The organism is Kocuria kalidii, from assembly GCF_044462225.1.
In the GTDB taxonomy this organism is placed as follows: domain Bacteria; phylum Actinomycetota; class Actinomycetes; order Actinomycetales; family Micrococcaceae; genus Kocuria; species Kocuria kalidii.
Window position 1 is genome coordinate 1 of record NZ_JBISWJ010000032.1, and the last position, 47,033, is coordinate 47,033.

The 47,033-nt window shown below is 66.9% G+C and carries 36 protein-coding genes and 5 pseudogenes; 19 read left to right on the forward strand and 22 right to left on the reverse strand.

All coding sequences use genetic code 11. From position 1 onward, the window contains the following. Positions 1-99: 99 nt before the first annotated feature. The 4 pseudogenes from ACH9D3_RS05075 to ACH9D3_RS05090 all read right to left on the reverse strand — a co-directional run. Positions 100-276, reverse strand: a pseudogene (locus ACH9D3_RS05075) (IS3 family transposase); the annotation flags it as partial. A 201-nt stretch (positions 277-477) separates the two neighbouring features. Further along, positions 478-1,918 (reverse strand): annotated as a pseudogene (locus ACH9D3_RS05080) (IS30 family transposase). Between the two features lie 65 nt (positions 1,919-1,983). Then, positions 1,984-2,271: pseudogene (locus ACH9D3_RS05085) on the reverse strand (DDE-type integrase/transposase/recombinase); the annotation flags it as partial. Between the two features lie 457 nt (positions 2,272-2,728). Continuing rightward, positions 2,729-2,863 (reverse strand): annotated as a pseudogene (locus ACH9D3_RS05090) (transposase); the annotation flags it as partial. Between the two features lie 662 nt (positions 2,864-3,525). Between ACH9D3_RS05090 and ACH9D3_RS05095 the strand changes: the two are divergent. Further along, on the forward strand, positions 3,526-4,320 hold the full coding sequence (locus ACH9D3_RS05095; RefSeq protein ID WP_396410094.1) for an MBL fold metallo-hydrolase: 795 nt from the start codon (positions 3,526-3,528) through the stop codon (positions 4,318-4,320). A 320-nt stretch (positions 4,321-4,640) separates the two neighbouring features. On the opposite strand, the gene ACH9D3_RS05100 is transcribed toward ACH9D3_RS05095, so the two are convergent. The 7 genes from ACH9D3_RS05100 to ACH9D3_RS05130 all read right to left on the reverse strand — a co-directional run bounded on the left by ACH9D3_RS05100 (position 4,641) and on the right by ACH9D3_RS05130 (position 11,359). Continuing rightward, positions 4,641-6,281, reverse strand: a complete 1,641-nt coding sequence (locus tag ACH9D3_RS05100) for an ABC transporter permease subunit (protein WP_396410095.1) — start codon at positions 6,279-6,281, stop codon at positions 4,641-4,643. After that, positions 6,278-7,072: an ATP-binding cassette domain-containing protein gene (locus ACH9D3_RS05105; RefSeq protein ID WP_396410096.1), complete on the reverse strand. Its 795-nt coding sequence runs from the start codon at positions 7,070-7,072 to the stop codon at positions 6,278-6,280. The genes ACH9D3_RS05100 and ACH9D3_RS05105 overlap by 4 nt, the downstream gene beginning before the upstream one ends. A 14-nt stretch (positions 7,073-7,086) precedes the next feature. After that, positions 7,087-8,010, reverse strand: coding sequence for a putative selenate ABC transporter substrate-binding protein (locus ACH9D3_RS05110; protein WP_396410097.1), 924 nt, complete (start codon positions 8,008-8,010; stop codon positions 7,087-7,089). A gap of 153 nt (positions 8,011-8,163) precedes the next feature. Then, complete coding sequence (locus ACH9D3_RS05115; protein ID WP_396410098.1) at positions 8,164-8,403, reverse strand: hypothetical protein; 240 nt, start codon at positions 8,401-8,403, stop codon at positions 8,164-8,166. Between the two features lie 27 nt (positions 8,404-8,430). Then, positions 8,431-8,979 carry a DUF805 domain-containing protein gene (locus ACH9D3_RS05120; RefSeq protein WP_396410099.1) on the reverse strand — a complete coding sequence of 183 codons (549 nt, stop codon included), beginning with the start codon at positions 8,977-8,979 and terminating at the stop codon, positions 8,431-8,433. Between the two features lie 980 nt (positions 8,980-9,959). Beyond that, positions 9,960-10,307, reverse strand: a complete 348-nt coding sequence (locus ACH9D3_RS05125) for a hypothetical protein (protein WP_396410100.1) — start codon at positions 10,305-10,307, stop codon at positions 9,960-9,962. 653 nt (positions 10,308-10,960) lie between these two features. After that, the gene (locus ACH9D3_RS05130; protein WP_396410101.1) at positions 10,961-11,359 is read right to left on the reverse strand and encodes a hypothetical protein; all 399 of its coding nucleotides are present in this window, start codon (positions 11,357-11,359) and stop codon (positions 10,961-10,963) included. A 612-nt stretch (positions 11,360-11,971) separates the two neighbouring features. Here ACH9D3_RS05130 and ACH9D3_RS05135 point away from each other — a divergent pair. Then, positions 11,972-12,184, forward strand: a complete 213-nt coding sequence (locus ACH9D3_RS05135) for a hypothetical protein (RefSeq protein WP_396410102.1) — start codon at positions 11,972-11,974, stop codon at positions 12,182-12,184. A gap of 658 nt (positions 12,185-12,842) precedes the next feature. Here ACH9D3_RS05135 and ACH9D3_RS05140 read toward each other — a convergent pair. From ACH9D3_RS05140 to ACH9D3_RS05180, 9 genes are all read right to left on the reverse strand, one after another. Further along, positions 12,843-13,328, reverse strand: coding sequence for an FBP domain-containing protein (locus ACH9D3_RS05140; RefSeq protein WP_396410103.1), 486 nt, complete (start codon positions 13,326-13,328; stop codon positions 12,843-12,845). Positions 13,329-13,499: 171 nt separating this feature from the next. Next, positions 13,500-14,156, reverse strand: a complete 657-nt coding sequence (locus ACH9D3_RS05145) for an aminotransferase class I/II-fold pyridoxal phosphate-dependent enzyme (protein ID WP_396410104.1) — start codon at positions 14,154-14,156, stop codon at positions 13,500-13,502. Positions 14,157-14,300: 144 nt separating this feature from the next. Beyond that, a complete protein-coding gene (locus tag ACH9D3_RS05150) occupies positions 14,301-14,747 on the reverse strand; it encodes a universal stress protein (RefSeq protein WP_396410105.1) in 447 nt (148 codons plus the stop codon). A gap of 403 nt (positions 14,748-15,150) precedes the next feature. Then, positions 15,151-16,632, reverse strand: coding sequence for an FAD-linked oxidase C-terminal domain-containing protein (locus tag ACH9D3_RS05155; RefSeq protein WP_396410106.1), 1,482 nt, complete (start codon positions 16,630-16,632; stop codon positions 15,151-15,153). A gap of 85 nt (positions 16,633-16,717) precedes the next feature. Then, a complete protein-coding gene (locus tag ACH9D3_RS05160; protein WP_396410107.1) occupies positions 16,718-18,373 on the reverse strand; it encodes a thiamine pyrophosphate-binding protein in 1,656 nt (551 codons plus the stop codon). Between the two features lie 265 nt (positions 18,374-18,638). Beyond that, complete coding sequence (locus tag ACH9D3_RS05165) at positions 18,639-20,975, reverse strand: sulfatase-like hydrolase/transferase (RefSeq protein ID WP_396410108.1); 2,337 nt, start codon at positions 20,973-20,975, stop codon at positions 18,639-18,641. 144 nt (positions 20,976-21,119) lie between these two features. Then, positions 21,120-22,223 carry an extracellular solute-binding protein gene (locus tag ACH9D3_RS05170; RefSeq protein ID WP_396410109.1) on the reverse strand — a complete coding sequence of 368 codons (1,104 nt, stop codon included), beginning with the start codon at positions 22,221-22,223 and terminating at the stop codon, positions 21,120-21,122. A 14-nt stretch (positions 22,224-22,237) separates the two neighbouring features. Then, the gene (locus ACH9D3_RS05175; protein WP_396410110.1) at positions 22,238-23,305 is read right to left on the reverse strand and encodes an ATP-binding cassette domain-containing protein; all 1,068 of its coding nucleotides are present in this window, start codon (positions 23,303-23,305) and stop codon (positions 22,238-22,240) included. A 4-nt stretch (positions 23,306-23,309) separates the two neighbouring features. Next, on the reverse strand, positions 23,310-25,133 hold the full coding sequence (locus ACH9D3_RS05180) for an ABC transporter permease subunit (RefSeq protein ID WP_396410111.1): 1,824 nt from the start codon (positions 25,131-25,133) through the stop codon (positions 23,310-23,312). A gap of 186 nt (positions 25,134-25,319) precedes the next feature. On the opposite strand from ACH9D3_RS05180, the gene ACH9D3_RS05185 reads away from it, so the two are divergent. Together ACH9D3_RS05185 and ACH9D3_RS05190 are read left to right on the forward strand one after the other, a co-directional pair. Beyond that, a complete protein-coding gene (locus ACH9D3_RS05185) occupies positions 25,320-26,192 on the forward strand; it encodes a LysR substrate-binding domain-containing protein (protein WP_396410112.1) in 873 nt (290 codons plus the stop codon). Positions 26,193-26,520: 328 nt separating this feature from the next. Beyond that, the gene (locus tag ACH9D3_RS05190) at positions 26,521-27,480 is read left to right on the forward strand and encodes a formylglycine-generating enzyme family protein (RefSeq protein ID WP_449555777.1); all 960 of its coding nucleotides are present in this window, start codon (positions 26,521-26,523) and stop codon (positions 27,478-27,480) included. A 115-nt stretch (positions 27,481-27,595) separates the two neighbouring features. Here ACH9D3_RS05190 and ACH9D3_RS05195 read toward each other — a convergent pair whose 3' ends face one another. Then, positions 27,596-28,105 carry a DUF3237 domain-containing protein gene (locus ACH9D3_RS05195; protein ID WP_396410114.1) on the reverse strand — a complete coding sequence of 170 codons (510 nt, stop codon included), beginning with the start codon at positions 28,103-28,105 and terminating at the stop codon, positions 27,596-27,598. An 834-nt stretch (positions 28,106-28,939) separates the two neighbouring features. On the opposite strand from ACH9D3_RS05195, the gene ACH9D3_RS05200 reads away from it, so the two are divergent. The 10 genes and pseudogenes from ACH9D3_RS05200 (at position 28,940) to ACH9D3_RS05245 (ending at position 39,618) form a co-directional block, all read left to right on the forward strand. Continuing rightward, positions 28,940-29,161: a hypothetical protein gene (locus ACH9D3_RS05200; RefSeq protein ID WP_396410115.1), complete on the forward strand. Its 222-nt coding sequence runs from the start codon at positions 28,940-28,942 to the stop codon at positions 29,159-29,161. 247 nt (positions 29,162-29,408) lie between these two features. Beyond that, the gene (locus ACH9D3_RS05205) at positions 29,409-29,747 is read left to right on the forward strand and encodes a DUF202 domain-containing protein (protein WP_396410116.1); all 339 of its coding nucleotides are present in this window, start codon (positions 29,409-29,411) and stop codon (positions 29,745-29,747) included. Between the two features lie 5 nt (positions 29,748-29,752). Then, positions 29,753-30,103 (forward strand): DUF202 domain-containing protein, encoded by a 351-nt coding sequence (locus ACH9D3_RS05210; RefSeq protein WP_396410117.1) that lies wholly within the window; start codon positions 29,753-29,755, stop codon positions 30,101-30,103. Positions 30,104-30,715: 612 nt separating this feature from the next. After that, positions 30,716-31,837, forward strand: coding sequence for an isocitrate/isopropylmalate family dehydrogenase (locus ACH9D3_RS05215; RefSeq protein WP_396410118.1), 1,122 nt, complete (start codon positions 30,716-30,718; stop codon positions 31,835-31,837). An 84-nt stretch (positions 31,838-31,921) separates the two neighbouring features. Next, positions 31,922-32,911 carry an NAD(P)-dependent oxidoreductase gene (locus ACH9D3_RS05220; protein ID WP_396410119.1) on the forward strand — a complete coding sequence of 330 codons (990 nt, stop codon included), beginning with the start codon at positions 31,922-31,924 and terminating at the stop codon, positions 32,909-32,911. Between the two features lie 353 nt (positions 32,912-33,264). After that, positions 33,265-33,921: an IclR family transcriptional regulator domain-containing protein gene (locus tag ACH9D3_RS05225; RefSeq protein ID WP_396410120.1), complete on the forward strand. Its 657-nt coding sequence runs from the start codon at positions 33,265-33,267 to the stop codon at positions 33,919-33,921. Positions 33,922-34,080: 159 nt separating this feature from the next. After that, positions 34,081-35,317, forward strand: a pseudogene (locus ACH9D3_RS05230) (CaiB/BaiF CoA transferase family protein). Positions 35,318-35,324: 7 nt separating this feature from the next. Next, positions 35,325-36,200 carry a hydroxymethylglutaryl-CoA lyase gene (locus ACH9D3_RS05235; protein WP_396410121.1) on the forward strand — a complete coding sequence of 292 codons (876 nt, stop codon included), beginning with the start codon at positions 35,325-35,327 and terminating at the stop codon, positions 36,198-36,200. Positions 36,201-36,271: 71 nt separating this feature from the next. After that, the gene (locus ACH9D3_RS05240; RefSeq protein ID WP_396410122.1) at positions 36,272-37,705 is read left to right on the forward strand and encodes a 2-hydroxycarboxylate transporter family protein; all 1,434 of its coding nucleotides are present in this window, start codon (positions 36,272-36,274) and stop codon (positions 37,703-37,705) included. Between the two features lie 128 nt (positions 37,706-37,833). Next, positions 37,834-39,618 carry a thiamine pyrophosphate-binding protein gene (locus ACH9D3_RS05245; protein WP_396410123.1) on the forward strand — a complete coding sequence of 595 codons (1,785 nt, stop codon included), beginning with the start codon at positions 37,834-37,836 and terminating at the stop codon, positions 39,616-39,618. A gap of 712 nt (positions 39,619-40,330) precedes the next feature. Here ACH9D3_RS05245 and ACH9D3_RS05250 read toward each other — a convergent pair. Beyond that, positions 40,331-40,912: a TetR family transcriptional regulator gene (locus tag ACH9D3_RS05250; RefSeq protein ID WP_396410124.1), complete on the reverse strand. Its 582-nt coding sequence runs from the start codon at positions 40,910-40,912 to the stop codon at positions 40,331-40,333. A 296-nt stretch (positions 40,913-41,208) separates the two neighbouring features. Here ACH9D3_RS05250 and ACH9D3_RS05255 point away from each other — a divergent pair, with 296 nt between their 5' ends. The 5 genes from ACH9D3_RS05255 (at position 41,209) to ACH9D3_RS05275 (ending at position 47,001) form a co-directional block, all read left to right on the forward strand. Beyond that, entirely contained in the window at positions 41,209-42,750 is a 1,542-nt protein-coding gene (locus tag ACH9D3_RS05255; RefSeq protein ID WP_396410125.1) for an amino acid permease, read from the forward strand. 67 nt (positions 42,751-42,817) lie between these two features. Further along, on the forward strand, positions 42,818-43,162 hold the full coding sequence (locus ACH9D3_RS05260; protein WP_396410126.1) for a cupin domain-containing protein: 345 nt from the start codon (positions 42,818-42,820) through the stop codon (positions 43,160-43,162). A 73-nt stretch (positions 43,163-43,235) separates the two neighbouring features. Beyond that, positions 43,236-44,048, forward strand: coding sequence for a MoaF C-terminal domain-containing protein (locus ACH9D3_RS05265; protein ID WP_396410127.1), 813 nt, complete (start codon positions 43,236-43,238; stop codon positions 44,046-44,048). Between the two features lie 59 nt (positions 44,049-44,107). Beyond that, positions 44,108-45,436, forward strand: coding sequence for an FAD-dependent oxidoreductase (locus ACH9D3_RS05270; protein ID WP_396410128.1), 1,329 nt, complete (start codon positions 44,108-44,110; stop codon positions 45,434-45,436). Between the two features lie 128 nt (positions 45,437-45,564). Beyond that, positions 45,565-47,001, forward strand: a complete 1,437-nt coding sequence (locus ACH9D3_RS05275) for an aldehyde dehydrogenase family protein (RefSeq protein WP_396410129.1) — start codon at positions 45,565-45,567, stop codon at positions 46,999-47,001. The last annotated feature ends 32 nt before the right edge of the window (positions 47,002-47,033 follow it).

The window sequence follows — 47,033 nt, forward strand, 5'->3', positions numbered from 1 at the left end:
CGGCCACCTCACGGTGGCCGCCCGCGTTCATGCCCGTGAGATGGAGATTTTTCGCAGAATGACCTGTTCCCGCTTTCCCGGACAGGTGTTGTTGCATGATCATGCCGCGGGCGCGGCGGTGGTGAACAGGGTTTCGTAGTCGACGGGCGAGAGATAGCCGATCCCGGAGTGACGGCGACGCGGGTTGTAACAGGCCTCGATCCACTCGAAGATCGCCATCGCGAGCTCGGCGCGAGTCGCCCAGCTGCGGCGGTCGAGCAGCTCGACCTGCATAGACCCGAAAAACGCACTGTCTCAAGCGCTACTACGCCCGCCACCTGTTCCGGGTCCTTGAGGCGTCTCCGATGCCCTCTTGACACCCATAGGAGCATCTCCATGAGGGAGTTGTCGTAAGCGCAGGCGACTGTTCCCATCGAGCCCATCAGGCCGGCCTCGCGCAGTCGGGTGCCGAAGAGCCAAGACGTGTATTGCCTGGGTTCAACCGGTCGTTGCAACACCGGGTTGGTGAACAGAGCGTAGCTGCTCCTCGAAGACCTCCGCGGGAGTCTTCCAGTCGAGGCTCTTTCGGGGTCTGTTGTTGAGAGCAAAGGCGACTGCTTCGAGGTCTTCGGCGGACCAGCGTGAGAGGTCCGTGCCTTTGGGGAAGTACTGGCGCAGCAGCCCGTTGGTGTTCTCGTTCGTTGGGCGCTGCCAGGGCGAGTGCGGGTCTGCGAAGAACACCTTCGTGCCCGTTTCGAGCGCGAACTGGGCGTGGCCGGAGAGCTCCTTGCCGCGGTCCCAGGTGAGCGTCTTGCGAAGTTGCTCGGGGAGCTTGGTCATCGACGCGATGAGCGCGGCATTCATCGCAGCGGCGCCGTATCCACCCAGCGCGGGACCGTTTTTGACCGGCGGGGCCTCGCCCCAGCCCTCCGAGCGGGGAAGGTGCACCAGCAGGGTCGAGCGGCTCTTGCGTTCCACGAGCGTGCCGATCGCTGACCGACCGGTGCCGATGATCAGATCCCCCTCCCAGTGGCCGGGAACAGCGCGGTCCGCAGCTTCAGCGGGACGCTGCGAGAACACGACATCCGCGGTGACATGCCCTGCGGGTCGATTCTGCGCTCGAGCTCGTGGCTGTCGAAGTGCGCGGCCTGTTCGCAGGCAGGTGACGAGCTCGCGTTCGAGCGCGCCACGGCCCTGGATGAACAGCGCCTGGTAGATCGCCTCGTGGCTGACGCGCATGGATTCATCATCCGGGAAGTCGAGCTTCAACCGATGCGAGATCTGCTCCGGACTCCACGCGATCGCCCACCGCCGGTCCTGCCGGTGCGGCTTGTTCAGCCCCTTCCATACCGGCGGCTGCGGCCCGACGACGACCGCGCCGTCGGGCCTGCGGACGGTGCCGGCCAAACGCTCCTGCACGTACTCCCGCAACCTGTCATCGGTCGCCAGCTTCGCGCTCTTCGGGCGCTTCGCCGCCTGCTGAGCCTTCCACTGCGCCACCAGCGCCCGGTACTTCGCCTTCCCGCCCCGCGTAGCCGCGTTGCGGCGCAGCTCGCGAGAGATCGTCGAGGGGTCACGCCCGATCCTGCGCGCGATCTCACGCACGCCAACCTGTCTGGCGCGCAGCAGCGCGATCTCCTCGCGTTCCTCGAAGGACAAGTAGCGCCCGGTGGGTTCAGCCAATGAGATCGGCGGCATGCCGCCAGCGTGGCGAAACCAGCGAGTTCCGACCGGCCACGACACACCGACCGCCAACGACGCCTCGACGGTCGTGACGCCCGTGGCGATCAATCTCCAGAACTGGCGCTGCACCGCCCCGTGAGGGATCGGGTCGCCCGGGTGAGCGCATCTGCGGCCGCAGCGCCCGATCTGCGCGCCACTGCCGACGCGCGCCCTCGGGCACATCGCCGGTCTTCTTGCTCCAATCCGCCGTCGCCATCGTCGAACACCTCCGATTCCAGGAAGGTGTTGCGACGACCGGTTGAATCCGCCTTGAGCCCCGCGGTCACTGTGGACCACGGTTCCGGCGGGTTTGCGCTGCCACCGGGCCATGTCCGGGGCGTCCACGACGAGCTCGGTGCGCAGGTGGTCGGCGATCGCCCAGCCCACGCACCGCCGGGAGTGCACATCGATGACCGCCGCGCAGTAGACCCATCCATCGCTGGCTCGATGTTGGGTGATGTCGGTGACCCACAACCGGTCCGGCCGGTCCGCCGCGAACCTCCGCTGCACGTGGTCATCAAAGACCGCCGGATCCCGACGGCTGCCGTGGCGCCACCGACGCCGGTGCACGCCCTACAACCCGTCCAGACGCATCAGGCTCGCAACCCGCTTGTGCGACATCGCCACGCCCAACCCCAGCCGCAGCTCGGCACGGCACGGCAACGCCGCACCCCATAGGTCTGGAGTGAGGTGACGTGAATAGCCCGAAGTCTCTCCAGCAGGCAGGCGTCCTCGACATCACGTGCTGAAGGGTTTTGTGGCCTGCCCACTCGTAGTAACTCGTAGTAACCGGAGCGGGAGACGCACAGGATCGAAGCTGGTCACCGCCACAGGGCACCCCTCGGCGGCGAGCTCGTGGACCAGCCGGAACCCGATTTTGGGAGCACGTTCTCCCGCGCGAAGTACGCCGAGGCCCGATTGAGGATCTCGATCTCCATGGCTTGGACCCGATTCCGCCGGCGCAGCCGCACCAGTTCCTCCCCCCCCCGTCCGTCGTGAGACCCTCTTCGTGGCCGTCATCCACGTCGGCCTGAGACACCCACCGGCGCAGGCAGGACTCACTGATCCCCAGGTCCTTGGCGATCTCAGCGATCGGCTTCTCCCGCAGACGGGTCAGTTGCACAGCTCTCTGGCGAAACTCCGGCGGCTTCGGTGCTGGCATCCCAGACTCCTTGCCGTGAAGACATCATTGCCTCACGATCGGTGTCCGGAAAAGCGGGAACAGGTCAAATGTGCACCAGCGCTTCCGTCATCGCGGCCCTCACTGTCGTACCTGCTACCACGGCCGCTCCTCCGGTTCTGTCGCCAACCCCAAGCCCGCACCAGGAAGCTGTACACCCGAGGCACCGGCGTAAGCGCGTCAGCGGTTTCCTGGCACCAACACCACCCGCCCCACATCTGGAGAGACAGCGTTCCCAGCCGGCGATGTCAGCGTCTAGTTTCTTCGCGCGGACCCTGGAGTCGCGGACCCTGGAGTCTTGAGATCTGTGAACCTCGAGGCTAGAAGTCCGGGTGCATTCCCTGCCTCCCCCATCAGCATGCTCTTCCGGACAGAGTCCCCCGAGGCCAACCGCTAATCGGCCCCACATAAAGTCATGGAGTCCAGGCCTGTCGTGCACCTACTGTCAACGGGCCGACCAGCGACTGCACAGCCGCACCCTCGGACCTCGGCTGTGCCCGCCCCGCGGGCAAGCCAGAACAGATGTCACATGATTCGTGCGACAGTCCCTTCGGTGGTGTGGTCGCCTGGTGTTTGTACGCTGTGGCCAATGCCGCACCGTAGGAGGAGAAGCTGTGCCTGTGTGGATTTGCCGATCGTGTGGTGTGGAGCATGCTCTGACGGCCCAACCGCCCCAGGGCTGCGAAATCTGCGCGGACGACCGAGAGGACAAGGTGCTCCACGGCCCGCGGTGGACGACTCTGGAAGAGCTGCGCAGCGCGGGCCATGAAACCCGGATCGAGCGGCTCGAGCCGGACCTGTACGGCATCCGTGTCGTTCCCCGTTTCGGGATCGGCCAGCGTGCCCTGTTGTTGCGCACTCCGGCCGGGAACCTGCTGTGGGATCCGACCGGCTTCCTCGACCCGGCCGGGATCGAGCGGGTGCAAGAGTTGGGCGGGGCCGCCTTCATCATCGCCAGCCACCCGCACATGTACGGGGTGCAGGTTGAATGGTCCCGCGCCCTGGGCGGGGTTCCGGTATTGGTGGCCGAGGCCGACCGCCAATGGGTGCAACGTCAGGATCCGGCGATCAACTCTTGGTCCGGGCAGCGGCAGTTGCTGCCCGGGGTGAGGTTGCACACCGTGGGTGGGCACTTTCCCGGCAGCGCTATGGTGCAGTGGGAGGCCGGGGCCCAGGGCCGCGGCGCGCTGCTGGCCGGCGACACACTTTTCGTCAACCCGGACGGGCGGACGGTGGCGTTCATGCGCAGCTACGTCAATCTGTACCCGCTCTCGGCGGCCGTGGTGCAGCGGATCGCGGCGGCCGCCACGGCCCTGGAGTTCGACCGGCTCTACAGCAACACCGGGGGCACCATCGACGCCGGGGCTCGGGACGCAGTGGCACGCTCCGCCGCCCGGCACGTGGCGTGGGTCCGCGGGGACCACGACCACCGGACCTGAACCCAAACCGGCAGGTTCACGACCCAGAATGCCCAGGCCTGCTGCATAAACCTCATGAACGGCGACCAGCGCGACCATGCGGCGAACGCCGCCTCCCGGGACTCCCTGCAAGGGACGGCCGCTAACCCGCCATACGTAAAGCGGGAGGAGAGCATCAGTCCCGAACGACGGCAGCAAGGCTGCATGAGGCATCAGGTATACCTTCTGGCGACTCCCTGCCCGTTCAGCGGTCTGATCGTGGCCCGCGCCGGGGCAGTGTTGGCGATGTCGTACCGTGTGGTGCCCCCACGGCCAGGTGGTCCAGGTCCTGGGCTGCTGGGTCAGCGCAGGGTGCGGCGGATTGCGGTGCTGATCATGTCGACGAGGGCTGAGAGCACGATGAGCGCCAGGACGGTGCCGGCCATGGCGTCGAGGTCGAAGGCGACCCGCTGGTCTTCCAGCAGCCGCCCGAGTCCACCGGCTCCGACGATCCCGACGACGACCGTCTCGCGCATGGCGACTTCCCAGCGGTAGAGCCCGTAGGCGAAGAAGCGCCCGCCGGCCTGGGGGATGATGGCGTACCCAAACGAGCTCACCGGTGGCGCCCCGGTGGCCACGAGGTGGTCGTGGGCACGGCGGTCGAGGTTCTCCACGACCTCGGCGCAGAGCCGGCCCAGGATGCCGAAGTTGTACACGCCCAGGGCCAGTGCCCCCGGCAGCGGGCCGGGCAAGAACAGGAACAACGCTAATAGCGCCCAGACCGGGGGTGGCAGCGACCGGGTCACCAGCAGCAGCCAGCGCGCCACCGTCCCGGCGGCTCGGCGTCCCGGGGTGGTTCCGCCGCGGGCGGCCACGAACGCCACGGCCACCGCGGCCACCGCGGCCACCGTGCCGGCCACCAGGGACATCTGCAGCGTGAGCAGCGATGCCTCCAGCAGGCGGGACCATCCGCCCTCGGGTATTCTCGGCGGCACCATCTCTGCCATCAGACCGGTGAGCAGGCCAGCGGTCCGGAGCGAGAGCACCCGGGACAGGTCGCCGCCCAGGTGCACCACGGCGGCGACCACCAGCCCCAGGGCCACCACCGCAGAGACTCCGGAACGCCGGGCGCTGGTGGCGCGCCGGAGCCCGGCGCCCCACCGGTCGACCACGGCTCCGATCAGCACGATGGTGTAGATCAGCGTCCACACCTCGGCGTGCCGGGACCCGGAGAAGCTCAGGACCAGCTCGAAGCCCAGGCCCCCGGCACCGACCATGCCGAGGATAACCGCGGAGCGGACCGCGCACTCGAACCGGTAGAAGGCGTAGGACACCAGCTCCGGCCATGCGATCGGCAGCACCGCGTACAGCAACGCGACTCCGCGCCGGGACCCGCTCGCGCGCAGCGCATCGTAGGGTCCGCGGGCCGACTCGTCGATGATCTCCGCGTAGACCTTGGCCGTGATGGCCCCGAAAGGGATCGCGATCGCCAGCACCCCCACCAGCGGGTCCCGTCCCAGCACGCTGAGCAGCAGCAGCGCCCAGATGGCCTCGTGGATGCCCCGCGGCACCGCCAGCCCGAGCCGGGTGAGCAACCAGCCGGCCCGGCGAACCGCCGGGCGGGTCCGAGTCCCCGGGCCGGTGCCCCACCAGGTCTCCGAGATCAGCACCCCGACCATGAGCCCCACGACGACCGCGAGCACGGTGCCCAGCACCGCGTAGGAGAGCGTGCTCAGCGCCGCTCCCCCGGTCCGGACCAGGAACTGAGCCGACAGCTCCGGGGACAGCGCGGCGGAGACGAACCCGGCGAACCGCGGCCACCCCCAGACGTTGAGGACCGGGCCCTCGGCAGTCAGCCAGCCGCCCACCGACCACACCACCGCCAGCACCCACAGGCCGGCCCACCCCCGCCCACCGCCGGGCAACCGCCACCGGCCGCTCCGGTCCCCGGTACCACCGGGGACCTCCAGCCGGGTCAGACCGGCGACGTCGCTGGGCCTCATGGGTCCGGGGTCAGGTCGTAGATCCGTTCGCGGGCGCCCTCGCCCACCTGATCAACAGCAACGTCGAGAATCACCCGGCCCTGGCGCAGGCCCACCACCCGATCGCAGTGGCGCACGGCCAGGTCGAAGTCGTGCAGGCTCACCACCAGGGTGCGCCGTTCACCGGCCTGCTCATCCAGCAGCCCGCAGAGCAGGCTCATCACCTCCTCGGCCCGGGCTGGGTCCAGGCTGGCGACCGGTTCATCGGCCAGCACCAGCTCCGGGTCCTGAACCAGGACCCGGGCCAGGGCGACGCGCTGCTGCTCACCCCCGGAGAGCCGGTCGGTGCGCGCGTGCAGGTGCGAGGCGATCCCCACCCGCTCCAGCGCGGCTCTCGCCTCGTCGACCTGGAGCGGACGGACCAGAGAACGCAGCGCCCGTAGCCGGCTCCAGGTCCCGAGCCGCCCGGCGTTGACGTTGTGCACCACCCGCAAGGGCCCAACCAGGTTCAGCTGCTGGTGCACCGAACCGATCCTGCCCCGTAGCGCCCGCAGTGCACCGGACGAGACCGCCGCCGGGTCGACACCGAGAACCTCGACACGGCCCCCGGTGGGCGTCACCGTGCCATTGGCGAGTCCCAGCAAGGTGGACTTGCCCGCCCCGCTGGGACCGACCAGGGCCACCCGCTCACCCCGACGCACAGACAGGTCGACGCCATCCAGGGCCAGACGGTCCCCATGAGCCACACTCACCGCCTGCAACCGCAAGGCGACCCCAGCATCGTCCCGGCCGAGCTCCCCCGGTGGTATCACGGATCAATCACTGCTCATCGGATCAGGTTGAGGGTGCGGGCGATCTCTTCGATCCGGTCGTAATCGGCCGGCTCGGCCGGGATGATCGTCTCCGCCCCGTACTTCTCCAGCAACCCCGCCTCCCCGGCATCCGATCCGTCCAGGTCCAGCAACGCCTGCCGCAGCCGATCGGTGAACCCGGCCCCGAAGCGCTCGTCCACGCCGGGGGCACCGACCCAGTGATAGTCGGCGTATTCCGGGGTCGTGAAGATCTCCTGCACCGTGTCGGTGTCCACCGTTCCGGCCTCGGTGCGCGCATGCCAGACCTGCTCGTTCACCGCCCCTACCTCATAACTGCCCGCCTGCACCAAGTCGATCGTCAGATCGTGCGAGCCCGAGAAGCCCGGCGCCCCGGCGAAATCGGCCTCCGGGTCGATACCGGCCTGATCGAGGAAATACGCCGGCATCAACCGCCCCGAGGTGGAGGACTCGCTGCCGAAGGTGAAGCGGGAGCCCTCCAGGACCGACAGGCCGGCGACGTCCTCGATCGGCTCCAGACTGGCATCGCGGTGGGCGATGAAGACGCTGCGGAAGCGTTCGTCGATGTCTCGCTGGGCCAGCACACTCGCCCCCTCGGTGCGCAACCTGGCCTGCACCCCGGTCAGCCCCCCGTAGAAGACCAGATCCAGATCCCCGGTGCCGAACAGGCTCACCGACGCCGCGTAGTCACTGACCGGCACGTACTCCACCTCCACGTCGAGCTCCTCGGCCAGGTACGCCTCCATCGCCTCCTCCCGCTCCGCCAGATCGGAAGGATCCACGTCCGGGATCGCACTGATCCGCAACGGACCGGACCCCTCTTCGACACCGGCGGGACCACCACAGCCGGCCGCGATCAGGACCACGGCCACACCGATCACCCCGGCTGACAGAGAACGAGAACGCCTCACCATCGACATGACCGCATCCTAACGGCCCTCCCCAGCCCGCCCCGTGGCGATTGGGGTGGGCTGGGGAGCATACGTCCCCGCGGGCGCACCCGGGGGGTCTCCGCGGCCACCGGACGGTTCTCAGGAGCAACAGCAACACCCCACGGCCGAGGTGCGTCCGCCCTACACACCCTTGCGTTTGTTCTCCTTCACGAGGGCTCCCAGATACATGTAGGACGGAAGGAAGCCCACAAAGTAGAAAGCCATCATGGTCAGCGCCAACCATTCCGGTGCGCCTGAGAACGCTGAGGTGAAGCCGAGACCGATGGCTCCGATGATCGCGGCCACCGTCGCCACGCGCATCAGGGTCGAGTAATTGGGTGGATCTCCGATGACCCTCTTCTCGCTATCACCACTGCTCATGCTTTGGGTCCCATCTGACAAGTGCGTTCACCGGTCGAAACGTGCGCCTTCTCGTTTCGGGGACAGGGCGAAGAGCATGAGCAGGACGATCACACCCAAGAACGGGATCAGGGCGATCAGCTGGAACCACCCGGAGCGATTGGTGTCATGCAGGCGACGCGCACCGAGGGCGAGGTTGGGGATGATGTGGGCCGCGGCGAAGATCAATTCCAGCACGGAGAGCGCGTCTCCGATCCCATTGGGCTGCCCGCTCGCGTGGGTCCCGACCGTCACACCGAGGATGCTGATGACCGTGGAGATGATGGCCAGGTAGATGAACACCCACCAGTATTCGGAGCGGCTGGCGCGGCCGGAGAACTGGGCGTACTTGGAGTAGAAGCGCTTGATCGCCTCGCCGAAGCCGACAGGCGCCCCGGGCTGAGCACCGGGGTGGTGCAGGTTCTGCTGGTGGTAACCGCCGGAACCTGCCTGGGCTCGGCCATCAGCCTCTTGGTTGCCGGTGTATGCCGGCATCTGACCATAGCCTTGCTGAGGTTGTGTCTCGGGACGCGGGTAGTTCGGATCCGGGGTGTTCATCGTGGCTCTCCTGACGGAACTCGACGTCTCACCGCATCGTATGTGCAAATGCACACCGACTGTGGTCCCCACTACGGTGCTACCCGGACGCGGTCCGGTGGCGGTCTGGCCGGCCACTGCGCAGATGCCGTTCCTCAGTAGCCCCGTCCTCAGCCTCGGCACGAGCAGGTGTTCCGGACGTCCGGGCAGCACATCACTCGAGTGGCCCTAGTCGTAGGAGGGGACCAGTTCGACGATGCGCTCCAGCACGGCGGGTTCACTCCACACCGACGGCCCACCGAAAGGCAACCCTTGGTGCAACGTCTGTCTGACCCCGGCGATCCCGCTCAGCCGTCCTTCGCCCATGTAAACCATCCCATGCGGCACAAGCACTTGTCCCGGGAGCAGCACGGGGAGGCAGTCGCCCAGCCACCGGGACCACTCGACTCGGATGCATGATCGCAACCGCAAATATGTCTCTGGCAGCTCCCTCTGTCGGCTGATAGACACAAGCTCAGACGACAGAACACTGCGAACGAACGAGGACTCCAGATGCCGCGACCAATGACCCTGACGGCCTTGATGATGTTGGTGATTGCGCTCATCGCAGTGGTGTGGATCTACTCCGACCCAGCGGGTGTGACCGAGTCAAGAATCATCTTCTTGCTATGGGGCATCGGGGCTGTCCTCGCTGGTACAGCGCTGGTTCGGATAACTTGTGGCACCGCCAGATGGCCAACTACTCGCAGTCCTTCGGGCCCAGGGGTGCCGACGATCGCGCGGTAACCAAGGACCTACAGTCCACCCGAGTTGTCGTGTTCATCGTCGCCGCTTTTTGTTCAGTCGCTGGGATCATCGGATTCTTCATCGCATGACGCCCCATACCATGAACAAGTAGTGCGCCGCGGCAACCTCCACTGCACCGACTGGTACTCGACACCCTGTGTATTGTTCCCCCGTACGGACCCGTGTCCGCTTGGACAGACCGGGTAGTACCAGCGTCAGCGAATCTCTCTTCCGCTGTCCTCGGACTCTTGTTCCTGGGGTCGGTGGGTGTACCAGCTGATGGCTCCGATGATCGCGGCAGCGATCGCCGTGACGGGGAGGACGGACCAGGACACGCCCTCTCCCTTGATGACTTCGGGGAGGAGCACGGCAAGGATCGCTCCCATCACGAAGACTGCTGTGTAAATAATCCGTTGAGTCTTCGGCGATCTCGGTCCCCAGGTGAGGTTTAGCCCCGGCAGGGCGAAGAGCAGAGTCAGGATGATGAAGGCAATGGGGACGAGCGACCAAGCGAATTCTGGAAAGTCGATGACCGTGAACACGATGAGCAGAACACCGACCACACCGAATATCCAGCGGACTAGCCCATTCGATGACATCTGCGTTTGTTCCGTTCTGCTAGTCGGCTACCGCTCTTGGCGTGGGTAGTCGTATCCTCCCACGCTGGCTCAACTCTGCTCGATCCCTTATCGTGGGCCGGAGAAACCGCAAATTCTTTCCAGCGGCTCCGGGAGTAGCGCCCACACCCTAGCGCGCTCTACGCCACGCTCTCGGGCAGGGCTTTCAACATATTTAGTCGCGGTTTTGTCGTTTCTGCTCATTCTTCACTTGCCACCAACCGATCAAGCCAACGACCAGGCTGCAGGAAGCACTAAGAGTTGCCCACCACGCGCGCGTCGAGCCTGTAATGAGGGCGTTCGTCAAAGTGATTACCACAATGACGGCAATTGCGGCCTTGGCGATCTGGATAAAACGGAGCTTTGGACTGGGCACAGTTTTCCCTGTCGTCCGGTCATTGTGGGCGGAGCATCGAAAAATCAGCACGTCGACATCTGAACTCATTGTATGTGCATCTGCACACAACTAGTGGTCCCCACTTCGGCGCCGACCGGCCACGACTCGATAAGGCACCGCACATAGGCAACCCTCAGTGCATCAGACCCGCCGGATCCGGCGTGAGGTCGCTGCGCGGAGGCCGGACCATGGACGAGTCAGTTCAGGCGGTGTCTCCGTCGATGGGTTCGACCGTAGGGGCCGCTGCAGGGGTAAAAGGGGCATGCGAGGGCAGTGCTGCGCTCAGGTGCGGGGCGATGCGTGCCAGCTGGGCGAGATAACCATGGGCGTCCAGCTCGGTCAACGCGACAGGAACCCGGGCCTTGGCAGTGCTGGCGCGGGCGGCGAGCTCGGCCAGGGCCAGCGCGTGCTCGGGACGGGTGCGGGCCACCGCGCGCAGCACTCGACGGGCCTCCGGGCTCAGCCGGAAGTCGGCGCCAGCTTGGTGGATCAGGGCATCCAGGGCCGGGCGCAGCGCCGCGAAGGCCGCCGCCCGGGACAACGGATCCATGACCGGAGTGGCCCAACTGGAGTGCGCCCCGGCAAGGTGGACATCGTTCATGCGAGCCTCCTCCACCGGGACAGCTACCTGCGAGTGGTCCTCGTGCTGCCACAGACCAGAGGGAGTCTCATGGGTGCCGTATGGAGCCGCCGCTCTGGCGCCAGAAGCGTCGCCCCCCTGACGACGGAGCCCAAGGCCCCAGCTCTTCTGCCGCCAAGACGGCGGCCATTCGACCGGTCTGGAACGGCTCAGCCCCCCGACTGAGCACCTTGCGTGATACCCCAACCGTACCGACCAGTAAGAAGAAGATCGACTTTCATCATGTCCCCATTTCCGCTGGCGGGACGCCCTGTCGTGCTCGCGAGGCGTTGCCGGTCCGCGTTGTCCACCCAGATGCAGCTTCCGCCGGCTCGTACGGCAGGCGGGTATTGCTCTGAACCTGGCCCTGCGGACATCAACCCCAGCTGCAACGCGGTAGGTCAAGGAGTCAAGCGAACCGGGAGCAGTTCCCAATCCCGATCGACACGCACTGAGGTACTTGGCTCTGAGGGCGTTGTTGCCTCCCAGCAGTGCGGAAAGTTCTAGACCTCGCCCTCCACCCCTGTTTCCTTCTGCAACTTCACATGCTCTGCTGATCCGACCACTTGCCTGGCCACGGAGGGGATACCGTCGATGGATGATCCTGAGCACCCGCTGATGAATGACCCCGAGCACCCCTTCCTGCTCCTCAACTCCATCGGAGCCTTCATTATCGGTCTAACGGTGCTCGTCCTGATGTTGGCCCGCGATGCGGTAACAGGCATCGGTCTCACTATTGCCGTGCCAGGTCTCGCGGTAGGGATTGTGGGCTTCATCGGCGTGTACCGAAGAAGCCGCCGAAAATGAGGGGGTGGCTTTAAACCACCCGACGCGTGACGGGCGGCAGAGCGTTGATTCGGGCTCTGAGCCCTGCTCACCTGTTCCCCGCGGCCAACTACCCCGGTGATCTACCCAATTGACTCGTCGATACGCAGGGTAGGCCTGAAGCTACGCTTCAGGCGCCGCGGTCGCAGAGCAACCCCAACTGCAATGGGTCCCTCACTGAGCTCTGTCTCGCATCGACTGTCTCGCTCGAGTGAACCACAAGAATCTCCGACCTGTGACTGCGCCGGGGATTTCCTGCGGTCCTGGTAGAAGACAACCGTGGCCATGCCCGTGCCTATGGTCCAAGCCCCCAAGGCGAAGCTGTCAAATCGTCCGAGCAATCCCAAGAGCCAAGCAAGCCCAGTGGTGAGCCCCCAGGGACTGCCGCCCCGATAGGTCAGGTCAGGGTGTCACCTGATCGTACGGCAGTCCCCTCGGACCTCGGCTCTGCCTGACTTGTAGGCAAGCCAGAGGTCAGGTCAATCGGGTTGCCTTGCTCGTAGGCCGGCCCGGAGGGACGTAGCGAGAGCCCATAGACCAACACTGGCCCGTGGTCGGAAGTGGACACTCAGTAGGTCTCATCCTCCCAGGGTCGGCGCAAAAGCAGGCGGAGCAACTGGGGCGGGGGTCCGGCCCGTGCTCAGCTGTTCACCGACACCAGGAAACCCTGCGCCCGGCGTTGCAGCTCGGCAATGCGTTCGGCGACGGCATCGGCGATTTCGGTGCCCTCCGGTGGGCAGAGGGGCGGCTGACGGACGTTGGCTGAACACTGGAAGTTCTCACAGATCCGCGTTCCCACGGTGGAGCCCCAGTGCCCGGCTTGGCCGACACGCTGAGCCACGTATATCACCGCGGGGTGGGACAACTGGCCGTCTCGGCACCACGCGCACTTCGCCGACCGCGTAGGAGGCTTGGCGGCGTACAGGACGACGCCCACCGGTCCGTGTGGGGTCGGGATGACGACAAAGCCCCGTCGGCGGGGGGATCGGGGATCGCGCCAGCCCAGGTAGTCCTTCCGGTCCCAGTCCGTCTGGTCCAAGTCAGCAGGCAGGGGCAGGTCAGCAGCCTCCAGTCGGGAGCAGTTGATGAAGCAGGTACGGATCTGTTGGTCGGTCAGCGAGTGCATCAGTAGCCTTTCGGGAAAGCAGTCGGTGCGCCGGGACGGGATGTCACCGGCCAGCCGCGGTGGGTCGGCGGCCAGCCAACGTTGAAAACGCCCCCGGAACCGGAGTCGCGGCGACCGTCTCGGCACGCATGGTCATGAGCAGGACCACGAGCAGGTCGGCGAGGAGGCAGGTTACCTGCACGGCCGGTCCCGTGATGGCGACAGCGGCGCCGGACCCACGCACAGGCATGCGCCGATCGTTCGGCCCGGCACCATCACCGTCCGCTGAACGGTGGTGAGGACGGATATCAGCCCGGTCGAGGACCTCTGTCGCCTGGTCATGCAACGACCTCCTGAGGACGGGCCTTCTGGACGGCCTCGACGACGGCCTGGTTGGCCTCGACCGTGCCGATAGAAGATCCGCATGCCCTCTTGCGGAAAGGCGCGGACGGTGATGCCCGGCGCTTTCAAGGCTGAAGCGATCCGGGAGGTGTCCTCTCCGGTGGCTGCCCAGATGAAGTTGGTCACCGGGAACGGGACGGCGACCTTGCGCAGGTTCACCACCGCGTCCGCCCGCGCGATGGCATAGCCCAGGCGCAGCCCTGCCAGCCCATAGGCCTTCGAAAGGGTGTGCAGCACGGCGACGTTAGGGAAGCGACGGAAGAAGTCGCTACCGACGGCGGTCGTCGCCGAGGTGTTGAAGTGCAGGTAGGTCTCGTCGATGACGATCAGCACGCGGGCGAGAGCCTTCTGCATGAAGGCCTCCATCTGCTGGCTGCTGACGATGGCCCCGGTGGGGTGGTTGGGGTTGCAGGCAAGGATCAATCGCGTCTTCTCCTTGGTGGCCACGGCCATGGCCACCCGGTCGTGGCGGGCCTCGGCGTCGAGGCAATTCCACCGGCACCGCCCCGGGGAGTCGACGGCCGTAGGCCGGGGAAGACGAATGCTGCCCGGCTTCATCTGTCGATGCCCGTGAGAACACGCCGATTCACATTACTGCGGCTCGACTGCCGTCTCGTTCGTCTTGACGATGTACACGTCGCACGGAGCCGAGTGGGCAACGCTACTGGCGATGCTGCCCAGCACCCGACCGATTCCCTGCACACCCTTGTTGCCCACCACTATGAGACTTGCACCGTGCATTTCGGCGTGTGTGATTAGGGCTTTGGCTGGAGTTCCGCGAACGGAGAAATACTTCACCTCCTGATGTTCATCTCCGAGCTTTTCCGACACGCGGCGGGCGACTGATTCGGCGTCGGCCGCTTCGGAGACAATTAGCTGGTCGCTCCCGCTGCCGTATACGTCGATCCGATCCTGTTGGTATGCCGTAACGATGTGCAGCACATGTCCCAGCGCACGGGCGACCTGGGCCGCGACTTCGGCGGCGCGTTGGGCTCTTCCAGTGTTGTCGACACCGACAACAACGATTCCTTCAGCCACAACTACTTCTCCTCGCTAATAGATCTCAGGGTTGTGAATTTCTTTTCACAGATCCGGCCTCCGGCTCCCGCTGACAGATGGCAGGCGTCGGCACATGCACAGGGGATCCATGAGCAGGAACCCACTGCGGCACGTCGAGCATCGAGTGGATCGAGAACCCAGCGCGTTGCCACAAGGTCTCGCGGGTGCCCCACCGCCGGTCCCGCCGTGCTCACCAGCTGGGAGGCCGGTGGTGTCGTCGTGGGTGGCGATCGATGTACCGGGGCATGAGCCCGGGCGATCGGCATCCGAGTCCCTGCGCACAAGATCCGACGATGTTCACCTCGCTTCCGAACGGCTCCAATGATGGCGGCCACCTACCGTGCATCCCGGGGTGAAGTGGCACCAAGGGGGTCGGTTCTGGTCAGATGGCGCGGCCGGGGCTGAGGATGCCGGCGGGATCGAAAAAGGCTTTCAGCTCGTGCTGCAGGGCCAGGGTGTCGGGGTCGAACTGCTGCGCGAGCATCCCGGTTTTCAGCGAGCCGATGCCGTGCTCCCCGGAGATGACACCCCCCATTTCCAGGGCCGCCTCGGTGATCAGGGTGAGCACGTGCTCGGCCGCGTCGATCTCCTCGACGGAGTCATCGCCGGCAAGGACGGCCGGATGCATGTTGCCGTCCCCGGCGTGGGCGCAGGTGTTCACCGGATACCCGGTCCGGGTGGAGATCGTCTCGATGCGCTCGAACATTTGGGCCAACCGACTGGGTGGGACGGCCACGTCGCAGGACAGGGCCAGGCCCGCCGCGTTGAGGGCGGGGTTGACCATACGCCGGGTGGCCAGCAGCTCCGCCCCGTCGCCGGCCTCAGCGAGCAGGGCACCGGCGGCGCGGCAGGTAGAGACGATCGTCTCGGCCTGCGGGTGGGCGTCGGGGCCGATGGTCTGGCCCACCAACAGGGCGGCCCCACCGGGTGCGACGGCGGAGGGGAAGTGTCGCTGGACGATGTCGATGCAGTTGCGGTCCATGAGCTCCAGCAGCTCGGGAGTGGTCGGCAAGGCCATGATCGCCGCCACCGCCGTTCCGGCCGAGGCCATCGTCGGGAACTGTGCCTGGAAGGTGACCGGGTCCCCGGTCGGCCGGGGCTTGAGCCGGGCGATGACCTTGGTGACCACCCCGAGGGTGCCTTCGGAGCCGATGAACAGGCCGGTGAGGTCGTAGCCGGTGCTGTTCTTGCGGGTCCGTGAGCCGGTGCGGATGATCCTCCCGTCGGCCAGGACCACCTCGAGTCCGGCGATGGCGTCGCGGGTGACCCCGTGGGCCAGGCAGCGCAGCCCCCCGGCGTTGGTAGCCACGGTGCCGCCGATGGTGGCGATCTGGTAGCTGACCGGGTCCGGTGCGTACATCAGTCCGTGCTCTGCGGCTGCCTGGTCGAGTTGCTCGATGATGATGCCGGGGTCGACCTCGGCGATCCGGTTGGCGGCGTCGATCTCGAGCAGGCGATTCATGGCGTGCATCGAGATCACCAGGCCCCCGGGGTAGGCCAGGGCGCCGCCGCTGACGCCGGTGCCGGCTCCGCGCACCGACACGGGCACCCGGTGGGTGGTGGCCCAGCGCAGCGCGGCCTGTACGTCCGCGGTAGAGCGTGCCTGGACGACCGCGGCTGGCAGTCCCGCCGGCTCGGCTCGGGAGGTGTCCCGGCTGTGCTCGGTCAACACAGCGGGGTCGAGGCTGACCACGTCGCCGAGCTCGAACACGAGCTCGGCGACAACTTCCGGCGAAGCCGCCTGGAGGTGGCCGGGACGCCCGTCGACAGGCCGGTTCTGGTCGGACGAGCCGGTCACCGCCTGGCCATGGTTGGAGAGCCCGTCGACCGGCTGGTCGTGGTCGTGCTCTGTCGTGCTCATCATTGATCTCTCCTGGCGTCGGGCCAAGGCCTGGTGGCTGTCCTTGCCCTGCGTATTGGGGTGGTGGGGGAAGACGTGCTCATGTCGGTCAGCGGGTGGTTGAGGGAGTGGCGCGGGAACGCTTCGCCACGTCGAGGATCTCTGTCATGTAGGGGGCGATGACGTCCTTGGAGATCTTGCAGTCCAGGACGAGCACACCCTGGGCACCGGTGCCGACCCAAGCATTCAGGGCGTGCAGATCCTCGAGGGTGCGCACTGTGACGGCGTGGGCGCCCAGGGCAGCAGCCATGCCGGCGAAGTCAACGTCGGGGATGAGCATGGGTGCGGGGGCGAGCCCGATGGAGCCGTACTGGTGGACCTCGGCCCCGTAAGCGGCGTCGTTGAAAACGACGATGATGCCGCTGGCCACGCTGCGCACGACCGTCTCGAGGTCGGCCAGCGACATCAGCATCCCGCCGTCGCCAGTCGTCAGCACGACCGTGGACTCAGGAGCAGCCCGGCCGGCACCGACGGCTGCCGGCAGCCCCAGGCCGATGGTCTGGTAGGCGGTGCCCACCAGGTTCAGAGCATGGGGACCGGGGATGTCCCAGTACATCGGCGCCCAGCCGCTGAAGTGCCCGCCGTCCTGGACGACCACCCGGTTCGCCGGGATGGCCCGGTTGAGGGCGACGGACAGAGAGCGGGGGTCCAGACGCCCGTCCGGGGCCAGCGGATCTCCGGGCTCCGTGTCTGCCCACCGACGGACACGGCCGGCGGCCGCGTCGCGCCAGCGGTCGTCCCTCCGAGCGGGCACCCGCTCGGACAACCGCTCGGCCACCAATCTCGCGTCCGCGCGCAGGTGGTGGTCGACCCGGGGGTGAGTGGCCTTGTCGGCGAGGTCGATCTGGATGACGGTGGACTCCTGGCCGAAGAGGTGCCCGAAGCGGGTGGTGAACTGGTTCAGCCCGGCCCCGAACACGACCACGACGTCGGCCTCGGCCATCAACTTGGCCCCCGCGTCGGTTCCGAAACCCCCGGCGATGCCGAGGTGACCGGCATCGTTCAGCAGGTTCCGTGCGGCGACCGTGGTGGCCGACAGGGCGCCGAGCTGATCCGAGAGTCGTTCGATGGCGGGGTCCGCCCCGGCCACCCGAGCTCCACGCCCGGCCAGCAGCAGGGGGCGCCGGGCAGTGTTCAGTGCCGCGGCGACACGTTCCAGGTCGGACCTCGACGGCTGCAACGTGGGTGCCTGCAGGACCGGCTCGGGCCAGGACTCCTCGTCGGCGTCCGCCGCTGCGAGGTCGTAGGGGATAGCCAGCACCACCGGCTGGCGGTGCTGGACGGCGCGCTCCAAGGCTTTGATACTGATCAGTCCTGGTTGCCGGGCATCGACCACGAAGGTGTCCACTCCGACGTCGGCCCCGATACCGGGTTGGTCGACGTCCCAGGGACGTGCCCCGGTGGTGGGAGCCTCGCCGGTGACCATGACCAGGGGAATGCGCGCCTGGCGCGCCTCTGTCAGAGGTGTGATCGCATTCGTGAACCCGGCACCGTAGGTCGTCGTGGCCACCGCCACGCGCCCGGACACCCGGCTGTAAGCGTCGGCTGCTGCGACCGCGCCGGCTTCGTGGCGCACGGCGGTGAACGACAGGTCCGAGGCCTCGACGGCGTCGAGGAAGTGGGCGTTGCCGTTGCCCATGACGCCGAACACCTCGGCGACGTACGGGGCCAAGGCCTCAACAATGCGGGTCGAAACAGTGGTCATCGGTGCTCCTACGATTAAAAGGTGCTGTCTGGTGTGGGCGTGTGGTGCGACCAGGGCGGGATCTGCCGGAAAATGCACAGGAGTGAGGCATCCCCGGACCACAGCAGTTCGACCGGGTGAATGTGCTGTCCTGTGGTGACCAGTGCGTCCTCCCAGCCCCCCGACCTTGGTTTCCCGGGCGTCGTCGATCCAGGGCCGGACCGCTACGGAACCGGATTGGACACGCGAATCCGACGGGACACTTCATGGGATGCGGCACGGCTCCTCACTCGTAGATCCGGGCGATCTCGCGTTCGATCTCGATGATTCGTTCCCGGTTGTAGGGAGCCTTGGGGCCGGGCACGTAGCGCACCGAGTGCAGGATGCCGGTGTAGGGGAAGCACCCATGGCGCTGGTAGACCTCCCAGTCCACGGGTCCGCCGCGGTCCAGACCGACGCTGATGCCGGTGAAGGGGCTCATGCCCGTCAGCTGGAGCACTGGCCCCAGGTTCGCCCGGGCACCGTCGGGCAGTTCCACGGCGATGTCCCATTTCAGGTCGGGCAGGGCCTCGAAGCGCAACCGGATCATCTGCTCCCCGGCTGCTAGGGGGACCCGGGTGTGGAGCATCCGGCCGTACTGGTTGTACGCCAAGGTCAGGACCCCGTCCTCGACGTAGGCGGAGTAGCCTCCGCCCTGGTCGCCGTGGGCCACGAGTACGCCTTCCTCGCCAGGGTGGTGGAGGAGGTTGATGTCGACGGTGAAGGAGCGCAGCTTGGTGAGCTTGCTGGAGCGGAAGCGTTCCAGAGTGGGGGTTCCCGGGTACAGGGTGACGGGCTCTTCCAGGGGCAGTTCGGTAGACGGGCGGGTGCGGTTGAAGGAGCCGTCGTCGTTGAGCGGGAAGACCTGGTTGTGCCAGGCGGCGGCCTTCCACCTTTCGGCCAGCTCGCGCACCCGGTCCGGATGCTGCTGGGCGAGGTCACGGGTCTCGGCCGGGTCGGCCAGCACATCGTAGAGCTCCCAGGCGTCCTCCTCCCAGCCAGGCCCGTTGGCCTGTGGGGCGATCGCCTTCCACCGGCCGTCGAGGAAGGCGCGGCGCCCGTTCAGTTCCACGTACTGTTCGGTGTGCTCCGAGGTCTGCCGGCGGTCGTGCAGCCAGGTCTCGAAGGGTATGCCGTCTACCTCGGGGGCTGGGACGCCGTGGCGTTCGGCCAGGGGTGTGACGCCGGCGAGCCGCATCAAGGTCGGTCCCAGGTCGGTGGCGTAGGCGGACTGGTGGCGCACGCCCTCGTCGTCGCCGCGGCGGGGCAGTCCGGCTGGCCAGGAGAGCACCATAGGGACTCGCACTCCGCCGGCGTAGGTGTGGGTCTTGTAGAGGCGGAAAGGGGTGTTGGATGCGTAGGCCCACCCTTGCGGGTAGTGCACGTAGGCCTGTGGGCCCCCGATCAGCTCGGGGTCCCGGGGGACGTCTGCGTCCCACTCCGGGGGCAGTTGCACCTTTTGCGCGCCGAAACGGCTGAAGTAGCTGCGGGTGCCGGTGTGACCGGCCTCGCCGGTGCCGCCGTTGTCGGAAGTGAAGACGATGATGGTGTTGTCGTACTCCCCCGTCATCTTCAGATGGTCCGTGAGGCGCTTGAGGTTCTGGTCCACGTTGTCCACCGCCGCCGCGTAGGCCTCCATGTACCGGGCGAAGACGTATTTCTGCTCCTCGGACAGCGACTCCCACGGCACGACCTCCATGCCGGGCTCGCGGTTGCGCGGGGCGCACCGGGTGCCGTCCGGGAACAGCCCGTCGGCGATCTGCCGGGCGAAGCGTTCGGAGCGGACGTGGTCCCAGCCGGCTTCGTAGCGGCCGCGGTACTTCTCCATGTCCTCGGCCTTGGCCTGGAGCGGCCCGTGGACTGCCTGGTGGGCGAAGTAGAGGAAGAAGGGTTTGGCGGGGTCGGCTGCGCGCAGAGACGTGATCATCTCCAGGGCACGGTCGGTCAGTTCGTCCGTGAGATAGAAGTCCTCTGGGTACTGATCGATCACCACCTGGCTGTTGTCCTGCACGAGTCGGTGCGGGTGGAAGAGGGAGGTGAAACCGTCCAGGCAGCCGAAGTACCGGTCGAACCCGCGCTGGAGCGGCCAACTGCTCTTCTCGGCGCCGTCGTGCATCTTCGACTCGACCGTCATGTGCCACTTCCCCACCATGAACGTGGCGTAACCCCCAGCACGGAAGTTCTCGGCCAGGCTCGGAGCGTATCCGGGCAGTTCCATGGTGGAGTTGGGGAATCCCGGGTCCATGTGCGGTACGAAGGAGAATCCCGCGCGGTGAGGATTAATGCCGGTCATGATGGCGGCTCTGGCCGGGGCGCACATCGGCGGTGTCTGGTAGTTGTTCAGCCGGTATCCCTCGGCGGCTATCTCCTGGAGCGTCGGAGTGTCGATCTCGGAGCCGAACGGGGAGATGTCACTGAATCCCATGTCGTCCATCAGCATCAGGATCACGTTCGGAGCACCGGGCCGTGCCTGCGCCTGACGAGGCCAGGACGGCACAGACTGAGAGGCGAGCTCGTCGAGCACGCCGTCGAAGCCTGCGTAATCGCGGATGGGGTAAGAGCCGTTGTGGATGTCCCCGGGCATGGTTCACCTCAATGATGTGGTCGTACGGGGTGCGGAGAATTCGGTGACTGAGCGCCAACGGTCAGCGGGGGCCGCATCGGTGTGCCGTGGGCCTATTCCGGAGGGTCTCCGGCAACCGCAAGGCTGCGGCTGCCGGAGGCCTCACTAGTCGAAAATGGTCCTGTTCTGGGTGATGACCTCTTGGACGGCGGAGGCCGCTTCCGGCACCGGTACGTTGCCGAGCATCTCGTCGCCGAACTCTTCGAGGGGCGGCAGGCCTTCCGGCGGGGTGCTGCCCGGGCGCACGCCGTAGACCCCGGCCTCCGCGAGGGCATTCTGGCCTTCCTCGCTGTAGAGCCAGTTGTAGAGCAGCTCGGTGGCGGCCGGAGTGGGGTTGTCCTTGAGCAGGCAGCTGTAGTGGTACTCGGCCCGTACCGCGTCCTCGGTGGGGAACACGAAGTCGATCGGCAGCCCGTCCTCGATGAGCGGCTGGTACTGGTTGTACTGGCCCATGACGTCGATGCCGCGTTCTCCGCGGGCGATGGACTGGGCGGACAGCGCGGAGGTGCTGGCGATCATCGGGTCGTTCTGGGCGATGCCCTCGACCCAGGCCATGTCGAACTCGCCGGAGTCGATCATGGCGGCCAGGGAGTTGGTGAAGCCGTTGACCCGGTGCGGGTCGGTCACGAGCAGCTGTCCCTTCCACTTCGGGTCGGTGAGTTCGGTGAAGCTCTGGGGGGCTTCCGCCTCGGTGACCTTGTCCGTGTTGTAGGCGATGCCGAAAGGGAAGATCGAGAGCGCACGGTACTCGTTGTCCTCGGAGACCTGGTCCGCCCCGATGTCCTCATCGGAAATAGTGAAAGGTTCGTACGCTTGGCACCGGTCGCCGCCGTAGGTGAGCTGGGTCAGTGCCGGACCTCCGTTCTGGATGCTGCCGACACGATTCCCGCTGGCGAACTCTTGGTCCAAGCGAGCCGCGAGCTCGGCGCCGAAAATGTATTCGCTTTGGACCTGGATCTCCGGGTAACGCTCCATGAACACCTCGTACGCCGGGACGTAGCTCTCCTCGGTGGGGCCGTAGGTGACCACAGAGGTTTCGTTGCTCTCCTGGGCCTGCTGGTACAGCTGGTCCATTTGTTCCTGTACCTCGGGACTGCCAAGGGCTTCCGGATCTGGGCCGTTGGAGCCGACGTCGCCAGCCATGTCCGCGCAGCCGGTGAGCAGCAGGACTGCCACGCCCGCCAGACCGGTGATGGAGTGCTTCTTCATGGGGATCTCCTTGATCAGTTTTCGGTGGCGAGCATGACGACGGATTCTGCCGGGAATTCCACCCGCACCTGGTTCTCGCCGGAGGTGTGGGCGGGGCCGCCGGTGCCGGTGCGCACCCGAAGGCTGTGGGGGCCGGCGTTGACGAGGTGTTCGATCTGGTCACCGAGGTAGACGGCGCTTTCGCGGGATGCGAGGAAAGAGTTCTCGAATCCTGGATCGACGGCGGCCTCGTAGAGTTTCGCGGAGGTGGCGCGAATGGCGATCTGGGCCGGTGTTCCGATGCCCGCTGATCGGGATTTGCCGCAGGCCACGGGGCCGATCCCTTCGATGTCGACGACGGTGCGACCCTTGTCGTCGCCGGCGACCTTTCCACTGAGGATGTTCTCGTAGCCCAGGAAGTCCGCCACGAAGGCGTTGACGGGATAGGCGTAGATCTCCTCGGGCGTTCCGAACTGCTGGATGTGGCCGCCGTGCATCACGGCGATCCGGTCCGACATCGTCAATGCCTCCACCTGGTCGTGGGTGACATACACCGAGGTGGTGCCGATGCGCTTGTGCAGTTCCTTCAGCTCCGTCCGCATGGTCCCGCGGAGCTTGGCATCCAGATTGGACAGCGGCTCGTCGAAGAGCAGCAGCGCCGGGTGAGCCACGAAGGCCCGGGCCAGCGCGACGCGTTGCTGCTGGCCCCCGGAGAGGGCGCCCACGGAGCGGGTGGCCAGATGTCCCAGCCCGACCACCTCGAGTGCTTCGGCAACTCGGGACTTGATGTCCGCGGGCTTCGCCTTGCGCATCTTCAAGGGGTAGGCGACGTTGCCGTACACCGTCATGTGCGGCCATAGGGCGTAGCTCTGGAACACCATGCCGGCGTCGCGCCGGTTCGGGGGAACCCGCCGGGATCCCTCGACGACTGTCTTGTCCCCGATGCTGATCCGCCCGCCGTCCGGATCCTCCAGCCCGGCGATGCAGCGCAACGTGGTCGTCTTGCCGCAACCACTGGGACCCAGCAGTGTCACGAAGCCGCCGTCGGAGATCTCCAGATCGATCGCGTCGACCACGACGTTGTCGTTGTACTTCTTCGTCAACTGCTCAATTGCTACTCGTGCCATTACCACTCCCGGTCAGGACGCCGTGGGCGTCATTGGTGGAAAAGTTCTTGTTCGCGGTCTCCGCCACCGTGGCGCGGCCTGCCTGCTCCGACTGCGACACCAAGAGCGCCTGCGCTTCCCGCGCCTGGCGTCTCCGGATGAGCCGCCCGATGATCCAACGCACGGCGTAGACGGCCCCAGCCAAGACCCCGCCGATGACGAAGACCAGGACGAAGAGCGCGGCGGCCATGGAGCTCTCGCCGTTGCCGTAAAGCCGGTACACCTCGACGGCCATGGTCTTGTTGGTCGGCAAGGACAGCAGGATGGGCACTTCCAGGTTTCCGACAATGTTGATGCCGGTGATGAACCAGGCGGCCATGAACGAGGGCAGGATCAGTCGGAGCACGATGCCCACGGCCACCCGCAGGGCCGTCGCCCCCGAGACCCGGGCGGACTCCTCGAGTTCCTTCCCGATCTGCGCCAACGCGCCGTCGACCGCCCGCGCCGCCAGAGGGGTGGCGGATATGACCAGGCCGATCAGCACGATCCACACCGTGCCGAAGAGCGGGGTGAGGAACGGGATGGTCAGGAAGCCCCACACGAGCCCGAGACCGAGCAGGATGCCGTTGGCGGCCCACGGCAACCAGGTGGTGAGCTCAAGGCCTCGACGCAGGGACGCCGTACCGTGCCGGCCGATGAGCCCGAGGGTGAGCGCGATGCTGCTGGCGATCAGGCCTCCGAAGACGGCGAGGAAGAAAGTGTTTCGCAGCGCCGGTGCGATAGCGGGGTCGCTGAGCAGCAGTGCATAGTTCCGCAGTGAGAGAGCACCCGAGGCGCCGAAGACCCTCTGCAAGGAGCCGAGGATCACCTGAACCGCCGGCAGGATAACCATCGACACGGCATAGAGGACGATCCAGGCGGTTGCCGCGAAACCCCATTTGCCCATGTCCCAGTGGAACTTGGAACTGCTCTTGCCACCAACGGTGGAGAACTGGCGGCGGTCCAGGAATCGCCACTTGACCGCCACCAGCAGGACGACGGTCACCATGAGCACTAGGGCCAGTGAACTCGCGGCGCTGTAGTTCGGCGGTACCTGCTCGTTAAGCATCGAGAAAATCTGGGTCGACACGACCGGGAACTGCCCGGAACCGGCGATCAGCAGCGGAACGTCGAAGGCTGTCATGCCGATGATGAACGCCAGGATCAGCGCGCCGGAGATCGCCGGCGCCATCATGGGCAGCGTGATGGTCAAAAATGTCTTCAGGGGCGTTGCCCCGAAAATGAGACCCGCTTCCTCCATCCGGTGGTCCATGGAACCGAAGGCACCGATCAGGACGAAATAGGTCAGTGTCGAGACCTTCAGGCTGAGAACGAAAGCGACCCCCCACGCCCCACCGATGGAGAACCCATCCACGCCGACTGCCGCCAGGGCCCTGCTGGCGAGCCCTATTTCCGGGGTTCCCAGCAGGTTCCAGGCCAGCGCAAAGAACAGCGGGGGCGTGGCGAGGCCGATGACCGCCAGTGGTGTCATCATCTTCGCGAGGAAGACATTCGTGTTCGTGGCGATCCAGGCCGAGACGATGCTGATCACGGTGCTCATCACCGCAACAACACCCCCGAGCCAGAGGGCGTTCTTCACGGCGGTGTAGGTGGCCGCATCCTGGAACGCCGCAGTGAGGCCCTCCGGACCCAGCGCTCCCGGTTGCCCAGGAGGCGCGTCGCGGAAGGCTCCGTAGATGATCATGATGATGGGCAACAGGTAGAGGGCGACGACGCCCAGCACCACAATCGCCATACCGCGCTTGGCCAGGATGTCGGTCAGCATGGAAGCAGACTCCGGTCGGGGCGTATGCGCCATTTTCGGTCACCTTCGACGATGGATGGGGTGTCGGTATGAAATCGATCAGATGTGGGCTGCGTCACTGAGAACTATTAGAACGCGGCGCGCCCAGTAGTACCATTTAGTCTTTTCACACATATCGATAACTTTTTCTTATGAGAGGGGGCGACCATGGAACGGCGCCAGCTCGAGTACTTCGTCGCCATCAGCCGGACCGGCAGCCTGGCTGCCGCAGCGGAGCTGCTTCACGTCACCCAACCCGCGCTCTCCCAATCGCTAAGACAGCTCGAGAAGGAACTCGGATGTGAACTCTTCCATCGCCTTCCGCGCGGCATGCGGCTCACACCGGCCGGTGAGGCTCTGCTGGACCCGGCGAAGCAGATCTTCCGAGACTTCGCCACGGCCCGCGCATCTGTCGACGCAGTGCTCGGGCTGGAGGGGGGAACGTTCGAGATCGCCTCGCTACCCGGCATCATGCTCGATCCGCTCGCCGAATGGATCAGCGCATTCCGACGACTGGCACCAAAGGTGCAGATCCGGGTCCGCCTCACCGAGGTGCCTGAGGACATTCCTAAGGCGGTTCGGACCGGGGATGTGGAACTGGGACTCATGCTGGACATAGGCCCTCAGCAAGACCTGATCGTCAAGCAGGTGGGGCAACAGGAGATTGTCGCCGTCTTCCCGCCCGGTTCGACGCTGGACCCCGACGAGAAGGTCACCGGAAAGGAGCTCCTCGAGCACGGGATGATCCTGGGCGGCCCCGGCGTGGGACGGGAGCTGATCCGGCGAGAGAGTGAACGCACCGGGAAGCAGCACCAGTCGATCATCGAGGTGAACCGACGGGACTCGGTTCTGTCACTGGTGCTGGCGGGGGCGGGAGCCGGCGTCCTGCCTCGTGCACTGGCAACGCTGGCCGAGGCGAGCGGGGCCGTCGTCCGATCGTTGGATCCACCAGCCAAGCGAGGCATCTACGTCCTGCATCGGAACGGCCCCCCGCCCCCCGCCCTCCGTCTGTTCGAACAAATTCTGACGACGGCGGAGTGACAGCGAAACCGCTTGGTACGATTTTCGCCGCATCCCTTCCCGGTTGTGTGCGCGCCAGCCACCGGTCGGTCGCAGGCGGGTCTCCGCGGCTTTCCAGAACGTGCGCTAACCTCTATATCGGGCATCCGACGGAGGGAGACCTGCGGGGACAGCACGGAGACCGCCCCCCGCGGCTCGGGTCGCCTGCCCCAACCGGCGTGCCCTCCAGACGAACCCGGATGTCGAGGCTGGCACAACGTGCAGCAGGCAAGTCGTAACCATGATGGGCTACGACTCATTTCCTTCCCGAAGGACATATCGGGTCCCATGACAATCTGAGGGAGGATCCATGCACTGCTGTGCGCCCCGCAGCGACGCACCCGTCCACGGACCGCCGACCAAGAAGGTCCTTGTCGAAGGGCGGCACGAGCTAGTCACCGAACCCGCCCTCCATGTGGACGTCCCTCTGGGCCCCGGCACCTTCGTCATGGGAGATCCGTTTGGGGAGGGACACCCCGCAGACGGAGAGGCGCCCCAGCACACGGTCACATTGGATACTTTCCATATCGATGTGACGACGGTGACCAATGAGCAGTATGCCCGATTCGTCGCGGCCACGGGACATCGCACTGGAGCCGAAGTGGACGGCTTGTCCTCCGTCTTTCACATGGCCGTCCCTACGGACTCACCGGATGTTGCAGGGCGGGTGCCCGGCCTGCCGTGGTGGCTGGCGGTCAGGGGGGCCGATTGGTCGCACCCAGCCGGCCCAGGAACCACGTGGGAGGACATCCCGGATCATCCCGTGGTGCACGTCAACTGGCACGACGCCCAGGCCTACTGCGCATGGGCCGAGCGGCGCCTACCCACTGAAGCCGAATGGGAGTTCGCCGCCCGAGGAGGATTGAGCCAGGCCCGCTACCCTTGGGGCGACGACCTTGTCCCCCAGCATCAAGACCAAGACGTCCACCACTGCAACATTTGGCAAGGCTCTTTCCCAGATGCCAACAGCCGGGACGATGGCTACCTCACAACTGCACCCGTGAAGCATTACCCGCCGAACGGGTACGGCTTGTTCCAGTGCTCCGGCAACGTGTGGGAGTGGTGCAATGACTGGTTTCTCCCGCAGTACTACTCGAACTCGCCGCTGCGTAATCCACCCGGCCCCAAGATTGGACAGGGACGGGTGATGCGAGGTGGTTCGTATCTGTGCCACCACTCGTACTGCAACCGCTACAGAGTGGCTGCACGGAGCTGGAACACGCCCGATTCGGCAGCGGCCAACGTCGGCTTCCGCACCGTGGCTCACTAGCCCTGGTCGGACCCATGAGGGCTGAGGGGCGCCCGGGTCCTGCGACAGGTGAGGCTCCTCCTGAGGGCGTCAGCGGCCAAAAACCCCTGGACCCCGTGGTCCCGGACGGCGTGCCTCAGCCGATGCGGAAGACCTCGACCCTCACCCCATCCGGTTGGCGCTCTCCCGTGCCGATGAACAGAGTCCGATTCAGCCACGCGTACGGTCCGGTCTCCTCAGCGGTCAGTCGCGGCACGCAGCGGAAGTAAATCCGGGCAGGATCCACCGACTCGCCAGCCATCACCTTCCGTAGATCTTCGGCATCGCCAGTGCGCAATGCACGGTTCTCCACGAGGACGTGATGTCCGTCGTCGAGCTTCAGGACGTAGTCTGCGGCCAGATAGGCGACGTCCTCGACCGAGTACTGCTGGAAGTCCGCCCCGGCGTCGAGGACTCGGCCGTTGATGGCCGGTCCGTGCACGCGCCCGCCGCGGATCGGAACCACCCGCCGCATACCGTCCACCGTGGTCCCGACCGTGATGGGAGGGTCGACGTCAACATCAATTGTGGCCACGTACTCCAGCAGCGGCGGTATCGGGATATGCGAGGCAAATTGGGACGACTTCCGAGGATGATGGTTCGTCATGGCATTCCTTTCGTGGATTCGACTCCGGTGCTCCCCGCGCCGCGCAGGCGACCATCACGCAACTGGTCAAACAATAACCGGCTGGTGTCAGGGGAGTGAGGGAACTGGATGCGCCGTCGGCCTCGGGCCGATACTCCACCTGACGCTGATCGACGACGGCTTCCGGGGCAGTGAAAAAGTCGGGACGGAGGAATTGCCGAGGCCCCCTGTTGTGCCGCTGACATCCGTTTCTCCCGCTCGGCTATGGTTGCGAGCTCGCGTGCCGGGCAGAGGTGCCGCGTGGTTGCCACAGCAGCGAGAGGGCCCCGGTCACCGTCGTCGTGAAGTCCAACGACCGCCGCCTGCTGGTCTTCGACATTAGATTCCCTAATGTCAACTATAGATCTAAATAACTATACGTTTTGGGTTGTTCCGCTCAGACTAGTGGAGCGATCGGCACACCCTACTGATTCGCGAAAGGAGCTTGTGAGCACGTCAATAGTTCCCTGGGGACCCTCCGACGCCACTTCAGGGGCTGCCGGGGTGGTCCTGGTGGATGGCGGACCAAGCACGCAACTCACCGCACCGGCAACGGGCGGCCGTCCTCGGCGACGTCAGCCGGAGATAGGAATCTGGTTCCGTCGCCCTGGCTGCGGGTTTGTTCGCCGTCCTGCTGATCTCGATGGTTTCACCCGTTGCCGTCGAAGGCGGGTCATCCCTGAAGGGGTGGCGGGGCCGGCATGACGCCCGGTGGCGGGCCGTCGCGCTGTGGCGTCGACAAATTTTCAGTGCTCTTCACGTAGAGCGACATCGTCGAAACGACGCCCCCACGTACCTCAAAGCGGAAGGTTTCTCATGAATCTGGGCATGGGTTCCTTGCCAGCCCGGCGCCCGAAGGTGCGTCCGGACGACATCGCCGTCGTTTTCAAGGAACACGAATGGGCCTACCGGCAACTCGACAAGCGGGTCACCCGTGTACCCAACGCACTCACCGACGCCGGAGTGCCCAAAGGTCATCGGGCCGTGCAAGTGGGGTTTAACCATCCGGCACTCAAACGATCGCGCATGACGCAATGACGGGCCTGCGCCGGAAGGAAAACACGGAGATCAGCGGAAGCGCCATGGATTCGGCCCAGCGCTTCCACGGCGGGGCCGTCTTCGAGCCACCACGAGCCGAAGGTGAACCCTGCCGGCCCGACACCCCACCGACCCATACTCCGTCGGCGGAGGCCACGGCCACCGGCTCTCACCTGCCTGCACGATCAAGGAACATGCCGTGAATGACCCCCGTATTGGACCTGGACCCCACAGACACACCCGCCGCGTGCTGGGCGGCGGGATCGAGCCTGACCCTCGGTTCACCCTTGCCAACGAACGCACCTTCCTCGCCTGGATCCGCACCGCCCTGGCCCTGCTGGCCGGAGGCATCGCCGTGGAGGCCTTCACCGCCGACGTCTTCCCCGACCAGATCCGCACGCTACTGGCCGTGATCCTGCTGCTGCTGGGCGTGCTGCTCAGCTCGGGGGCGGCCGTGCGCTGGTACAAGGTCGAACGCAGCCTGCGCCACCAGACTCCCCTGCCGCTGCCACTGATCACGCCGCTGCTCGGGGGCGGAGGAGCCATCGTCTCCGGGGTCTTGATCGCCTTCGTCATCCAGAACTGACCCCCGTGGCCCGCCGCGATCAGAACCAGAACACCACCGCCGCCCACGAGGATTCCGGCCTCCAGCCCGAACGCACCATCCTGGCCTGGGGACGCACGGTACTGGCCCTCATCACAGCTGCGGCGATCTGCCTGCGCTGGATCACCCACCACGGCGTGTTCGTCCTGACCCTGTTCGCCGTGGCCGTGGCCACCGGGGCGGCGATCTACCTGAGCCAACGCGCCCGCTACGCCCGCAGCAGCCGCGGAATCACCGATGAGAAAATAGCCGCCGACGCCAGAAGCGTCCTGGGCCTGGCCACGGCCACAGCCGTCCTCGGCCTATTGGGCCTCTATGTGGTGCTCAGCCTGACCTGACCAGCGCAAAGCCCTCCAAGCCCTCCAAGCCCTCCAAGCACTAAACGTGTTCTACCCCAAGAGCTCCGACAGCAGATCGGGCATGACGAGCAATTGACCAACGGCGGATTCTGGCAGTCATTGCAATATCGCCTCGCAGAATATGGCCGGTAACTGGCCATATTTAAAGCGGAGAGTGTTCGGCCACCACTCCCCAGACGGCGGTCTCAGCAAGCCGATCCTCCGAGCGGGTCCCCACCTGGGGGATGTCACAGGGGTGCTCAGCCTGCGTTGATCCCGACGCCTGCTCCCTCACCGTCCTGATGTGTCGCCTCTTCCTGACGCCCCGCCTTTTCCCACCTCCGCACCAGGGCCTGCACCCCACCTCCATACCCCCGAACGGCTCGAGGGCGCCGCCATGCATCCCCATGGCCCTACTGGCGGGCGCGTCGCGGACACCTCTCCTCCAGGTCTCTTGTGAGCCGAGTCACCTCCTGCTATGGTCTTCCCGCTTCGCAGAAAGTGTTTCCCATAGAGTGGGAATTACTGCGCGGGGCGTCGCATGGGCAATGCCCCCGGCACCGGGGCGATCACCCTGCGAGGAAGCGCTCGTGAACGCAAGCCAGGAGAACCATGACTCACTACGAAATTGCCGTGATTCCCGGGGACGGTATCGGCCCCGAAGTCGTGGACGCCGCTCTGTCCGTCCTGAAGGAATGCGAAACGCGCTACGGACTGAAGTTCCATTACACGTTCTATGACTTCAGCGCAGACCTGTACCGCCGCACCGGTCGAAAGATCACTGCCGCCGACATGGATGAGATCGGCAAGGCGGACGCCGTGTTGTTCGGCGCCATGGGGTTGCCAGATGTGCGTGGACCGGAAGGCCTTGAGCTGGGCGCCCAGGTCGAGATGCGGGCCCACTACGGGCTTTTTGCCAGCCTTCGGCCGGTGCGGCTTTTCCCGGGAGTCGAGAGCCCGGTCAAGGCGAAGGACATCGACATGCTCGTCATCCGGGAAACCTCCGAAGGGATGTTCGCGGGACTGGCCGATGAGCAAGAGCCCAGTGATGAGCGGGCGAGTGATCGCATGACGATCACCCGGGCCACGTGCGAGAAGCTCTTCGACGTGGCCTTCGCCCAGGCGCGAGCACGCCGCAAGCGAGGCACCCCGGGGCACGTGACCCTGCTGCACAAGTCCAACGCGCTGCGCAGCAACGTTTTGATGGAGAAGGTGTTCGACGAGGTCGCTGCGCGCAACGACGATGTCGGAAGCGCGAAGTTCTACATCGACGCGGGATCGATGTACATGGTCACCGATCCGGAACGCTACGACGTGGTCGTCTCGGAGAACATTTTCGGCGACATCGTCTCCGAGATCGCAGCCGGCCTCGTCGGCGGTCTCGGCGTCGCGCCCTCCGCCGACGTCAGCCTGACCCATGGCGTGTTCCAGCCCTCACACGGCAGCGCCCCCGACATCGCGGGCAAAGGCATCGCGAATCCGACGGCAATGATCCTCTCGGCCGCCATGATGCTGGAATGGCTGGGCGAACGCCACGATGACGACCTGTGCACCCAGGCAGCACAGAGCATGCACGGCGCCGTCGAAGCAACACTGGCAACAGGTCCTCGGGCGCGCGACCTGGGCGGAACGGCCGGCACCCAGGAAGTGGTGGAGGCGGTCCTCAGCGCCCTGCCGGCGGAGCTGGGAGCTGGGCGGCTGGAGCACCACGTCGCGGCCGTGACCGACGGATAACCCTGCACCGCCAGGCTCTCACTCTGCTCCCTCAACTTCTCCTACCGCAGCCGGCAGGCATTGACCCACGAAAGATGTGCACCCATGACGTACAAGGTTTTGTTCCTCAACCCGCTGAAGGACTATGTCGGCCGCCTGGTGGATTCCGCACCGGAGGGCTTTGAGGTGACAGTGATGCCGCCCGGGGCGGAGGTGTCGGCGATGTGCCGTGAGGCGGCGGATGCCGATTTCCTCATCTCGGGCGTCGACGTGCCCGAGGAGGTGTTCCGGGCCGCCAAGAACGCCAAGTTCATCCAATACATGAGCTCTGGTTACGGGCAGCTGCCGATCAGTGTCCTGAATGAACTGGGGGTTCCGGTGGCCCAGATGAAGACCCATTCGATCTCCGTCGGAGAGCATGCGGTCACGTTGATGCTGACGGTGCTGCGGCGCATCCCGGCCTCCATGCAGCTGATGCGCGAGGGGAAGTGGCGTCAAGACCTGGACGAGATGTCCTACTCGGAGCTGTACGGCAAAACGGTCGGGATCGTCGGCCTGGGGAACATCGGTCGCTGGGTCGGCAAGGTCGTCCACCACGGATTCGGCGCCAATGTGGTCTTCTACGACAACGCGGAGATCCCGCTGACCGTCTCCGAGCTCATCCCGGCCCGCCCGGTCTCGTTGGAGGAGCTCATGGCGATCTCCGACATCGTCTGCGTGAATGTTCCGTTGAATGCGGACTCCGACAAGATGATCGGGCGCGAGGAACTGGCCCTGATGAAGCGCACCGGAGTTCTCGTCAATGTCGGCCGCGGTGAGGTTGTGGATGAGCGCGCCCTCATCGAATGCTTGCGCGAGGGGCGCATCGCTGGAGCCGGACTCGATGTCTACGACAGAGAGCCGCTGGACACCGCCAGCGAGTTGCTGGATCTGGAGCAGGTGGTGTGCACGCCCCATATGGCCGGTGTGGGCTGGGAGAACGTCCAGCGCAGGATCGCGACGGTCTGGCAGAACTTCGATGCGGTCCTGCGTGGTGACACCCCCAGCGGGGTCGTCACAGAGACGAAGCGAGCGGCCCACCTGTCGGTCTCGTAGCGTGCCGCCCACCCGCGATGCCGGATGAACCGTATGGATTCGGTCGAAGGGATGGCGCGGGGGCGGTCACCGTGTGATCAGCGGCTGCCGGGGCCTGTGGTTCAGAGCCCGGGTCGCTGTCAGGTGTGGTGTCGATGCTGCCGCGCGAGGCGGCCGGCAATCCGCCATGGGCACCACGGGAGACGTCGAGCAGTGCTCGTGCCCTCCTGCTCCTGAGCGCCCAAGTGGCCGGCACGAGTGTGACGTCAGCTCCATCCAGGGCACCCGTGGGCACCGTCGGCCGCACAGTCCGGGTGCCCGACGACTGGGATCTGTTGCGCGGTAGAACGGACACCTGGCCATAAGGTGGCTCCATGTCGTCCCCTGAGTCACCGAGCAGCAACCGCACCCTGGAGCGTGTGGCCGCGATCCTCGATGCTGTGGATTCCTCCTCGGCCTCGGCCAGCGAGCTGGCCCGCCGAACGGGCCTGTCGGTCTCGACCGCCCACCGCCTGGCCCTGTCGATGGTCGAGTACGGGTTCCTGCGCCGGACCGAGGCCGGGAACTTTCGGCTGGGACAGCGCTTCGTGCAGTCCGCTCTGGAGAAGGTCGCGCTGCCGGCACTGACCGCGCTACGGGACGCGACCGGTGAGAGCGCCCAGTTGTGGATCCGTCGCGGGGAGGACCGCATCTGCCTGCTCAACTTCGACAGCCCCCAGGAGCTGAGGGCGACCCTGCCTCCGGGATCGCGTCTGGCCCTGCCGGCAGGCTCCAGCGGACGCCTCCTGGCCAACGAACCGGAAGCCCTGGAGGAACTGGAGGCCCACGGGTGGGTGGAATCGGTCGGCCGTCGTACCCCGGGGCTGGGCTCGGTCAGCGCCCCGGTGGTGCTGCGCGGGCAGACCATTGCCGCTGTGTGCCTAGCCATGCCGCTGGCCCGCGTGCAGGACTCCCCCGGCGCCGACTTCGGTGACGCCGTCGTCGCCACCGCCCGACGCATCAGTGGCGACCTCGAGCAGGCTGCCCCGTAGTTCCCCACCACATTTGCTCCACAACCCCCTCGGCTTTTTCGCCGAGGGGGTTGTGTGTGTCCTGGGTCACGCGCTAGTGTCCTCCCGCTAAACGACAGTGATATCCCACACAGTGAGAAATTTGGGACGTCGCGAGGCCAAACCAAGGAAGCAGGCACCATGACCGACAATCTCCGTCTCGAGGGCAACACCCTCCCGCTGGAGGGCATCCGTGTGCTGGAGCTGGGCAGCTTCATCGCCGCCCCCTTCGCCGCCCGGCTCTTCGGCGACTTCGGCGCCGAGGTCATCAAGATCGAGAAGCCCACCGGCGGCGACGAGCTGCGCGACTGGCGCAAGACCCGCGGGGCCACCTCGATGCTGTTCCGCACCGTGGCCCGGAACAAGAAGTCGGTAGCCCCTGGACCTGCGCTCGGAGACCGGCCGGGAGGCGGTGAAGAAGATCGCCGCGAAGTGCGACGTGGTGATCGAGAACTTCCGCCCCGGCACCTTGGAGAAGTGGGGCCTGGGACCCGAGGTCCTGACCGAGCTCAACCCGGAGGTGGTGATGGTGCGGATCTCCGGCTACGGACAGACCGGCCCGTACCGCAACCGCGCCGGTTTCGGCAGCTCGGCGGAGTCCTTCGCCGGCCTGCGCTACATCACCGGTGAGCCCGACCGCCCGGCCGGCCGGGCCGCGGCGTCCCTGGGCGACACCGTAGCCGGGCTCTACGGGGTCATCGGGGCGCTGATGCTCATGCTGCAGAAGGCCCGCGGCGCCCGCTGCGAGGGCCCGCAGGTCGTCGATGTCGCCCTCTACGAGGGCGTGTTCAGCCTGCTGGAGTCCCTGGTGCCCGACTACGACGCCTACGGGATGGTGCGCACCCGCACCGGTGGCCGGCTGCCCGGGGTGGTGCCCACCGGCTCCTACCCCTGCGGCGACGACCTGGAAGTCGTCATCGGCGGCAACTCCAACTCGGTCTTCCGACGCCTGATGGCCGCCATCGGCCGGACGGACCTGGCCACCGACGAGTCGCTGCTGACGACCGAGGCGCGCGGGGCCCGGGAGGAGGAGCTCAACGGAGCGATCACCGCCTGGACCTCGAGCATGCCGCTCAAGGAGGTGCTTGAGCATCTCGATGCCGCCGGGGTGCCGGCCGGGCCCGTCTACGACGCCCCGTCCATCGCCACCGACGAGCACTACCTCGCCCGGGACATGATCGAAACCCACGAAGTCGTCGTCGAGGACGAGCCCGAACTCATCCGCTTCCCCGGGGTGGTTCCCAAGATCCCCGGCCACGAGGGCCGGGTCCAGTGGGTCGGTCCGGAGCTGGGCCAACACACCGAGGAGGTCCTGCACGAGATCGCCGGGCTGAGCCCCGAGGAGATCGCCGACCTCACCCCGCAGGAGGTGGGCTGAGTTGGACATGCAGATCACCGACGTGTTCCTGCGCGACGGCCTCCAGGACGAGGACGTCGTCGTGCCCACCGCCGACAAGCTCGCCGTCGCCGAGGCCCTGATGGCCGCCGGCCTCACCCGCCTGGAGGTGGCCTCCTTCGTCAACCCGAAGAAGGTCCCGCAGATGGCCGACGCCGCCGAGATCCTGGCCGGGCTCCCCCACCTCGAGAAGGTGACGTACACGGCACTGGCGCTCAACGGCCGCGGCATCGCCCGAGCCGTCGAAGCGGGAGCCACCGATGTTCAGGTCGTCGCCTCCGCCAGCCAGGCCCACAGCAACGCCAACGCCGGGCAGTCCATCGAGGACGCCCTGGCAGACCTCGCCGCCGAAGTGGCCCGCTACCCGCAGACCCACTTCTTCGCCGGGATCTCCACCGCCTTCACCTGCCCCTTCGAAGGTGAGATCGACCCCGCCCACCTGCTGCGGGTCGTGCGGGCCTTCCAGGCCATGGGCATCACCGACATCGGCCTGGCCGACACCCTCGGCACCTCACCCACCCATCAGGTCGTGAACGCCGTGGCGCACGTCCAGGACGCCGAACCCGACCTGACCTACTCCCTGCACCTGCACAACGCCCACGGCCAGGCCCTGGACACCGTCACCGCCGCCGCGGAACGGCTGGCGATCACCCGCTTCGACAGCGCCCTGGGCGGCTACGGCGGCTGCCCCTTCGCCCCCGGCGCCCACGGCAACATCGCCACCGAACAACTCGTAGCCCACCTGCACGCCACCGGCCACGACACCGGCATCGACGAGGACCGTCTGGCCGAGGCAGTGCGCCTGGCCCGCGACGTCATCGCGCACTCCTCGGCGCTGGGGTCCCTGGACCCCGCCGGACGCTAGACCACTTCACCTCTTCCATCCACGAGCGGCTCTGTGAGAACCGCCGTGCCCACACGAACCGGGGGATCCCGATGTCCACGACACCACCGACCACCCAGACCACCCAGCCCGCCGGCCTGGCATCGGATCAGCAGCCTGCGGATCCGGGCACCGGGATGCACCGTGCGGTCGCCCCGACCGCAGGCCCGCGCCGCGGAACGCACTACCCCGGCCGCCAGGGCTGGCGCATCGCCAGCACGCCCGCCCCGGTCTACCTTGTGTTCGCTGCCGTGGTGCTGATCGCCGCGGTGACCGGCAACCTGCCCGAGTCCATGCTCTCGGGCTTCGCCGTCACCATGCTGCTGGGCGGGCTGCTGATCTGGATCGGCAATCTCTTCCCCGTGATCCGCGACTACGGGCTGCCCACCGTCCTGTGCACCTTCGTCCCGGCCACCCTCATGTTCGCCGGGGTCATGCCGGAGAACGCCGTGGTCGTGGTGCAGAGTTTCGTCGACAGCTACGGGTTCCTGGACTTCTTCGTCATGGCCCTGATCGCCGGGTCCATCCTGGGCATGCCCCGGGCACTGCTCCTGAAGGCCGGGCCCCGCTTCGCGGTCCCCCTGGTCGGGTGCCTGATCGCCACCTTCGGCCTGATCGGGGCCCTCGGTGCGGTCACCGGCTTCGGGTTCATGGAAGGCATTCTCTTCATCGCCGCCCCGATCATGGCCGGGGGCCTGGGTCTGGGTGCGGTACCGATGTCGGAGATGTACGCCGCCCGCACCGGTGGGGAGGCCGCCACGTTCATGGGCGATCTGATGTCGGCGGTGGTGATGGCCAACATCGTGTGCATTCTCATCGCCGGGGTCTACAACGGGCTGGGCAAGCGCAAGAAGCAGCTGTTCGTCGGGTTCAACGGCCACGGTGAACTCATGCGCGTGAAGGGCCGGGCCGGAGAGATGGCCACCCCGCCGAAAAAGGAGCTGTCCTCCTTCCTCTCCCTGGGCAAGGGCCTGCTCATCGCCGCGGTCCTGTTCGTGGCCGGCAACCTGGTCGCGGTCTACCTTCCGGTCCTGCACCCCTACGCCTGGACCATCCTCTTCGCCGCCGCGGTCAAGATCTTCGGGCTCCTGCCCAAGGACCTCGAGGACGGGTCCTCCGAGTGGGGCGACATGATCGCCTCCATCCTGGTCCCGGCCCTGCTGGTGGGGGTGAGCATGACCTACATCGACATCCAGGAGGTCCTGGCCTCGGTGAGCAACCCGATGTTCATCGTCCTGACCATCGCCACCGTCGTCATCGCCACCCTGACCTCCGGGGTCCTGGGCTGGCTGGTGAAGTTCCACTTCGTGGAGGCCGCCATCACCCCGGGCCTGGTCATGGCCGACACCGGCGGCTCCGGCGACGTCGCCGTGCTCAGTGCGGCCAACCGCATGCACCTGATGCCCTTCGCGGCCCTGACCAACCGCCTCGGCGGGGCCCTGGTGCTGTTCGTCACCTCCCTGCTCGTGCCGCTGCTGGCCGGCTGATCCGGGGCCCCTCCCACCGGCACCGCTCCGCCGCCCCGATCCGGGGCGGCGGAGCGCCCCGTCCACCGCAGCGACAGGCAGCCCATGACGGCCACCGTCATCACCGAAACCCGAACAGGACATGTGCCATGACGAAGACCGACGCCCTCCGACCCCCATCCACCCTCGACAAGGAGCAAGGTTTCGACGTGCCAGCCGACAGCAACGAGACGAACTCCCTCCCCGGCGGACACAGCGCCACGGTGGAGAACACGGATGCGCCCCTCACCGTCTCGACCGCCGTCGCCGAGGTGATCGCTGCGCGCACCGATCACTTGTTCGGACTGATGGGCAACGGCAACGCCCACCTGATCAGCCACCTCACCTACGCCGGGTTCGGCTTCACCTCCGCCCGCCACGAAGCCGCCACGGTCACCATGGCCGATGCCTACCACCGGGCCACCGGGCGCGTCGGGGCGGCCACCACCACCTACGGGGCCGGATTCACCAACGCCTACACGGCCCTGGCCGAGGCCTGCCTGGCCCGGATCCCCCTGGTGATGGTGGTGGGCGACGCCCCAACGACGGGGCGTCGAGCCTTCGACATCGATCAGCCCGGTGCCGCCGCGGCGGTGGGGGTCACCACGCTCGTGGCGACCCCGGAGAACGCAACGGCGATCACGCACCGGGCCTTCGACCTGGCCCAGCAAACCTTCCAGCCCGTAGTGGTGGCCATCCCCTACGACGTCGCCACCGCCCCGCTCATCGAGCCGGTGGAGCTGCCGCCATTGCCGGTCAAGCCTGCCTGGAACGCCCCGGCCGAGGAGCTCGACCGCATCGCCGCCCTGCTGCGTGACGCGGCCCGGCCGTTGATCCTGGGTGGGCGCGGCGTGCTCCTGGCCGATGCCGCCGCCCCGCTCAAGGAGATCGGGGACCGGCTTGGGGGCCTGTTCATGACCTCGGTGATGGCCACCAACCTCTTCGACTCCCCCTGGGACCTGGGGATTGCCGGGGGCTTCACCCGCGACCACCGCCTCGAGCTCGTCCGCCAGGCCGACCTGGTGCTGGTCGCCGGGGCGAGCCTCAACGCCTTCCAGGCCCGCTACGGAACCCTCTTCGCGCCCGGCACCCGGGTGATCCGCATCGACAACGAACCGGAGGCCGCGGTGGCCCACCCGGCCGTCACCGACTACATCCGCGCCGACCTCGACCCCTTCCTGCAGGCCCTCACCGGCCGGATCCCCACGACCGAGCAGGCGCGCACCTGGCGGGCAGCCGTGCCCGAGGTGGCCGGGGAGGCCTTCCGCTCCCCCGCCCCGGTGGAGGACCCGGCCGAGTTCGGCCCCGACGGCCGGCTCAACCCCCGGGCCGTGGTCGCGGCCCTGGAAGAGATCCTCCCGAAGGACCGCTCCGTGGTGATGGACGGGGGCCACTTCATGGGCTGGGCCCCGATGTATCTCTCGGTGCCGGATCCGCAGGCCATGGTGCTGGTGGGCACCGCTTTTCAGTCCATTGGTCTCGGGGTCGGCTCCGCGGCCGGGGTCTCGGTGGCCCGCCCGAAGCGCACCACGGTGTTCGTCACCGGCGACGGCGGTGGGCTCATGGGCCTGGCGGACTTCGAGACCTTCATCCGCGCCACCGCCCGTGGGGTGGTGATCGTGCTCAACGACTCCGCCTACGGCGCCGAGCTGCACCAATACGCCTCCAAGGGCCTGGACCCCACCGCAATGCTCATCGACGAAGTCGACTTCGCCGCCATCGGCCGGGGCCTGGGCGCGGACGGAGCAAAAGCCCGAACGCTGGCCGACCTCGCCGTGCTCACCGACTGGCTGGCCACCCACGACGAAGGAGTCTTCGTCCTGGACGTGGCCATCTCCCAGAAGGTCGTCGTGGAATTCATGGCAGCCTCCCTCACCGCCGGCAAGAAGCTGTAGACCATGGCCTTCCCCACCAGCCCTGCTGAGAGTCAGGGCGCCTCACCGCCCCAGATCTCCTGGCCGGCGATGCCCACATCCGAGGCACCACAAGCGGACGCAGCGTTATCCGAGGACACAACCATCTCCGCGTGGGCGCTACGCCCTGGCGACCATGTGGAGGTTCACGCGCCGGGGTACCAGCCTTACCAAGCAGTTGTCGACGACACCATGGCCCACCTGCACGTGGCCTGGGTCCGGGAACTCAGGTGCGGAGAGCGGCGGATGCTATCCACGCAGGAGTACCGCTTCCATCGCTGTTGAGAGCCACCAGGCGTTAAGGTCACGGCGGGCGTGCACCACGTGCCGAATCAAGGTCTCGAGCAGTCAGCCATGACGCGATGACAGGCCTGCGCCGGGAGGGAAACACGAGTCACCAGCGGAAGCTCCATGTGCGCCATGGCTTCCCGCCTCGTGCTCCCACCGAAAGCTCCTCGGCCATCCACGCGGATGGACGAGGAGCTTTACGTTTCCCAGACCAGAACAACCGGGACTGCCGCATTGATAGGTGACGTTGAGCTGGCTCGATGGCCTCTATCCCGCCTCACGTAAAGTCCCGGTCCGTGTGGTGGTGGTACAGGCGGGCAACTCCACCGCGACATGCAAGTTGGTTACCGGCTGGCGTACCCCACGCTCCGCCGGCCACGACTCCAGCTTTCGTGGGGTTCTTGCGCTACGCCGTCTGATCAGCGGCTGGGGAGACCTCGCGTCCTGCAGGTAGCAATCGTTCGACCTGGTCCAGCGCTGATCGCGTCTGGTCTTCGGTGGCGATGGTGATGCGCTGGAACACCAGTCCGTCGAGGGCGGCGAACACCAGTCGAGCCACGGCTTCGTCCGCGGCGTAGCCGGCGGCGGCGAGGGCTGCCTGCATGCGCTGGACGTAGGCGTCGTACAGACGCTCGGCTGCCGGTCGCAGGGCAGGGATTGCCCTGGAGGCCAGGACCATCTCGTACTGGAAGGCTTGTCGTGCGGGGGACTCCCGCACGGCGTCCAGCACGTTGTCTGCGATGGCACCGTGGAAGATCCGCTCGAACTCGGTGCCTTCCAGGGTGCGCTGGGCCGCGTGGTCCATGGCCGCTTCCAGCAGGGCCGTCTTGGACCCGAAGTGGTGGGAGATCAGCGTGTTGTCCACCCCGGCGATCTCGGCCACCTTGCGGTAGCTCAGCGATTTCAACCCGTCGCGACCTACCAGCTCGATAACGGCATCCAGCAGGGCCTCCCGGCCTGCCCCGTAGACCCCATTGCGTCCCGCCATCTGCACTCCTGTCGTCGCACCGGCTCTAGAAACCCCTGCCCGTCCACGCTACCTGTCGGCCTCACTTTGGGGCCCTGGGTGCACGACCGGACGCCCCCCCACCTTCAGCCGAAGAAATTTTTGCGCTCCCCCTTGCCATACAAACTCTGCAAGTGCAGAGTTGTCTTGCGCTCACAGTGACCCGTGTCACGGCAACCCACTGTGGGAGCGGCGCTCGTCTGCTCGTCTCAGACCTGCGCTGCGCATCGAAGGGCTACTCGCGTGGTTCCAGCAGCACCCGATCCCAGGGGGACCTGATGTCTTCACCCATCACTTCCGGCGCTACAGCCGGTTCGACGCCGGCATCGCCGGGCTCAACGTCGAGGACGCCGCAGGGCACACCCGCCCCGCACGAGGCGCCCACCGAGCTGCACGCCCGCCTGTCCTGGAAGGACGCCTTCGCCATGTCGATGGCCGTCTCCGGCGGGCTCTACGTCTCCTTCGGCGCCACCGTGGCAGTGGTCGGGGGCCTGTCGGCGATGGCGCTGTGGGCCTTTGCCGCGCTGATCGGCTGGGTGCAGAACACCCTGTTCGCCGAGATGGCCTCGATCTTCCCGGACAAGCCCGGCGGGGTGCCGATCTACGCCCACGAGGCCTGGCGTGAACGCTTCGCCCCGGCCGGGGCGCTGGCCACCTTCGGCTACTGGTTCGGCTGGTCGGCGGTGATCTCCATCGTCTCCGTCACTGCCGGGGCCGTCATCACCGCCCGCTGGCTGCCCGAGGCCACCTGGGCCCTGAACCTCGGGGTCGCCCAGATCGGGCCGGCTCAGCTGATCGGTATCGTGCTGATCCTGCTCATCATGGTGCCCAACCTCTTCGGCGCACAGCCGGCCGCCTGGGTGAACAAGGTGATCGGGGTGCTGCTGCTGGCATCCTTCGCCGTGTTCATCGCCGCCCCCCTCGTCTCCGGGTCCTGGCAGGCCCCCAACCTCACCTGGGGCCTGGGCGATCTGGCCGCCGACCCTTGGGCCACGATCCAGCTGGCCCTGGTCTGGCTCTACCTGATCGGCTGGACCGCCTACGGCACCGAGATGTGCGCGGCCTTCATGCCCGAGTACCGGTCCAAGAAGGACGGCAAGAAGGCCCTGTTCACCTCCGGGGCCTACACCTTCGGGATCTTCCTGCTCGTACCCTTCGGCGTGGGGGGGCTCGTCACCCAGCAGGAGGCCGCGGCCGATCCGGCCGGGATGTTCGTCACCGCCTTCACCCGGGTGCTGCCGGCCGGGCCCCTGGCCGACGTGATGCTGCTGGCCATCCTGGCCGCCCTGCTCATGGGCGTGAACGCCTCCATGGCCGACGGTTCCCGCGCCCTCTACGGGGCCGCCCTGGACGGGCTGGCGCCCAAGCAGCTCGAGAAGACCAACCGCCACGGCGTCCCGGCCCGGACGATCTACGCGGCGGTGGTCATGAACGTCGTGCTCATCGTCTTCATCGCCAACCCGATCTCCATCCTGGTCGCGGCCAACCTGGGCTACCTGCTGGCGATCCTGCTGGCCCTGGCCGGTTTCCTCGTCCTGCGCCGCGACCATCCCGAGTACAACCGCCCCTTCCGGGTGGGCCGCTACGCGGTGCCCCTGGCGGCGGTGCTGGTCGTCTACACCACCGTGGTGCTGGTGGTGGGGGCCCTGTCCAGTGAGCTGACCGGTTACGGGGGACCGAAGGAGCTGGCCATCGGCGTCGGGATCCTGGCCCTGTCCCTGGTGCTCTACCTCTACCGCCGCCGGGTCCAGGACCACCTTCCGCTGCTGCGCGACCCCCGCCCCGTCCCGAGCACCGCTCCGGCCCCTGGGCCCCGCTGAGTCCTACCGCTTGGGAGCACACGTCGTGCCCCTCCTGTCCGCAACACCCTCTCCGAAAGGAACCACCATGTCCGAACTCCTTGCCGCCGTCTTCCACGCCGACACCGCCACCACCGCTCCCGAGCCCTTCGAGGTCGGCACCGTGCGCTGGCTGCGCAAGCCCGGCCAGGGTGATCGCGAGGCCTTGTCTGCCGGAATCTGGGAAGTCACCCCCGAGCAGGTCCCGGAGGCCTTCGATCTGCCCATCCACCAGGACGAGAGCATCTACATCGTCTCCGGTCACCTGCGCATCCAGGTCCAGGACGGCGAGACCTTCGACCTCACTGCCGGTTCCATGGCCTCCTTCACCGAAGGCGCAATGACCCGCTGGCAGGTCCTGGAGCCCACCGTCGAATTCTTCGTCTACAGCTGAGCCGGCGGCGCGCTGCGTGTGTGCTGCACCGGTTGCCGTCCCATCCTTGATTCCCTCCGAAGGAGTTCTTCTCATGACCGTCGACAACTCGTTCCAGGACTACGTTCCCGTCGACGAGTGGCCCTCCGTCTCCACCATGCTCGATGGCTTCGGGGACCAGACTCTTCCCGCCTCCTCAGCTCTGGCCGGCACGAGCGTGGCCCTGCTCGGCGAGGACGGTCGGAGCTTCACCATGGCTTTCCGCGACGATTCCTCCTTGACGTGGACCATCGCCACCGCGGCGGACGACCAGGAAAGCGTGGAGGCCAAGTACAAGGCCGTCGAGGCACGTCCGAGGATCATCATCATCGACTTCGTGCACGGCGCGGGCCGGCAGATGCGCGATGTCACCGTGGTCCTCAACCAGATCAGCGGAGCAGCGACCGTTGCCGTCTCCGCGCTCCATGAGACCGACGAGGCCGTCAAGGGAAGCACCGAGTTCACCCACGCCCGCCTCGAGGGCACCAAAGCGGCCCTCCACCAGCGTTCCGCCGGGCTGGTGGGCAAACGGATCTACTACCGCTACAGCGATGTGGAGGCCTACGAGCACATCTACCTCACCCCGGGCACGTTCGTGTGGCACTGCCTGCGCGGTGGGGAGAAGGGACTGGCCGACGTCGACCGGACCCTGGCCTTCGAGGTGGCCGAGGAGCTCTACATCTTCTTCTGGACCGAGCGGGTCATGACCGTGGAGTCGGTGCTGCTGGTGGACCTCCAGGAGCAACGCTCGATCGGGCGGATGTTCGGCTGGGACGACACGACCGACGCACCGTTGGTGCTGCCGTTCAACTCCCGGCTCACCGTTCTGAACACCACCGCATACCCCCAGGATCACCACAAGCACTGAGTACCGACTCAGCCCCGCACACAGCAGCATCCCTGCCCGCCCAGTCGAAAGAAACGATCATGACCGACAACATCAGTGACGTCATCGTCATCGGCGCCGGATTCGCCGGACTGACCGCCGCCCGGGAACTGACCCAGCGCGGGCACACCGTGACCGTGCTCGAGGCCAAGGACCGCATCGGCGGGCGCACCTGGCTCGAGGACCGGATGGGCCGGCCCCTGGAACTCGGCGGCACCTGGGTGCACTGGATCCAGCCCTTCGTGTGGGCCGAGATGGGCCGCTACGGCATCAAGCCCGTCGCCGGCCCGGAGTTCACCACCGGCTACCGCCGCATCGACGGCGACATCGTCCGGGGCGGGGCCGAGGACATCCTCGAGCTGATGGACGAGGCCAACACCCGCCTGCTGGCCCGCTCCCGGGAGGTCTTCCCGCTGCCCTGGGAGCCGATGCACAACCCGGTCTGCACCGAGATCGACAGCACCACCCTGGCCCAGGCCATCGCCGACCTGGACCTGGAGCCGGAGGTGCGCCAGCTGGTGCGGTCGTTCTGGGCGCTGAACTTCAACGGCCGCCTGGACGAGGCCGCCTACACCCAGGCCCTGCGCTGGGCGGCGATCTCCAACGGGGATTGGAAGCTGATGTTCGAGGCCTGCGCCACCTACAAGATCGACGGCGGCACGAGAACGCTGATCGAGGCGATCCGCGCCGACGCCAAGATCGATCTGCACCTGAACACCCCGGTCACCGCCGTGGACCAGGCCGAGGGCACCGCGACCGTCACCACCGCCGACGGGCAGCAGCACACCGCCGCGGCCGTGGTCGTCACCCTGCCCCTGGGCGCCCTGGGCGGGATCGAGTTCACCCCCGCCCTGTCCGCGCCCAAGACCAAGGCCGCCCAACGGGGCCAGGCCGGGCGCGGGGCGAAGCTGTGGATCAAGGTCGCCGGACGCCAGGAGCGGTTCGTGGCCTTCGCGCCCGCCGAATCGCCCCTGAACTTCGTCCAGGCCGAGTACTTCGACACCGACACCACCACCCTGGTCGCCTTCGGCCCCGACGCCACCGCGGTGCCCATCGACGACGTGACCGCCGCCCAGGCCATGCTCGACGAGCTCGTGCCAGGCCTTGAGGTCCTCGAGGTCACCGGGCACAACTGGGTCGCCGACGAGTACGCCGGGGAGACTTGGCCCATGCACTACGCCGGGCACCTCACCGAGTGCTTCGAGGACCTGCAGCGCCCCGACGGACGGGTGTTCCTGGCCGGGGCCGACTACGCCACCGGCTGGGGCGGCTTCATCGACGGCGCCATCGAAAGCGGACTTACCGCCGCCCGCCGCATCCAAAAGCTGCTGGCCGAGCCCCGCCCCGTGGAGGCCCGGCTCAGCGCCTGAGCCTCCACCCCAGCCCTTCAACCGCACATCATCGGCCCAATGCGCCTACGGCCACCGCAGTAGCCGGAGCCGACCTGGAATCCGTAGCGGACCGGGAGGTGAAGGATTTCCCACAAAGGAGAGTTGTTATGACTGCTGAAGCTATTGCCCTGCCGACGTTCTCGAGTGCGGCCGATCTGCTGGCCGTGATCCAGCCCGCCGAGGGCGGGCGCACCCTGCTCGACCCGGCCACCGGCGAGGTCGTGGGCCGGGCGCCCAAGCACACCCTCACGGACCTGGAGACGGCCGTGACCGCCGCCCGCACCGCCCAGCCGGAATGGGCCGCCCGTGGCCACGCCGAACGCTCGGCTCTCCTCAACGCCGCCGCCGACGCCATCGATGCCAACGCCGAGGCCCTGGCGGAGCTGCTCTCGAGGGAGCAGGGCAAGCCGCTCAACGGCCCCAACGCCCGCTTCGAGGTCGGGGCGTGCGCAGCCTGGCTGCGCGCCACGGCCGCCCTGGAGCTGCAGCCCGAAACCCTCGTCGATGAGGAAGGCACCAAGGCGGAACTGCACTACCGGCCCCTGGGCGTGGTCGGGGCGATCGGGCCGTGGAACTGGCCGATGATGATCCACACCTGGCAGATCGCCCCGTCCCTGCGGATGGGCAACACCGTGGTCGTCAAGCCCTCCGGCTACACCCCGCTGTCGGTGCTGGCCCTGGTGGAAGTGCTCAACCAGGTCCTGCCGGCCGACGTGCTCCAGGCGGTCACCGGCGACCGCGAGATCGGTGAGGCCCTGGTCGCCCACCCGGGAGTGGACAAGATCATGTTCACCGGCTCCACCCCGGCCGGCAAGGCCATCATCCGCAACTCCGCCGACAACGTGAAGCGCCTGACCATGGAACTGGGCGGCAACGACGCCGGGATCGTGCTGCCCGATGTGGACCCGGCCGCCATCGCCGAGGACCTGTTCTGGGGGGCGTTCCTCAACACCGGCCAGACCTGTGCCGCGCTGAAGCGTCTCTACGTCCACGAAGACGTCTACGACGCCGTGTGCGAGGCCCTCACCGAGGTCGCCGCCAGGATGCCGATGGGCGTGGGACTGGACGAGAACAACGTGCTGGGCCCGCTGCAGAACCAGGCCCAGTACGACATCGTCGCCGACCTGGTGGAGAAAGCCCGGGCCGGCGGCGGACGCGTACTCATCGGCGGCAACCCCGACCAGGATGGGCCCGGGTACTTCTACCCCGCCACCCTGGTGGCCGATCTGGACAACGACAACCCGCTGGTGGCCGAGGAACAGTTCGGCCCGGCCCTGCCCATCATCAAGTACACCGACCTCGACGAGGTCATCGGAATGGCCAACGCCCTGGAAGTGGGCCTGGGGGCCTCCGTGTGGTCGGCCGACACCGAGGCCGCCCGCGAGGTCGCCGCCCGGATCCAGGCCGGCACCGTGTGGATCAACAAGCACGGGGCTGTGGACCCGCGGGTGCCCTTCGGTGGGGCCAAGCAGTCCGGCTACGGCCTGGAGTTCGGCGTCGAAGGCCTCAAGCACCTCGGCGCACCCCAGGTCATCAACGGCTAAGCACCCTCCCCGCACCGACTGAGGCGGCGCCG

Excerpts from the sequence above, each read along its gene's own strand:
- ACH9D3_RS05140 (WP_396410103.1), bottom strand. The coding sequence starts at position 13,328 with ATGCACTCGCTGACCGACCAACAGATCCGTACCTGCTTCATCAACTGC.
- ACH9D3_RS05245 (WP_396410123.1), top strand. The coding sequence starts at position 37,834 with ATGACGAAGACCGACGCCCTCCGACCCCCATCCACCCTCGACAAGGAG.
- ACH9D3_RS05185 (WP_396410112.1), top strand. The coding sequence starts at position 25,320 with ATGGAACGGCGCCAGCTCGAGTACTTCGTCGCCATCAGCCGGACCGGC.
- ACH9D3_RS05255 (WP_396410125.1), top strand. The coding sequence starts at position 41,209 with ATGTCTTCACCCATCACTTCCGGCGCTACAGCCGGTTCGACGCCGGCA.
- ACH9D3_RS05225 (WP_396410120.1), top strand. The coding sequence starts at position 33,265 with ATGTCGTCCCCTGAGTCACCGAGCAGCAACCGCACCCTGGAGCGTGTG.
- ACH9D3_RS05195 (WP_396410114.1), bottom strand. The coding sequence starts at position 28,105 with ATGACGAACCATCATCCTCGGAAGTCGTCCCAATTTGCCTCGCATATC.
- ACH9D3_RS05100 (WP_396410095.1), bottom strand. The coding sequence starts at position 6,281 with ATGAGGCCCAGCGACGTCGCCGGTCTGACCCGGCTGGAGGTCCCCGGT.
- ACH9D3_RS05110 (WP_396410097.1), bottom strand. The coding sequence starts at position 8,010 with ATGTCGATGGTGAGGCGTTCTCGTTCTCTGTCAGCCGGGGTGATCGGT.
- ACH9D3_RS05160 (WP_396410107.1), bottom strand. The coding sequence starts at position 18,373 with ATGACCACTGTTTCGACCCGCATTGTTGAGGCCTTGGCCCCGTACGTC.
- ACH9D3_RS05135 (WP_396410102.1), top strand. The coding sequence starts at position 11,972 with ATGGATGATCCTGAGCACCCGCTGATGAATGACCCCGAGCACCCCTTC.
- ACH9D3_RS05215 (WP_396410118.1), top strand. The coding sequence starts at position 30,716 with ATGACTCACTACGAAATTGCCGTGATTCCCGGGGACGGTATCGGCCCC.
- ACH9D3_RS05170 (WP_396410109.1), bottom strand. The coding sequence starts at position 22,223 with ATGAAGAAGCACTCCATCACCGGTCTGGCGGGCGTGGCAGTCCTGCTG.
- ACH9D3_RS05235 (WP_396410121.1), top strand. The coding sequence starts at position 35,325 with ATGCAGATCACCGACGTGTTCCTGCGCGACGGCCTCCAGGACGAGGAC.
- ACH9D3_RS05275 (WP_396410129.1), top strand. The coding sequence starts at position 45,565 with ATGACTGCTGAAGCTATTGCCCTGCCGACGTTCTCGAGTGCGGCCGAT.
- ACH9D3_RS05115 (WP_396410098.1), bottom strand. The coding sequence starts at position 8,403 with ATGAGCAGTGGTGATAGCGAGAAGAGGGTCATCGGAGATCCACCCAAT.
- ACH9D3_RS05270 (WP_396410128.1), top strand. The coding sequence starts at position 44,108 with ATGACCGACAACATCAGTGACGTCATCGTCATCGGCGCCGGATTCGCC.
- ACH9D3_RS05240 (WP_396410122.1), top strand. The coding sequence starts at position 36,272 with ATGTCCACGACACCACCGACCACCCAGACCACCCAGCCCGCCGGCCTG.
- ACH9D3_RS05250 (WP_396410124.1), bottom strand. The coding sequence starts at position 40,912 with ATGGCGGGACGCAATGGGGTCTACGGGGCAGGCCGGGAGGCCCTGCTG.
- ACH9D3_RS05130 (WP_396410101.1), bottom strand. The coding sequence starts at position 11,359 with ATGAACGATGTCCACCTTGCCGGGGCGCACTCCAGTTGGGCCACTCCG.
- ACH9D3_RS05190 (WP_449555777.1), top strand. The coding sequence starts at position 26,521 with ATGCACTGCTGTGCGCCCCGCAGCGACGCACCCGTCCACGGACCGCCG.
- ACH9D3_RS05165 (WP_396410108.1), bottom strand. The coding sequence starts at position 20,975 with ATGCCCGGGGACATCCACAACGGCTCTTACCCCATCCGCGATTACGCA.
- ACH9D3_RS05260 (WP_396410126.1), top strand. The coding sequence starts at position 42,818 with ATGTCCGAACTCCTTGCCGCCGTCTTCCACGCCGACACCGCCACCACC.
- ACH9D3_RS05220 (WP_396410119.1), top strand. The coding sequence starts at position 31,922 with ATGACGTACAAGGTTTTGTTCCTCAACCCGCTGAAGGACTATGTCGGC.
- ACH9D3_RS05155 (WP_396410106.1), bottom strand. The coding sequence starts at position 16,632 with ATGATGAGCACGACAGAGCACGACCACGACCAGCCGGTCGACGGGCTC.
- ACH9D3_RS05265 (WP_396410127.1), top strand. The coding sequence starts at position 43,236 with ATGACCGTCGACAACTCGTTCCAGGACTACGTTCCCGTCGACGAGTGG.
- ACH9D3_RS05180 (WP_396410111.1), bottom strand. The coding sequence starts at position 25,133 with ATGCTGACCGACATCCTGGCCAAGCGCGGTATGGCGATTGTGGTGCTG.
- ACH9D3_RS05200 (WP_396410115.1), top strand. The coding sequence starts at position 28,940 with ATGAATCTGGGCATGGGTTCCTTGCCAGCCCGGCGCCCGAAGGTGCGT.
- ACH9D3_RS05120 (WP_396410099.1), bottom strand. The coding sequence starts at position 8,979 with ATGAACACCCCGGATCCGAACTACCCGCGTCCCGAGACACAACCTCAG.